The sequence below is a fragment of the Riemerella anatipestifer genome, from assembly GCF_009932355.1.
Lineage (GTDB): Bacteria > Bacteroidota > Bacteroidia > Flavobacteriales > Weeksellaceae > Riemerella > Riemerella anatipestifer_E.
This window is the reverse complement of the sequence record NZ_LEKU01000002.1, coordinates 1-47,811: the sequence shown is the minus strand read 5'-3', so window position 1 is coordinate 47,811 and position 47,811 is coordinate 1. Positions and strand designations below refer to the sequence as shown.

The window sequence follows — 47,811 nt, the reverse complement described above, 5'->3', positions numbered from 1 at the left end:
CCTCGCTTTTGAATGGACTTCAAAAAATCGGTAAGTTCTTCACCGCTTTGGAATTGTTTAAAAAAATCGTCGTTTAAAAAATCTGCTTTGTTCATCGTGTATAAAAATTTAAAGTTAATAAAAAAACTATCGAGGGTTGCAACCCTCGATAGTTTAAACTTTACACACTTTGTGAGATACTACTAACTATCAGGTTGAGTAGTGGCTAGTACATATGAATATATTTGGATTTTATCTTTTCTTGCTTATAATTTTTAATCTATGTAAGTCCATTTAATTGTTTTATTAGAGGGCTATAGTAATTTACAACTTTATCCATTACTGACATTTTATTGTACTCATCTGTTCCATACAAAATTCTCTCTTCTTGGAGGTACATTCTAATTTTATCATCTAATATCTTTCTTTCATCTTCGTTATGAGTATTAGATTTTTCTTTCATAGTCTTTACTTTCAAAGAACCGACTATAGAAAGTGCCGTGTCTAAACTGATAGGATATTCCATACTATTTATCTTTTGGTATACAATTATAAAAGGCTTAAGACTAGGAAAAAATGCAGAACTTTGTTTACCTTTAGGTTCTTCTTCTTTAAACCGCATAAGAAAATTCTAGGCTAGTTTTTTTTCTGCAATTTCATTTTTCATTCGTTCCATCATTGTATTAAAAAAGAAACTTATAATAGGAGAGGTGTCTTTATGCTTATGTGAAGCTATCAAGGCTTCTACATACTTTTCCTTTTTGTCATCGGTAATAATAATGAGAGGATGACCTTTTTTAGCTAAAATAAAGTTGGATAAAATTTCTACCTAAACGACCATTTCCATAGTGAAAAGGATGAAGGTAAATAAAAAATTTATGAAACATTGTGCTTAGAGCTACAGGGTGTACTTTATTTTCATCCAAAGTTCTCTAGGTTGATTCCAATAATTTAGACATTTGAGCTATATTTCTCTTATGGTCTCCAAACATAGTTTCACTCACTGCCATATCAAACTTTATGTATTCTCCAAGCGGAGTTCCTTTTGTAAAGTTGATTGTATTTTCGGTAAGATAATAGTGTAGTTTTTTTACGAAATCCTCAGTTAGTGTCTGATCTAAATTACTCATTGCGTATTTGTTAGCATTGAAATGGTCTGGAATTTCAAAAACCTCCAGCATTGATTTATTATTTAATTTCAAATCTATGCATTGTTCTCGCAATGCTCTAGTGTCATTTACAAAAAAAGAATTTCCCTCGATTCTACAACTGTGAGTTGTAAAGATATCACCTATATAATTCTCAAAATCTTAAGGATTAAAAATTTCTACAATACTACTATTGTATTCTATTCTCAGCTCTTTATATCTCTCTATTACCTTTTCCATAACTCAAAAGTAAGAATAATTTTTCTTAAGGGTTCTCTTTTGCATTTAGAATCAGTTCGGTATAAACTTAAACTCTGCCTTTTCTTTCAAAAACTCCAAAAACAGGTTGTTCCCAAGTTCCTCTTCCTCGCTTTTGTGGCATATCATTCGTAATCGCCTCACTCTAAAATGAGCCTCATCTAACTCAACTTCTCCAAAAAAACTTAAATATTCTTATTATTTTTCAAAAATCACCTCCGAAAAAGCCTAAAATATCGATTGATAGTGTTTCTATTGAACTATAAAATTTCCACTGTTTTCGTTGCGTCAATATCGCTACAAAAACACTTCATTATTTTTTTACTTTATAAACATATTTATTTGATTTATAACTTTTTGTTCAAATAGTGAATATTAAATACAAACATCATATCATCCTTCACAAAACACTAGATAACCATCAAAAGGGGCTCCTATTTTACGAGCACATTTTTTATAAAATTCTGATATATATATCTAAAAATTATAGTTATAACCTACTGTACAAGTTGTTTCGTTAAGATTAGGGGGGTCAATTTTTTGATCTGTATTTCTAAACATTTGAATAAAATTGAAATTAAAGTTATGCTGTTTCCATGGGATATAATTTGCTCCTAAACGTATATTAGTCACATTGATATTTGCCGTGGCACTTCCAGAATGGTTGTATGATGCTCCAAAGCTAGTTTTCAATTTTTCTTCTTTTAAAAATGATTTAGTAAGAGTGACTCCAGGTCCCCAAATCGTAGAAATTTGAGAAGTAGCGTAAGTATGAGTAAAGTTAAAAGAGGTTGCTACACTTAGTTTTTTTTCGGGAAAGCTTAGGTTATAGTTTAGATTAGTATTATGAAACCTTGACAATCCTCCTTTTCTAACTATACCATTCTCTCTGTTAACCATATCATTTAATGAATAATTAAAATTAATATTTTGAACTTTTTCTTTACTACTTGACAAAATATAATTTACATTGATATTAGTATTTTGAGATATTTGTTTATAATCGATGGAATCTTTCGGTTGTTGAATAATCAAAGGATTATTATTGATTGTATTAAACTGATTCAATTGCTTGCTAGTAAACATAGTAAAATTAGAATAGCTCGCTGTAATCATTAGTTTTTCTGATGCTTTTAAGCTAGCATTAAACGCTCCTACCCAACGACTTGTCTGCTTAGCCTTTCTACTATCCAAATTATCCCTTTGTCGTCCTATATTAGTAGAAAGAGATAATCTGTCTTTTAATAGTGCAAACGAAGAATTAAAAGTAATATTTTCAAGGTCATTATTAAAGTAATATGCTCCAAGTGTTCTATAGCCAGGATCTATCCTTTCATACCTCACACCTATCATTCCTTTTTTTAGATTCAGATTAACACCAGTGTTATATGCTGAATAACTTTCCATAGAAGAGTTTGCTGAAAGCAATCTTGAAGCGAACCCTTTTCTAATAACATCATTAGAACTTGCTCTCAAGTCATTTATTATAGCTGTATTAGCATATTCTCCATATACTTCAAGATTATTTCTTAGTTTAAAGGCTCCCGATACTGATAATACCAAATTTTCTTGAGGAAAAATATTTTTTGAATCTAAAGTATTTTTTAATGAATTAAGCTCGTCTTTAGCATAAAAACCTATTACTCCTAATTTATACTTATCTTTTTCCCATCTGAGATTAGCCCCATATCCCATTCTTTTGTATGCAGGTATGGTATTAGAATTTCCATCATCTTCTACTGCTTTATTTAATCTTCCTGCCATTAGAGCTACCTTTAGTGGTGTCTTTGGAGTTAATTCTAATCCCGCACCAGTAAACAATAATCCGTTATAGGTATATGGAGAAAAAGTCATGTTAGCATCTCCGATATAAGCTTTAATCCATTTATATTTTGGAGCAATACTTAATCTATTAAATTTAAAAGGGACTTGATAGCCCAAATTGCTGCCTTGATTGGTAAAACTATATGAAATAGGCATAGTCCACCTATACAACCCAAGATTGAGATTTCCATTTAGAAAATATGTGAATGGTTCTCTACCACTATATACATTTGAATTGTAAAATACAGAATTAGCAGAAATACCACCACTAATTTTAAATGGATTCTTTTTGAGTTCCTCTCTTGTTCTTTTTCCGATATTTTCTAAATCAACTTCTTGGGAGTAGCTTGTTACAAAAAATAATACTAAAAACAAGATTAATAACTTACTTAAATATGACATTTTCATAAACTAAGGTTGTTTTTGAACTTTAATATCAACGGTTATATATGAGCTTGTACCATTCGCTGTAAAACTTTTTATTCTTATAGCTCCTTTTCTACCATCATTTGTTTTAAATAAAACTATCCTAGGTACATTTGTATTATTAAATGGTGATTTTCCCGCGTTGGTTTCATTAATATTAATTGAGTTAAAATCACTCCCTGAGTTAATAGAATTAAAGCCAGCGTTAGTTAATTGTATTCCTACTAATTCTTGAGAATTAATTACCTTAGTATGTATTGCGTTTGGAATAGAGGAAAATACGGTATTTTGAACTTCATCTGGTGATATAAATTGATTGTAAGAAAATGTAGAGTTTAATCCAAAAAATCCGAAGTCTACTTTGGAACCATCAATAGAGTTGATTTCTCCCTGTTTAATTACTTTACCTAAGTATGAAGAGAAAAAACATCCAATAGTAGTATGAGCACTATTAATACCCAATTTCACATCACTAAAAGACAACAAGTTGGTGTTAGGATGTATTACAATCTGTTTTTCTATAACTTTTGTTTCTTTATCATTTATAGCTTTCAAGATAATAGTATAAGTACCAGCATTAGTAAAATTAATACTAGGACTTATTTCAGTAGATAAAGATGGAGTAGCTCCTACAATACTCCATTCATAGGAAGTTGCATTGGTTGACAGGTTATTAAGATGTAATAGTACTGGTGCCTCATAATCACTATCAATAGATTCTACACTCCAATTAAAATCAATAGTCATGGCTGATTTTACCACTATCTTCTTTTGCGTAGAATAGGTTTCTTTTCCGTTGGAAATAGTTAGTTTAATAGTATGTTCTCCTTCTGAAGTAAAAGTTACACTAGGTTTTGGGGCATTGGCGGTTGAGGGTAATCCTCCTTCAAACTCCCATAAATATTGAGTAGCACCCTCCGATTTATCTATCATTTGTAATGTTACTGGAGAGATATCACTACCTTGCATGAGCCAATCAAAATCAACTTTCATTGCTGCATCTACCTTTATCTCTATTTCTTTCTCATCCTTATTGCCATCTTTATTAGATGCTGTTAATTTTATTTTATATGTCCCTGCTTCTGTATAAACTATAGGTTTCGGAGATTTTTCTGTAGAACTGGTAACCGTAGCTCCTTCAAACTCCCATTCATAGGTTTCTGCTCCTTTTGACTTATTGACTATTTCTACCTTTACAGGAACAGAATAGTCTTCATCAACCACTTTTATTGTAAAATCTGCCGTTACGGGAATGCCTTCCTCTCTTGCACAAGATTGTAATCCAAAAACATAAATAGCAAGGAAAAACAAAAGACAATATATTTTATATGTATTTTTCATAAATTTTATTATTTCACAATCATTCTTTTTACCATTACTTCATCACCAGTCTCTAAAATTACTAAATACATTCCTGCTGGTATTGAAGCACTAAATGGAACTACAAAATAAGTCGCTTGAGGTTGTGTTATAGAAGGAAATACCTCATGAGAAACCATATCCAAAATTCTTATTTTAATAGATTCTTCCTTACCTAGTCCTACTAGAACTTGAAATATACCATTATTAGGATTTGGAAGAATATTGAATTCTGTTATATTTGTAGCTTTAGCTGAAGTTAAATTAACTCCAGAGTTATTTTCTTCTACTACAACATTTTTATAAAAAGTCTTTACACAATCTCCTTGGATACCTTTTAATCCTATTTCATAAGAGCCTGTAGTAAGAAACTTTAGTTCTAAATAGTCATTTGTTTTGTTAATTACCTGTATATTATTGTTATTTGGAATTATCCATTCCATAGCTTGTGGTTTAGTAGGAGAGGTATTAACTAACACAACCGTAGCTTCTGAATAGGCATGAGTAGCCAACATAAACTGAGGGTCTAAAACTTCTAATGAGTTTTTAATTGTTACCGAGTCTGTTGCTATACATCCTTTAGAATCAGTTATCAACACAGTATATGTTCCTACAGTTGATAAAGTAATCTCAGATGATGTTCCTATCACATTTCCGTTCTGATCTTTCCATTCATAGGTGGCTCCATCATCATCAATTTTCACATTATATGTTTTAGTATCTCCTAAACATAAGGTTACATCTGCTCCTAAATCTACCCTTCTTTGGGCAGGATCTACCAAGGTATATTGTTTTGTTGAGCTACATCCGTTAACATCTGTAACAGTAACAGTGTAATCTCCTGCAGAAATACCCGTATTTTCTGTACCCGTTACCCCATTAGACCACGAAATAGTATAAGGTGCTTTTCCTCCAGAAATAAAAGTTTTTATTTCTCCATTGCTTGCCCCAAAACAAACAGGATTTTTAACAGAAATATCGGTAATGATAATTTGATCTGGTTGTTCTACTTGTACATTTCCTTTAATTTTACAGTTTTTAGAGTCTGATACAAGAACAAAATAATTTCCTCCCGTTAGCCCTGTTACGGTAGCATTTGTATCACCAGTACTCCATTCATAAGAGTAGTTTCCTGTGCCTCCTGTGGCATTTACAGAGACCATTCCTGAGCTTTGATTGTAACACGAAATAGTATTAGCTGATAAGGATATAGCTAATTGTGGAGGATATACAAAGGTGTACTCTGCATCCGTCATGTTATTATTCACATCATGTACCAAAACTTTATAAATTCCTGCTGAACGATTATTTAAAATAGGTTGTGTTTCTCCTGGTATGTTTTGAAAGATACCTCCAGTAAATATTTGCCACTGATAAGAATATGCTCCTACACCTCCTGTAACAACAGCTTTTAAGTTCCCATCTTCAGCTTCATCAGGCACGCCGTTATTATCTAAATCTAATTTAGATGGATAATTATTAGCAATGTTACAAGAAATTGGTTTTTCTACTTCTATTGTAGCGACCAAAGGATCTGGTTGTGTAACAATAAATTCTTGGGAAATAATTCCACAATTTCCTAATTCCGAAGTGGCACTAGTATAATTTTTATCTTTTACAGTTAAGTAATATTTTCCAGCTGTAAGATTTGCTAATTTTATGGTGTAAGGATTATTAATATTATCAGTAATAATTCCTGTAGAAATAATAGTACCAGTTGGTGTATCTTTTCTCCATTCAAAATTATAGCTTCCATCGGCATTAGGCGTTCCTCCCGTTACTCTTACCGAAATATATCCATTACTTAAACCGTATCCTGTAGGCTGTACCACTTCAATATCTGCATTTGGCAAGGAAATAGGAGCAGAAGGCTGAGTAATGGTAACAGTAATTTCTTTTTCTACGCTACTATTATTAGGTTCTTTTGCAATACACAAATTGGTATCTCTTACTTTTATTTTATAAGTACCTGCACTTAACCCTTGAATAGAAGCATTATTCCCATTATCAAAATTTATCCAATCTAAAAATGGTTGTCCGTCTTTTGTTACAGAATATTGAAATTGATTTTGTCCACCACTTGCCGTGAGGTTAATTATACCGTCATTCCCTTGAAAACAAAAAACATCTGTTTTAGAGGGTGAATCAAAGATGACGGGCTTAGACTTTGTAATTTCAAAACTGGTGGTATGGGTTGAAGCATCAGTATAAGTTTGTGCTCCTTTATAAGTTCCCTTTAAGCCTAATTCATATTTCCCTGGAGGTAGATTTTGAAGTATGTATGTGTTCTGAGATTGTAGGTCTGCGGTAATATCTACGTTACGCACTGCTCCCTTCGTCTCTGTATTAACTAATGATATTTCTAATGTTTCTTCTGGGAGTAGTGTTCTATCAAAGTTTAGTGTAACACTCCCATCCTCTGTGTCAAAGCATTTGGTTTGGGATGGATTAGAATTAGGTAAAATATGTGGGGCTGATTGAATTATAGTTAGTGGAACGGGCTCTGACCAAGATTGAGGCGTACCATTTTCAAAACAGGATACTACACGAAAATAAATCTTTTTTCCGATATATTGAGAGTAGCTATCACCAAGTATATCTTTCGCTGAAATGCTTAATTTATTTAAAGTTGATAAACTAGAATCTATATTTATCCAAGATATATTATCCAAACTATATTGATAATGATATACATCAGCAGCAAAACCTTCTTTTGCCAATAGATTTATTTTATCGCCACTTGGGAGATATGAGTTATATAATACAGGGATTTGGTTGCTATCTATAACATCTGTTTTTAAAGTATGTAATGGTATTAGCCTGTAATTGTTATTTATTACAAATTTTAATTCTCTACTAGATACATCATAAATACTAGTATTCATAAGACTACACATTACAAGAGATGAATTTTCTCTAGTATGATCTCTTTCTATAGCGTTTCTGCCATTACATCTTCCCGACTCAGGTTGCTCTTTTGCATGATAATATGTAATTATAGATTTTATTTTTTTGTCTATTAAAAAGTTAAATTTATGATCCCTTAGATCAATATACCAATCACCGTTTTTTTTATAGACATATGGCTGTAGATTGAAATAATATTTTTCTTGAATGGTATTATCCTCATACTTAACACTTATTCTAAAGTAGGAAAAACATTCTCCATCTTCAAAATAAAGCCAATTATCAAATTTTTCTGCTTTAAAAAGATAGAAGTTATTCTCCTTTTCCTGTGGAGTTACTCCAACTTGAGAAAAAACTAGTTTATAAAAAAATAAAACTATTATAAGTATGTTTTTTTTCATATCCGTTTGTTTAATATTCTATTGTGATTTTTTCAGTTTTTGCCACTTGATTATTTTTTAACATAGGTTTCAATAGGTAAGTGTAGCTATTTCCTACTTGAACTGATTGGTCTTCCAAAAAATTAGTGGTTCCTTGTAATGTCCCAAATAAAGTAGGTTTTTCTGTTCCTTTTTGTCTATAAACCAATATTTCACCAATATTTTCATCTCGTACTTTCCAAAGAAGTTCTATTTGTTTTTTATTTCTATTAACAGAACCTGAAAGATTGTTTAGAACAGATTTAGGTTCAAAGCTATTACTTCTTAGTGTAATTTCTTGTGATTTATCCGATTTTAATTTACTGTTGTCTATTGCTAATAGGTAATAGATATAACTTTTATCAGCCTCTACTTCCTTATCTGTATAAGTATAGTTAGGCTGTATATTTTTAGTTTCATAAATTAGTTTCCAGTTTTTATCTACAGCCTCTTTTTCTTGACGATAAAGCTGGTGTATCTCTACATCTTCACTATAACTCTTTAGCCATTCTACGGTTATCTTTCCATCTTCTTCTAATTTATATCCTGAAAAAACAGGAGCTTGAGGTCTTACCTTATCTGGTTTTTCAAGTTCTAAAACTACTGAAGGTTCAGACTGATTTTTCCTCTTATCGGTGGCTGTTATATAATAATAAACTTTTGAATTAAGATTTTCTAATTCCACCTTGTCTTTATATAGATTTTGAGTAATTGCTTGAGGCGTTATCCTTACCATTTCTTCGCCTTTTTGTACTCCTCTAAAAATGTGATAGCCTTCTAAATCTTTTTCTGTATTGGCTTTCCATTCTAGATGTACCACACCTAGAGAGTCTATTTTGCCTTTAAACCCTATAGGAGACTCTGGTGGGGTAGAGTCGTTAGGTTGTATTAACATAGAAAAAGATTCTCTTTTATCTCCTGCTTTGCCAATAGCTTGGATTTTATAATAATTAGATGGTGCTATACTTTTGGTAACTAGGGTTCTAGTCTGCACAGGAATTTTATCTTTAACAACTTTATAAGTATTCTGTAAGTCGGTTTCAGAGTGGAGAAGCTCAAACGAAGTAATATCTTTTTCATTTTCTTTTGGATACTCCCAAGTAATCGTAATATCTTCCTCTCCACTTATTTCAAAATTCGAAATCATAGGACTTGCTTCCAAGCTTTTCATTCCTTCTCCCGAAACAACATCAGAGTAAGGACCATAATCTCCAAAAATAGTTTTTCCCCTAATTCGATAACTAAATATCTTATTGTTTTGAGCCAATGAATCTACATAGGTCATGCCTCGAGCAGTTCTGCCATCGGCATCATTCATATTCATTACTGGTAAGTCCCCCAAGGGTTGGAAGGTTCCTCCATTTTCTGATTTTTCCACATAATACGAGGTATATGTATCTCTTAGTTGTGAGTATTCCCAAGATAGAGTAACCGTTTTATCTTTAAAAATACCTATGAAATCTAAGGGCTTTGGCAGTTCTATATTATCTGAAACAGAGGCTAGTGCATCTCCCTTTTCCACTATTAATGGTTTTTCTGTTGTAGCCGTATTCTGGTTAATGGTTACTGTATATAGATAGCGTTCATCTGCTTTTACTTCTTTATCCGTATAACCCCAACCTGCTAATTTTGCCACTTCAAAATCTAAATCTGCGGCTATTAAGGCATAGGCAAATCGTTGTTCTGTCTCTTGAGATTTATTAACTATTCCTTGTAATTTTCCTTTCTCACCCATTTCCACTTCAAAACTTTCACCAAAGAGTGACTGGGCAACAATAGCAGCATTATCATTTTTTTCTATCACTTTTTGCCATTCTTTTTCAGAAGCTGGCAAAAATATTCCTAAATCTTTTTCTTCTGGGCTTGCAAGAAGTTTTCCGTTACGCATCAAGGTATATCTTTTGAGGCGAAATCCTGTTTTATTAGCTCTTTGCCAAGACAATGGCTCGTCTACTGCCCAGCGAAGAGAAATCTGATCTTTCTTACTATCTACTTTTAAACGGATATGCGGAGTTACTGTTTTCTCTAATTCTTGAGAAAAAATAATACCTCCTACAACTACCAAAATTAGAATAAAGTATTTTTTTAGCATACGCTTTTATTTTTGCTATTTTAATAAATATATTTTAACAATGGCATACAATAAAGTAATATCTCTACTGTATGCTATAGTTTTTCTGTTTAGCCTTTTTAAATGAGTTCTCAAACTCAGATTCATTCTTTCTATATTTTGTATTCCTTTACAAGCTGTGTTATGTATTTCTTTTGGAATTAAAAATTGATAATTTTTTAATTTATCTGTTCTTATTAAAGTTGGAGACGAAACCAAAACATCATCTATAACTCTTTTTATAGTTTTATTGGTTCTGTTGCCTACAAAAAATCTTACTATCTTCTTACTGCCCTCTTCTAATGCACAAATAATCCAAACTCTATTTTGTTTATTTTTAACAAAGGTACAAAGTTCATCTATTTGATAGATTTTATGCAATGGCAATGTAGGAAATTTTAATGATTGGGCAATGCTTTTAATTCTTGATAATAATGTTGTTGTAGAAATACTAAGCAACCTTGCAATACTCCTAATACCACAACCCTCTTTTGTTAGCAATATAATGAGGGAGTTAATTTTATGATTATAAGCTTTATATGCATAAGAAATCTGCCATGTTTTTTTACAAAATTTACAATATAACCGCTGAGTGCCTATGCTACTCATACCATGCTTTATGCCCTTTTGGGAGCATTGTAAACAGTTGTCTTGCCTATAATTTTCTACTTCTATTATCATACCCACAAATTTAATACATCTGTATTGTGTCTCAATATTTTAAGTTATCTATTTTCTATTATTTTCTTTGTTATGGTAGTTTGCTCCGTCCTTATTTTTCATTTTTAATAGTTTGAAAATTTTAAACATAGCTAATATTCAGTGCCTTACACTAAAACCCACAAGTCTGATACATGACCCTACTAACATATTATTTAGATATGTATTTAATCGAATATTATTTTGGTTCCTATAGTCTTTTCGCTATCATTTTCAATAAAGTTTATAATTTTTTTTATTATTTCATCAGATAAATTAGTTTGTTTTTTTAATACAACTAAATCTGCATAAAAAGTAGGAGGTTGAAATATTAACTCTCCAGTAACTCTTATTGAAAGATTTATTGTGTTATTATTATAGTTAATAATCATTTCTCCTCTTGAAATTATTGAATATGTTATTTTTTCATCATGAATAGGTTCTTTCAATTTTTGAGCATCAGGATTTAAATTATTAGACACATTTATTTTACTTTTTATTTCTCTTATACGATCTTCCCAAAGTTGAAAATCAAAAAGGAATTTATAATTGGAAGGTAAGGCATTCTTTAGTCTTAATGATGAATTTAGAACCTTATTTAAAAAAAATATTTCTTCATCTGAACTCAGATTAATGGGCTCTGGAGGGTAGTCTTTATTATAAGTAGATTGATAAATAATATTCAAATTAGTTATATCTTTTTTTAAATCTTCTTCAACAGGTAAATCTTCAACTAGTATATTCTCAAATATACTAGTTGAGTTTTCTTTTATCCATATTGGTGAACAGAAGTATTCAAAGCTATATTTTAATTCTATCATATTTTTATTTATTATAAAGATGTTGGATTAGCTCCTACTACAAAACCATTACTTCCTATTGTAATTGCAACTTTTTGTTTAGTTCCTTTGTATATCAACTCATATATTGGTCGTCCCGTTCCCGATCCTTGATATCCAACAATTTTATTTTCTTTCATAATTAATTTGTTTCATCAATTAAATAAATTAAACCATACGCAACCTTTCCTACAATATCAGTTCTATAATTCAAAACGTATGTTTTCCCCTCAAAATCTATTTTTATATATCGTGATGAATTCTTACTTCTAGCTTTTTGGGTTGGTTCTATATAACATTCAAAAAGTAATTCTTTTAATACTTTTTTAAGGCCCTCATTAAAACCCTTTTGGTTTTCTTTTGAAATAAAAATTATTTCATTTTTCCATTCAATACCTAAATTATTACTTATGCAAAACCTAACTAAATATGGAAAAAGATAGTCAAACCATAATTCTGTCAATTCAATTACTTTGGTTTCCAATTTTATTTTCATAGAAATTTTAATAATATGTTAGTCGGTCTCCCGCTGTAGGGGGAACTTGTTTATATATATTTCCATTTTTATCTAATATTGTTAATGTTGCATCATCAACATTAACTCCTGCTTGTCTAAATATTCTTAAAAAGTTTAATGCTTCTGATACAGTAGGTTCATAATGTCCAGATGCATTACTTATTTCAACTAACTTGCCATTATTATATTTAATTTCGCCTGCAGCCAAAACATCTTCACCTTGTGAAAGCCAAGAGTGTTTTCTGCCAACTAAAATCTGACCATCAGTTTTAATAATATAATCCCACTTTTGGGCAACATTAGTATTACCTATTACTTGCAATTTTCCATTTACATACTTACCCATCAACCATCCATCAGTATCAATTGATGTAATTTTCATCTTTATTTTAGAGAAACTATTCCAATGCAATCCTTTAGGCCATATTACTGTTACTTTCATCGTCTCAGGATCAATCGTAGAGATTTTTGTAACATTCGGATTTTGTTTAAGTCTAGGAAGTTCTACTGTTTCCCAAATATTCCCTGGTCGTAAATTTTTACCCAAAACAGCTCTTACTTCGCCTGATACTTGTGTAGCGTATAAAGCACTTACATCTTCCCAAATTTTCACTGTGACAGGATTACTAGCATCCCAAATTGGCATATCAATATTATATTTTGCCAATAATCCTTCTAAGGTATTACCACCTTTACTTTGGGCAATTTCAAGAGCCATATCCATTACTCCGTCCCCTTTTGATGTTCTACCAGACCAAAAGAAGGCACCATTTTTATCTGTTTTTAAGAATCGAGAAATTTCATCAGGAGTGTTAAATTTTCTTAAAACCTTACCGCTTAATTGCCCCAAAATAGTCCCTTTCTCCTCGATAACTTTTCTGACTTCTAAATTAATATAGGCTTCAGGAGATTTATACTTCATAATAAGACTATTCCATTCCAAATATTTAGCCGAAAGTAAATTTCTTATCCCTTTATTTTCCTGCAATAATTGTTTTGTTTGGCTTGGTAAATTCTTTGCAAACTTATAGCCGCCTTGTGCTATATTTTTTACCCCTATAATACCCATTGCGAGGTTATAGGCTTCTACAGCTTTTCCGTAGTTAGAATTTACATCAATAGCATCTGTATTTACAACTATATTACCCACAGCTCCCACCACTTCCATTAGTGCCCAGACTCTTTTTGCTTTAGAAGCTCCAGAAAGTACTACTCCGCCACCCGTTACTATCGTAATACCATCTAATGTAGTAATTGTAGATTTTTCTAATATATTTTCTGTTGTTTTTTCTTGGACATAGTCCAAGAAAATAGCTGGAACAATTAAGGTGTTTTTCTTGTCAGTATTATCTAGGTCTAACGCCAATTGTATGATTGGCAACTCTTTAGTTGTTTCTACTAAAATAGGAGACAATGGAGATACCGTTACTGTGTTTATTATTTTAGGAACACAGGCAGAAATTGCACCACTACTATTTCCTCCTATTGGAGGAAGAATACTACACTCATTCTCTTCTATTATTACATTCTTTGATTCATCTATAGAAAAGGTATTATAATACCTTTTAGCCTCACCTTTTAACAATTGCTCAAAAGATTGAACTTTATCTATTGGGTTTGCCAAAATAATTTTATCTACAAAATAATTTTCATCCTTTACATAATGTACCCAACTTTCAGGATTAGTTTTATACATCTTTAATAGACTGCTAACAAAACTTGTATAATTATTATCTCCATATAAGAAATGAGTATCATGCAACTTATTCATCAAATTTTTGATAAGCTCATTACCATTACTTTCCAATAATGTAAAGAATGTTTTGAAATTTTCGGATTTTATAGATTCCGTTAGTCTTACAATTGCTTTTTCTTTATTTTCTCCTATATTATTGTCATCTGCTAATGTTTTGAATAATTTTTCTATCTCATTATAAGTAAGAAGTTGTAATGAGCAAACATCTACACTATTTATAGTTTCTACAATTAATTCAGAGTCTTTTGAATCAATAACTCCTAAAACTTTATTATATCCTTGATTAATTTTTGCCACATCCTTACCAACACAAATGTCCTCTGAATTTGTTGTACTTCCAGAGCCATCTACACAAGGTATAGTTTCTTTATATTTTATTGAATTTTCATCCGTAACCTTTGTTAAATCAAAGCCTATTTTATCTTTTATGTAGTTCCAATTGGTTGTATAAGTTTTATTATAGCCACAAGTTCCATAGTTCCAGAATAGTGTAATTGCTGGATTTTTATCTTTTTCCTCTTGTTTAAGATAAGTTATAGGTAGAGGATTAGAAACTCCTTCTGCATAGTATCCTTTTTTGTTATCCTTATTAATCCAATAATAATATTCTTTTTCAGAACAATCATCATTTTTACACATTGCAATTCCATGTACAGCTCCGTTAGGGATTTTTATATCTCCAGAAATATAAATACTTGAACCTGAAAATTTAAACGGTTCCCACTCAGGTGTTAACTGGATATCAGAAAACTCTCCTTCATTTTGTCCTTGGAAGGTGTAAAGTTTAAATTTAGGGTCGTTTATTTGCTTCCAATCTGGATAAATAAAGTTGGTGTTCTCTGTCTCATAGTCCATCAGGTTTTTAACCTCTCCTTGCACCACATTCTTAAACGCACTAAACGGATGTTCTAGGCGTAAGGCACCATGAGCCAACTCGTGAGCAATGGTTCTTGCTTTTTGGTCATATACAAAACCAAATTGCCCATTCAATCGCATATAACCATTTTGCCCATTGGAAGAAGGCTTGTCCGTTACAAATAGATAATATTCTAGCCCTACTTCATTCTTGGATTTATAGGCGGATATTATGGCATTTTGGGCTGGACTGTATTTTGATAAATCCCCAAATACATCTTCTGTAGGTAATTTTCCATCTACCAAATAGGGCGATATATCAAAAGGTGGTGTAACTTTTATAGATACATCTATACCTATTTTCTTATAAATGTTTTTTATTTCCTGCTGTTGAGGCTCAGTGATACGAACGCCTGTGGTTGGGATTAAATTCAGCTTAATTTCCTTAGGCGAGATATGAACCAAATTAAATACACCTGCTATATTGTATTTATCTCCTTGTTTGATAACCGCTTGTACCTCTTCTGTGGCATAGCTATACAAACCTTTTAAGGTCAGTTCATAATCATTACCTATTTTTTTGGAGGCTATTTTTACCCCTTTAGATGTTTTAAATATCAAACTATCCGCAGATATACTACTATCCGTAAGTTCTACACTAGCAATAAAAGGTTCTTCTTTTTTGTTTTCTACCGCCTTAAATGGAATCAGTTTACCATTGAGTTCTTTGTAGTCGCTAGCTAATGCTTTAGTAGGTTCATCAAAAGCATATTGTGAGCGTGGACTGTTTTTGAAGATAACACGAATACCCTTCGCAGTAATTGCCGTTGCACTTCCTTTTGAATCTACGCCTGAAGTATTTTCTGGGGTAGAAGCTCCACCTTTAGCTACTTCGCCTCCTTTAGTTACATTACCCTCTTCATCTACTGCCCAAACATTTCCTTTTTTATCTATAATGGTATAATCCTTTCCGACAGGTAATTCTTGTTGGCTATTTTCTCCTGTACCTGTATAGTTATCATTACCTGCTCCTGCATTACCTTCTATAACCAATTTCCCAGGTGGTGGTGTGGCTACATATTTTATATCAGATATTTCATAATCTATAGTAATATCTTTTACGCCTTGATCACCAAAAAGTTCACCTACACCTGCTGAAGCATACGCTACTGCAGTCTCGTTAGGGTCATAAGTTGTTTCTATAATACCCTCTATAAGTTTCCTATCGGTATTGAGTTTAATATTATTAAAGCTGACTTTAACTTTGGTATCTGCTAAATAAGGTACTACTATATAACCTGTACCACTATAAATGCCGTTGCTTCCTTGGGCTTCTAGTACCGTTACAGGAAAGTCTCCTGCCATAAATACCTCATTGGCTCCTAAAAGACTTTGTAACGGCGTCTTATTGGTAATGTCCACCGCAGGCATTACCCCACATTGGTAGTTTTGGTTTGTCTTGTCTTTACTGTCGGTGGTAAAATACTGTATCCCACTATAAGCATATGCATTGCCAGCAGAGTGACTATCGGTTATAGGATTGTCATTATTGCCAGCAGTTGCTAACTGCCCACAGGCATTACCTACTCGGTATTCGTATTCGGTTTGGTCTTCTAAACCTGTAATAATGTATCTTGGTTGGTAGCTTTGTACGGTTTGCCATTCGGTATTACTTCCTTTTCTTCTATACTGTACTTGGTATAGACCAGATGGCTTACCTGATAAATTCCATGAGAGTTCTACTCGCCCTCTCCCTGCATTTTTCGCCATCAAAAGTGTGGGCAGAGTACAGTCTTCTACATAATCAAAATAGAAAATCTCTGTAAGTCCATTGTTCTTATAAACGCCATTGTCTTCCGTAGGGTTAGCACCTAAAACAGGGTTGCCACTCTTGGCTTGAACTTGCCACGCGTAGCGTTTCCCTGGCATAAGTTGGGGTTTGTCTAAGCCATAAAATAGAGTAGGTGCATAGCTCTCCTCTTGCCACAAAACACGAGAGGATAAAAAGCCAGATATTGGACTCTGTCCTAAATCCCATAATTCTTTTAAGGTAAAGATATATTTGGTGTTGGGAGCGATCTGTCTTGGCATCCACTGAAACACTATACCACTCCCGCCTGAATAGGGCGAAATAGCCTGTAGCTTTTCTCCGTTTTGAGGTAAATTAAGCTGTGGTGGGTCATATTGAACTAAGTAAACAGTGGCACAGCTTTTTTGTGAAAGATTGTTTTTAGTGTAATAATCGTACGCTTGAAAACAAAATTGATAAACCCCATCGGGCAATGCTTGGGCGTATTGTACAGAGTTGATACCACTAAGGTTCTGGAGCTCAAATAGGGCTCTTACATCTATATTGCTTAGAGTGAGCTGGCTCCCCGGATAGAGGGTAAATGGAGAAAAACCGACAACAAAATCATTGCTTACCGCTAATGGAACTGCATTTAAGCCTGATTCTAATGAAAACTTAAGCCCCGTCTGATGTTGAGGTTCCATTAAGTCCGTCATCAATAGCTGTAGCTGCAGCTTAGGCTCTGTACTAGTGGCATAGTCCCCCAATTTTAAACTATACGGCTGAAAAATACTAGGAATAAGACGAACCGGGTATTGCTGAGACTTTAACAAAATAGATTGTAAACTCAGCAATAGAACCATTGTAAAAGCTAAAAACTTTTTAAACCTTAGGTTTCTATTTATATTCGTATTATTTCTATAGAAATATCTCATCACTATGTATTATATTTAATTGAAGGACTATGTTTAATTTTTGTTTCTCTTAACTTATTTAAGTTCGTAGTTGATTTGTTTTTCAGTACCTGTCTTATCTCCTGGTAAAGTATATTTTGCTTTTACTTTGTATTTTGTCTTTGGAATTATACCATAGGTAGATTGCAACAAGTTATTGATGGCTTGAGATCTGGCACTGGTTTGAGTACCTACATATTTAGACGCTGCCTTAGATACTAGCTCATACCAGTCGGCTTTATAGAAGCTAAACAAATCATACTTATATGGGAAGGTTTGTCTCAAAAATCTGTTTCCTCTATCACTTCCAAGATAATGCAAATAGGAAGTAAATATAGGGAATGCTTTTACTGGTGGTATTCCCGCAGAATCTTCTTCATCTTCCGCTCTTAAAAGTGTAAGTTGGTCTATTGGATAACCATCGTAGAATAAACTCTTGAATTTTCCTGCAAAAGTATCGTCCATTAAAGCTGTAAGACTAATCAGAGGTTTATTATCTGTATATTTAGAACCTACAAGCTCCGTAATATCAAAATATTCATCGGCATTCATATCGTTTTGAAGAGATACAACATCTGAGCTAATCTTTATCCATAGAGGAGTAAAACTAAGGGCAGATAACTTATCAGAAAAAGTATTGTACTTACTTGTTTTAAACGTATATGAAAGACGCTCTATTACACCATCTTTAGAAATTGCTTGTGCCTTTTTGCTCTCTGTTGTTACTGAAACTTCAGAGGACTCTTCCTCACCAGAGGTTTTTTCCTCAGTTTTTATTTCATGGGACTTTTCATCCGAAGCCTGATTGGTATTTTTAGCTATAATAGCAAATGTGAATTCTTTTTGTTTTGCCAAATCAGGAACATTAAAGGTTACTGTATTAGCTTCATGATTATAAGTAAAACCACTACTATGTGTTGTATTGCCATTTTTGAACTGTGTAGAAGTTTTCCAATTAGAGTCTTCAAAAAGATAATCTTGTCCTCTTTTTAGTTTAATGTACCCGTTGCTAGTTTCTCCCTTATAGTAGTTCTCTTGCTCTACGACTGGATAAGCATATTGTATGTTGCTAAGAGGGATAGTATTAGGAGCTGTTCCTGTTGTAAAAGTTCTTTCTTCTACTTCAACAGCTTTCTGTCCATTAGCCATTATTACCTCATATATTCCGCCTTTTTTCTCCATAAAACTTACTTGTACTACAGCTTTTAAAGTTTTATTTGGTGGAAGAATATCATCTGATACAAAATTGGCTACATCTTTAGAACGAGCATATTCTATTGCTCCTTTAATTTCTTTTCCTTGATCATCAACTATAGTCATTTTTTCAACCACTACTTTATAAGTATGATCTCCATCATCTTCAGGAATTACAATAGGCTCATTTACACGAACAGCAAATGTAGCTTGAGGAATGGCAAATACATCTACATCAGCATCTCCTTTTTTAGGAGTGAGGTCGGTAATAATTTTCATACCTCCTAAAACGGATTCTTTTTCTAGTTTACATTCTTCTCCAAATTCTAATTTGAAACGGAACCTACCTTTAATCATTCCGCCTAAAAGGTTATAATAGCCACCTAAATATCCTCTTGCCCAATATGGGTTAGGACCTCTAGCTTGTAACAAAGCTGCTGCTCCTGCTTTTATAATAGGAATTTTTTTACGCACAAACCATAGTTTAATTTTTATCCCTAATTCTCCTTGCAGGTAAACATAAGCCTGTCCATTGGCGTACCATCCATTAATTCCAATTTGTTCTCCACCTCTATTAGTACATTTAGCCTCTCCATAATTTTTCAGCATAATATCAGCTCCTAAACCTGCTTGAAATCTCGCATATAGGAATAAAGCCGTCATATCCCCAGTATCAAACTTCAAATGACTACCAAAGGCAAAACCTTTACCATCTCCAAGAGCATTAAGGTTTTTCATATAATCTATATCATCTAACTCTAACCCTAATATTTGAGCAACTTCGGCTGGTGGTGGTGGGCTACCTGGTATGTGATTACCAACCATAAAATAGCTTCCTGCTTGTACATAAAATCTATCAAATCCTACCCGTAGACCTATCATCTCGCTAGGCTTACCAATATGCAAATACCAGTCATTAGGCGCTATATGCAACACGGCATTTCCTGCTCTTCCATTTTGCCCTATCCCCTTAATAACCCCTTTGGCAACATCTATAAAAACGTCTAAATTAGCATGAAAAACACTATTATTAAAATCATAGTTCATCGCCAACTTGCTATAAATAGCACCTTCTATCTTTTGTGATAAAGGGTATTGCTCATTCACATCGTTAATATCTAAAAAAGATTTAACACGATCATTAGATTTTAGATCACTTAAAAATTTATCTTTTTCAACTTGTTTTCTAAATTTCTCTTGAAGAGCTGCAAATGGTTCTGTAGGCACTATTGCAGATAAATCACTCATAATTACCGCTTCTCCTATAAAACCTACATTAGAAAGTCCACCGTTAGCATTGGTAGAAATATTAAAGCCTGCCATAAAGGAAGCCACTTTCTTATCTTTTACAGCTCCATAAACTCCTGCACGCAATGCCAATCCAACCGACTCATCCGGAGTCATTACCATTGCTCTGTTTTTATGTTGTAAACTCATTGCTCCATTAGGTATCATTCGATAAAATGCACCTCCTGTAAAACCTGTAATTTTTACAACTCCTGTAGGAATATTCAAGTTGTCTACACTTCCTTCAAACCCCCAATATCTAAACGTACTATAACCAAAAATAGCATTTACCCCTACTTCAACATTTTCCAAAGCACTAATTTTTGCATTAAGAAATGCCTTAAATCCATTTCCATATAAAGGGTCTTTTCGTAATAAATTAAGTGAACCCGAAACTGTAGCTACGCCTATATCTACATTTCTTAGTGTAAGTTCTGTTAAATCAAACCCATTATATGCCCAGTTTTGTCTGTGATTTTCATTGGTTATTAAACCTTTAATCTTCATTCCCCCTGATGCCGAAAAACGCTTTTCTTGTAATCCAACGGTAATGTTAAAACCTAGATTGGCATAATTTTCCTCTAGCTCAACAAAAACATTTTTAATACTTACAGGAAATCCCGCTAACCTTTGTTCTCCTTCCACACCAAAATAATTAGCTGTAATATAAGGGGCTTGTGTTTGCAATGTTAATCCCTCAAATTTTACTCCAGTAAAATGAGCATCTTTCTTTTCTGAAGAGTTATCTTCTGATGATTTATTATCAGCATTTGCTTGAATACTCATCATGCCGTTCAGAATAGCCTTGGGTTGGAATTTTCTGTTTTTTACTCTTAACTCCACTGAAGATCCAGGGTATATAGTTGCCTTAGCACTCCACAAGTCAAACTTTAGAGTATTAACAGTATTAACAGAAATAAAATAATCATCGTCAGTAATCATACCTTCATACCCTAAGTAACTTGGTAGTGTATCACTTTTTTTATCCTCATTATTCTTTTGAAAAGGTAACTGAATTTTCCCCTTAAGATTTGCTCCTACTATTTTAGAAGCTGCTAAATCTATTCCTATTCTATCTAATGAATATCGCCATGCGTTTTCATTACTAGTAATTCCTTTCTCCAAACTAACAACATCATTTGCTGAAAAGCTTCCCGACACCCCATAGGAATCTATAAGTAAATTTTGTGCTTGGAAAGAAACCCTACGGTCGATATAGCCTTCTGCTTTAAACTCTTGGGGAAGCCCAACATAAAGAGATTGAATATAAAGCCCTCTCCATGTTTCTGTTCCCGCAATTAGATACCCTTTTTCTCTATAGTATTGTGGGAAAACTACACTTGCGTCTGTTCTTAAATCACTTAAATCAAGAATTGCATCATTTACAAAAAAAGAAAAATAACCTTTATCTTTATCTTGTGTTTGCTTAGTAATTGCAAATGGAGTAATACTTACTTTAACCAATAAATCATTCCAATCACTCGCTTTTAAAGCAAAATCTCCACGAACTCTGTTTGGCTTTCCATTGTTCCCTATTTCAGGAAGTAATCCACCTTTATCATCTAAGGGAACTAAAACATTCCTAGAAATCTGTACATTTCCCTTTAAAGATAACTCTTTGACTCCATCACAGTCTATAACCATATAGGTGTTATCATTAATACTTTCTCCATTAGCTTTATTTATTTCTCCACCTTCTAGTGTTAGCATCCATTGGTTTTGATTGAAAGGCATATAGACATCTCCCAAAAGAGAAAGTTTAGCATCTCCAATAATCCTACCATTATAGGATAGCTTTACTCCTTCCGCACCAAAATATAAGGTTTTCTTTCCTCCTTCCGTACCAGATTGCGGGGTAATAATTCTAGCATATACGTTGATGATAGCATACTCTGGAGTGAACTTAGCTTTAGTAACAACTATCCCATACTCAACATTAGATTTGTTTTCTCTAATCCCTATTGGGAATTCTGTAAGTTCATTTGGATTTATAGTATTACTAAAATTACCACTTTTATCTAATTCTTCAAAAGCTCCTATAGCTTTACCTATTTCCTGATCTGCCTCAGGGGGATTATTTGACAAAGAAGTTAAAAAATTTTCAAAAGAACCTTCTGTAGTTAAAGAAATATTAGGAATGGTTACGGCATTGTTACTCGTTATTTTATAACTAACTGAACCCTTAAAAAGACTTGCGTTTATATAATTTATTGATAACAATAATAGAAGGATACAATATTTTATTTTCATAAAACGATAAATTAAATATAATCAATTATTTGTTAGCTTTTACCAACTTTATACAAAGATAAATTTTATTATTTAATATTGACAAAAAAAACTTTTTTATGATATTGTATAATAAGAATAAATGGAATATACAATTTATTAGGTAAAATAATTTATTCGGCTCTAGTACTAGCAAATAATTAAAATTTATGTTTTTTTAGTTGTTGTTTGCTGTTGTAAAAATAAAAAAAATGCGGGTAACTTTTTAGACAAAAGTCGTAAAAAAAGTTATCCATGTTTTTTTAGTAGTTCCCATAATTCTTTCTCCATTTCTTTTAGCTCTTTTCTCCATCTCCACTCACACTCTTTAAGTGGACTATAAAAGTAGATTTCACTTCATTAAATTTTGCTAATCTTCGCTTCGTAAAACTCCAAAAACTTTCTATTCCATTAATGTAAACACCATTCTGATTTGAAAAACTTTTACTCTTGTCAATCCTGAAATTGCTTCTCATATCCCATATCTAAAAGTCCACTATAACCTCACCAACCATCTGTAAACAAAATACTTTCCAATGAAACTTTTCCTCGAATAACTTTTCTTAACGTTTCACTTTTCGCATTTGGAGTCAGTTCGGTATAAACTCTGCCGTTTCTTTCAAAAACTCAAAAACAGATTGTTTCTAGGTTCCTCTCTCTCGTTTTTGCGGTATATTAATCCCTCGTAATCGCCTTGCTCCAAAATAAGCCTCATCTAATTCAATTTCTCCAAAAAATAAACTTAAATCTTCTTGGTGTTTTTCAAAAATTACTTCCCTAAAAATCCTAAAATATCGGTTAATAGTGTTTCTATTGAACTCTAAAATTTCTGCTGTTTTCGTTGCGTCAATATCGCTACAAAACACTTGATTATTATTTTTTTTATAATCGCTAATTTTACTCCTATTCATAAGACTTGGCAACAAAGTTAAGCATTGTTTCCTAGTCTTAAGCCTTTTAAAATTACTTCTTAAAATATTGTAAGAAGTTTTGCTGAGATAAGAAATATCAATAACTATAATGAAATATCATAAAATAAAAAAGCCAGTTTTAAGCGTTAATTTGGCTGTAAAACTGGCTGTAAATTAGTTAATTAACTGATAATCAGTTTATATTGTAGACCCACAGGGACTCGAACCCCGAATAACAGAACCAAAATCTGCTGTGTTGCCAATTACACCATGGGTCTATAGGTGTGTTGTTTTTTAGTGGTGCAAATTTACAACTTTTTTCATTTCATGCAAAAAAAATATACAAAAATTCATTGATACATATTTAAAATATTGGTTTTCAGATTTATTTTTTATTATTATTTTCTTCTTTGGTGTTTATAATATCAAGTTGTATCTTTGATACCTCAAAATTAAGAGCTATGAATCATCAGCCAGTAGAAGGATTTTCTAAATTAAATAAGCAAAATAAAATAGAATGGATTGTTAATGAGTATTTGGGAGGTAATGAGGAATACATCAAAATACTTCAACAATATTGGAACGACAATCAAGACCTGCAAAAACTCCATGATGAGTTCTCAGAGAACACTATTTCCAACTTTTATATGCCTTATGGTATTGCTCCGAATTTTTTAATAGATGGAAAGTTATTAGCACTTCCCATGGCGGTAGAAGAGAGTTCGGTGGTGGCTGCGGCTTCCAAAGCGGCTAAGTTTTGGCTTAATAAAGGTGGCTTCAAAACCACTATTATTGATACTAAAAAACTAGGGCATACTCATTTTATACTAAAAGCAGAATCTCATAAGATTAGACATTTTTTCAACTTTAACCTTAGACAAAAACTATTTGAAGCAACACAAGACATCACCAAAAATATGAGAAATAGAGGTGGTGGTATTTTAGACATAGAGTTAGTGGATAAGACTTCTGAAATGAATGATTATTACCAGCTTAAAGCTAGTTTTGATACTAAAGACTCTATGGGAGCTAACTTTATCAACTCTTGTTTAGAGCAATTTGGTAAAACGCTTAAAGAGGAAATTAACCTTTCTGCTGATTTCACAGAGGAAGAAAAACAATCTCTTCAAGTGGTAATGAATATCTTATCTAACTTTACGCCTGACTGTATTGTTAGAGCGGAAGTTTCTTGTAAGATAGAAGATTTGAAAGATGATAGCGGTATTTCTCCCGAAGAATTTGCATGGAAATTTAAACAAGCCGTTGCTATCGCTGAAATAGAGCCGTACAGAGCAACCACTCACAACAAAGGGATTATGAACGGTGTAGATGCGGTAGTTATAGCTACAGGAAACGATTTTAGAGCTACGGAAGCTTGTGCTCACGCCTATGCTGCACGTAACGGGAAATATAGTTCACTTACCCATTGTACTACCGATAACGGAATATTCAGATTTTGGATAGATTTGCCTATTTCAGTAGGCGTTGTGGGAGGTCTTACAAATCTTCACCCACTGGTTAAATTCTCATTAGCGTTATTAGGCAAACCTTCTGCTCAAGAACTCATGAGTATTTTGGCTGTATCTGGGCTAGCTCAGAACTTCGCCGCTCTTCGCTCGTTGGTAACTACAGGAATTCAAAAAGGACACATGAAAATGCATTTGTTTAATATTCTTAATCAGTTTGGAGCAACTGAGGAAGAAAAATCATACTTTGTAAACTATTTTAAAGATAAGACGGTAAGCCACCACGAAGTAATCACAGAACTCAATAAGCTAAGAGGAAAATAAGAAAAGTATGAAAACATTTACACTCATTATAGGCGGTATCTATGGGCTAATGTCTGTGATTTTAGGAGCTTTTGGAGCTCATGCGTTTAAAAAGATTTTAAGCGTAGAAAAATTGACAAGTTTTGAAACAGGAGTAAAGTATCAAATGTACTCTGCTCTATTTCTTTTAGTAATTGGTTTTTTTCTAAAATTCGATAATGGGTTAGAGAAGTGGACTTCATTGCTAATGATAATAGGGACTTTTTTATTCTCTGTGAGTATTTATTTCTTGGCTTTTCAAGAAGCTTGGGGTATTAGCTTAAGGTTTTTAGGTCCCATTACCCCATTAGGAGGGTTGTGTATGATTATCAGTTGGACAATGCTCATTATGTTAGTAGCAAGGGCTAAAGTAGGGTAAACAAAAAAGATTTCTATCTTCCAAAGATTTTCTTTAAATTTGTAACTGTTTATAAAATCGTAAAATTTAATACAAAAATATATTTATGAATCTTCACGAGTATCAATCAAAAGAGATTTTAGCGAAATACGGCGTTAGAGTACAAAGAGGTATAGTAGCTAGCACCGTAGAGGAAGCAAAAAAAGTAGCAGAACAGCTTTCTGCAGAAACAGGAACTAAAGCGTGGGTAGTAAAAGCTCAGGTACACGCAGGTGGTAGAGGTAAAGGTGGAGGTGTTAAGTTTTCTCCTAACATGGAAAAGTTAGAAGAAAACGCAAGAAACATCATCGGAATGCAGTTAGTAACGCCTCAAACTTCTGCTGAAGGTAAAAAAGTACACTCTGTGCTTATTGCAGAAGATATGTATTATCCTGGAGATTCTGAACCAAAAGAATACTATGTTTCTGTACTTTTAGATAGAGCTAAAGGAAAGAATATGATTGTATATTCTACAGAAGGTGGTATGGATATAGAGCAAGTGGCAGAAGAAACTCCGCACCTTATCCATAACGAAGAGGTAGATCCTGCTTTAGGATTACAACCTTTCCAAGCTAGAAAGATTGCATTTAATCTAGGTTTAGAAGGAGAAGCGTTTAAGGATTTTGTAAAATTCATTACAGCTCTTTATAATGCTTATGTGGGAATTGATGCTTCTTTGTTTGAAATCAACCCAGTTCTTAAAACTTCAGATAATAAAATTGCTGCAGTAGATGCTAAAGTAACTTTAGATAATAATGCACTTTTCCGTCATAAAGATTTAGCTGAATTAAGAGATAAAAGAGAGGAAGACCCTACGGAAGTTGAAGCTGGTGAAGCTGGATTAAACTTCGTTAAACTAGATGGTAATGTAGGTTGTATGGTAAACGGTGCTGGTTTGGCAATGGCTACTATGGATATCATTAAACTTTCTGGAGGTAACCCTGCTAACTTCCTAGATGTAGGTGGTACTGCAGATGCAGAAAGAGTAGAAAAGGCATTTGGTATTATCCTTAAAGACCCTAATGTAAAAGCAATTCTTATCAACATCTTTGGTGGTATTGTAAGATGTGATAGAGTGGCACAAGGTGTAGTAGATGCTTACAAGAGCTTCGGAGAACTTCCTGTGCCTCTTATCGTAAGATTACAAGGAACTAACGCTGAAGAAGCTAAGAGATTAATTGATGAGTCTGGACTACCAGTACATTCTGCAATTACTCTAGAAGAAGCGGCAAATAAAGTAAAAGAGGTATTAGCTTAATTAAAAAAGTAATACTTTTAAAATATAAAAGACCAGTTCGTTAGAGCTGGTCTTTTTGGTTTATTATTATATTAAATATCACTATTTATTGTAATGAATCGCTTGAAGATGAAGGAAGAGCATTAGGTACATTTGGCATCATCTCCTTTTTTAGAATTTCTGTTTCCAACGGGAAATCATCAAACAAACCAGATAACGCAACCGCTGAATAGACTCTCCTAGAAAATTTATTACCTATCGCAATAATACTTACCTTAGAATCTAAAAGATGTACAAACACAGAGTTAGAACCGTGCCACCAACCATTGTGATAAGTCAGTTTTTTATTATTATCAAAAATTTTCATTCTAAACCCTAAGCCGTAGTTGTTAATCCCTTTTTTCTCATTACTATAAGGCGTGAATATCTTCTCTTTTAAATCCGAAGGCAAAAACTCTTTAGAAAACATCGCTTGTGAAAACTTTAACAAATCTCTAGGAGTAGTATAAATATTTTTATCTCCGTAGATAAGGTCTAAATTATTAAGAGGATACAGTTTGTTATTTTTATAATAGAACGATTGTGCCGCCGTGGCAATATCCTTTTGCTGAAATACAAAGGTATGCTTCATTTCAAGAGGTGCAAAAAGCATTTCCTTCATTGCGGTAGGATAATCTTTTTGAGTCACCTTCTCTATAATGAGGGCTAGTAAAGCGTAGTTAGTATTACAGTACATAAACCCTGTATCGGTAGGTCTAGCTAATTCTGGTTTATATCTAATAAGTAGATTTAGAACATTTTGATTAGTTAAAAAAGACTGTGATAACTCTTTAGGTTTAGGCTCCAAAGTTTCAATAAAATGCTCATACTTTGGGAGTCCACTTCTATGGCTAAGTAAATCTATAACTTTGATATTAGCATACGGAAACTTGGGAAAGAATGTGGTAATATCTTGGTCTAGTTTTATTTTTTTTGCTTCTATCAGCTTCATAATCGCCATTGCCGTCATCGTCTTAGAAATAGAAGCAATGTGTAAAGGCGTATTTTGATTGATGGGCATCTGTTGGTTCTCCCTACCATAGCCCCTGTATTTTTCAAGAATAATATTATCGCCTTTAGCGATTAAGATTCCTCCACTTAAGTCACCTCCTACCCAAGTGTTTTGATAGTATTCTTGTAAAAGGTGTTTTAGAGAATCCTCATTAGCTACCGAATTATCCTCCTTTGTAAAAATATCCTCAGCATCTACCTTAGAGAAATGAGGCAAATTGGTTTTAACCTCCTCGTTATTTTCTTGCTTTTTAGCACAAGAAAATGTGAGCAATCCGAACGCTATAATCCACCACCATTTCATATTTTAATCTATTATTTTTTAAACTTTGCTAAAATCTTATCTACAATCACTTGGGCTAATTTTATCTTACTTTCGTGCGTCCAACCTGCAATATGAGGTGTAACAATCACTTTATCCGAGTTTAAAAGAAAAGCTAAATCTTCATTCTGAATTTCTAAGTTTTCAAAAGAGCTTTTTTCGTATTCCAAAACATCTAGACAAGCCCCTTTTATCTTACCGCTTTTAAGTGCCGAAACCACATCTGCAGTTACCACATTCTTCCCTCTAGCTGTATTGATGAGGTAAAAATTCTTCTTCATTTTTTGGATAGAATCAGCATTAAGCCAGCCTATGGTATCCTCTGCCAAAGGTAAATGCAGGCTTAGAATATCCGCTTTCTCTTGTAATACTTCTAACGGAACTTGTTGGGCGTATTGGTCAGACAAGTTAGGTTTAATATCGTGAAATATCACCTCACACCCAAAACCTGATAGTCTTTGAGCTAAGGCTTTTCCCATATTACCATATCCTATAATACCTACCGTTTTATCTTTAATTTCTTCCCCTCGGTTTTCCTCACGCTTCCAAATGCCTTTTTTGACCTCTTTCGATGAAATAAACAAACGATTCATCAGTACCAAAAGACAGCCTAAACTGTGTTCTGCCACCGCATCTCGGTTACCTTCTGGAGAGTTAAAAAGACAAATACCCAATTCTTCTGCCTTTTCGGTATCTATATTTTCCATTCCTGCCCCTACTCTCGCAATCCATTTTAGATTTTTGGCTTGAGTTAAAAAACGAGCGTCTAACGGAATTCTACTCCTAATAATCACACCCTCGTAAGGTTCTATTTTGTCTAAAATTTCTTCGTAAGAAGAAGTAATATCCTCATCTATTATAAACCCATTAGCCGTGAGCTGCTCCGTAATAAGAGGGTGATTTTTATCCAGTTGTAAAACCTTCATAAATGATTAAATGAATAGTTTTTTTAGCTCCACAGAATCTTGAGCCTTCATTCTTCCAGACAGGATAAGGGAAAGTTCTTTTCTTCTAAGAGCCGCCATATAACGCTCTTTTTCTATATCCGTTTCTGGTTCTAACTCTGGGATAGGCACAGGCTTATTGAACGAATCCACCGCTACAAAAGTGTATATTCCTTCGTTAGTATGCACTTTTTTCTGTGTAATAGGGTCGTCCATCCATACATCTACATAAACCTCCATAGAAGTAGAAAATGCACGCGTTACTTTGGACTCCAAAACCACCACACCTCCTTCTGGAATAGGGTGATTAAAGGAAACATGGTTTACCGAAGCCGTTACTACCCTCCTTCCGCAATGTCTAGAGGCTGATATAGAAGCACATCTATCCATTTTAGAGAGAAGCTCTCCCCCAAACAAATTTCCCAAATGATTGGTTTCGTTTGGGAGTACAATATTAGTCATTACCGTAAGGCTATCTTTAGGCGTTTTTTTTGTCATATTATTTTAAATTGTTAGCTGGTAAAGAGTCTTGCTTTAAACTATCTATTACCAAAGTATCATTAGTCTTAGTTGTTTTTACAGATTGAGATGGAGTGGTCTTTTGAGTTTTATCTTTTTCAAAACTTTTCACACCAAATAAAATTTCAGGGTGATAGAAATTCAAATACCCCAATATCCCTGCTGGAATAATAAAAATGAGTAACCAAAGTACCACTTTCCAAACATTAGATTTCTTAGGTTGAGAAGGTTGAGTTTCTTTTTGGGAACTCATTTCAGAAAGATTGATTGCCTCTAGTCCATAGACATCAGGCGAATCTAAATAAATCCGTTGTCCTACAAAAGAAAAACCTTGAGCATCTGAATTAAACACCCCTAGAGCTTCTACTTCAAAAGATTCTCCAGCTTCTATTTTTTTCTTCCAATAGTCTGTTTGTGTTTTTATTTCAAAGTCAGCCGTTTGGGGACTGATACCTTTAATTTGAGTCACAAAATTGACAAAACTATTTTCTTTTAAAAGGTAGTTCTTTTCTAGTACAATCTGCTTAGCAGGAGGCAGTATATGACCGTCTTCATTACTGATAATTGCACCAGAGTACTTTAAAGAAAAAACACCAAAGTGAGGCACAGCTACACTGCCATGAGTTTTAAGAGCCTCTAAAATACAACTTGCTATATTCATTATGGAGGCAAAGTTATACTTTTTTTGGCAAAAAATGGGCGTAATCCCTTAGGAATTAACCAAAACTATTGCCCTATAAATAGGTTTAGTTATTAAGATATGAGCCATTTTCAACAGAGCGTCTGTCCTTACCGTAACAGACACTCCGTTAGCCTAAGGACAGACACCCCGTTACGGTAAGTGCGGAGACTCTGTTCCGTAGCATTCGGTAAAAGGTAATAAAATAGGCTACTCGGTAAATGAGTAGCCTTAGTTTTAAAATTAAAATACCTTATTAGACAATAACCACTGGATTAGGCAGTTTCTCTGTTCTTGGTTCTTTTAGTAAGATAGAACCCGTGCTGCTTTGCGTAGTGATGCTGAGTTCATAGTTACCCGCTTCTAAATCCGAAGGCACAAGAATAAGCAACCTTGACGGCTCATTGATTACGATACTATCTTTAGCCAACTTAACCTCATTTTGATTGTCTATATTTTTAAAGACGATGCCGTTTTTAGGGTTATCACCGTCTATTTTAATATAAGTACCTTTGATTTCGGCATTTTTGCCTTTAGTTAAAGTACCGTCTGCTTTACCAGTGGCTTTGTCGGTGATGCTGAACAAACTCATTGGGCTAGATTGTTCGCCTAGGATTTCTACTTTGGTATCATTAGCGGCTTTTCTTAGGTCAGTGCCTTGGTTCACATTTACATAAACGGAGTGCTTCTCCTTATCCCAAGTTTTGTCGTAAAATACACCCTTAATGGCAGGACGCATATACACCAGCCCTGTATTCACACTATACCCATTGAGTACCAACTCTGATGCCTTGCGGTTAAAGCGAGTGATAATATCTACCGCGGTTTCGGTTTTTATTTCCATACCCTCTTTTTTAAGGGCTTCTATAATTTCCGTAATGCCAAGACTGCCACCTAGAAGGGGCACGGCTACAAAATCGTTAGGGTCGTCTTTTGTGAGTAGGTTGGGACGCAACCACGCTTTTAAAGTGTTCATAATGTTTGTATTTTTTTAGATGATTAGATATGACTCATTTATAAAAAATGGTCAAAAACTGAGAGCTTTGACCATAGTAGATATTTAAGGGTTAAGTTTTACCCAACCTGTAGATTTACAGCCATAGAAGTTATCATCGCTATCATATACAATAGCCCCTCTATTTATATCAGAACAACTTCCTTTGGTGGTTAGTCGTAATCTAATTTTACCATTCACATCTAGCATTTCTGTTGGTTTTTCCCTTGCTAAACCTATACCTGTAAAGCCATCACGGAGAACAATAAAAGCATTACTTGCTATAGCTTGATCTCCTCCCTTAGCGATTGTACTTGCTCCATTTCCTAGAACAAAAAGTTCATACTTGTTATCTTTAGTAAAAGTAGCAGTATTTCCTTCTAGTGGATCTGTATTAAAATTGTTATTCCCTAAAACAGTTGAAAATGAGGTTCGTGCTGTAATATGATTGCCTAAAGCGGTGGCATTACTACCCAAAGCAACGGCATCTCCACCTATAGCAATACCACCACTATTACTTGCTAACGCCCAACGCCCAAGTGCAAATGAATAATCCCCCGAAGCAATTGAATGCCCCCCCATAGCTGTTGATATATATCCAGAAGCTATAGTACTTATACCCGAAGCGAAAGAATAAGTACCAGTAGCTCCAAAATCATTTCTTTGATAACCATATGAGTAACTAAGATCCACGGCTTCTCTACCTATATCTCCATAAATACTAGGACTTCTCCCTACAAGTCTCCAACCTCTGTTTCCATTTTCGGTAATTTCCTCTAAACCTGTTCTAGAAAAAGTATTCCCAGAAAGCTTCATCCCCGTTCCTGCTGTATAGACTGTGTTAGTATCTGTATCTAGCATTTTTTTCCATATCCCTCCTGTTTGCTGGCTGTCCCAATAGTAATAGCCTTTGCTAGTAATCAATGCATATTTCCCTGTTTTGTCTGATGTGTTGGTAAACGGTCCTGTAACATAAACCAAAAGTGAATGTTGCTCTGTACCTACATTTCCTGCATCGGTCATGGCTTTTACCTCTTCGGCTGTTAAACGCGGGATAATGATGCCTTTAGCTGTATCTGCACCAGCTTTACTTACCTCTAAAGTTGCTTTGGGATTAGGTGTGTTGATGCCAACTCTACCATTGTTTTGTCCGTAAACCGCGAGCCCTAAACCTAAGAAGGCGAATACGGTTAATTTTGTTGTTTTCATAAAATTGAATTTTAAGATTGTTGATATTTAAAGTTTATAGATGTTAGATATTGAATACTAGATTTTAGAGGTTGGAGGTTAGACTTAAGAGCTGAGGTGATACTAAGTTCTAAACTCTGAAATCTAACCTCTAGCTTTAAAAAACGCCTTCCCCCTCTAAACACACACAAAACGAGAGGAAAGGCTAAAACAGAAAGAGCAGAACACTCCTCCTGAACACTAAAAGCACCTAACAAGAACGACCATGTTGTAAGACAAAACAATGGTGCTTTTAGTAGAAATTGTAAGTCATATAAACACCAAAAGCCTCCAACGAAAGCTGGCGGAACGATATTTTGTTTTAACGATAAAAGTTGAAGTAATTTTCTAGATAATACGACGCATACCCACGAAACTATCTGTGTGTGTGTGTGTGTGTGTGTGTGTGTGTGTGTGTGTTTACACAATTATTTGGAAGTACCAAATTTTTGTGTAAGTTTTTTTCACTTTTTTGTATGTCACTGATAGTGTATCGCATAAATATAAAGCAAACTTATAACCTTTTAAGCAAGTATGCAAGTTTTTAGAGTCAATTCTCTTATTTTTTCTCAAAATAAGTCAAACAAAAATCACCCTCTCGTGCTGGAGAAGGTGATTGTATTTTTTAATTTGAGAAACTCGCTAACTCTTGTTTTTGGCTATTGTAAACCCTATATTCTAAATATTTGAAAGAGTCTCTCGGGATAATAGTTACCCACTTTTTGTACTTTAAGTACCATTTGGTCTGTATGCTCATAAGACCTTTGGTAAGGTAAGCCTCCACAAACGGATGGGTGTGCAGATAAAGCCTTCCTTTCTCTTTTTGCATAAGCCCTTTTAGGACTTCTGTCATTTTCTCTACAATGACTACTGGTGCTAAAATTTCACCGTCTTTATTCGGGTTTTCTTCCTTGGTTTCTATCACCGTTTCAGAACGAACCCTTTGCCTTGTAATTTGTATCAATCCAAATTTACTAGGTGGCAAAATCTTATGTTTTGCCTTATCTCGTTTCATTTCATTTTTAAGATGCTCGTAAAGCTCTCTACGATGCTCGGCATCTCTCATATCTATGAAATCTACTACTATAATGCCTCCCATATCTCTAAGCCTTAGCTGTCTTGCAATCTCTGTAGCTGCCATTCTGTTTACATTAAAGGCATGCTCTTTATTGGCTTGGCTTCCTGCGGTTATATTGTTGCCAGAATTTACATCTATCACATGCAGTGCTTCTGTATGCTCTATAACCAAATAGGCTCCTTTGGAGCTAGGGATATTAACATGCTTACCAAAACTCTGCTTAAGCTGTTTTTCTACATTATAATACTCTAATAGTGGGATATGATGGTCATAAAACTCCACTATATTTTTTCTCTCTGGTGCAATTACCTCTAGGTAATTTTTCATTTCTTGCACCATATCCTCATCATCACAGATGATGCTTACAAAATCTGCATTAAAATTATCCCTTAGGATAGCAGACGCTTTTTCTTCCTCGCTTAGGATTTTAGAAGGCACTTTGCCTCGTTGTATGTTCTTAAAGCAAGTCTCCCATTTCTGAACCAACTGGTTCATATCATTATGAAGCTCAGCTACTTTTTTACCTTCTGCTACGGTTCTTATAATTACACCGAAACCTTCTGGCTTGATGCTTTCTATAAGCGTTCTTAGGCGTTCTCTCTCCGCCGAGTCTTTAATTTTCTTTGATACCGAAACTTTTTGGTCAAATGGTATCAATACTAAAAAACGCCCCGTAAGAGAAACTTGGGTAGAAATTCTAGCTCCTTTAGTAGAGATAGGCTCTTTGGTAACTTGTAGCAAAACTACATCGTCCTTAGCCAAAACGCTATCTACCATACCGTTTTTATCCAACGCTTTTTCTATAGGAAAGTTCTTTAAACCTGAATCGTTTTTCCATTTAGATAAAGTCTCGTTGAGAAATTTACGATAGGTAAGATACTGCGGTCCTAAATCCTGATAATGTAAAAAGGCATCTTTATCGTAGCCTATATTTACAAAAGCGGCATTAAGGTTAGGGGCTAGCTTTTTAATCTTTCCGAGGAAAATATCTCCTACAACAAAATCACTCTCTTGTTCTTGTTCGTGTAGCTCAAATAAGCGTCCGTCTTCTATCAATGCAATCTTAGAAGCACCGCCTTCATTAGATATTAGCAGTTCTTTTTTCATTCTAAAATTATCTTAGATAGTTAAACAAAAATATAGTTGATGTATTTTACCTTGATAAAACATCAACTATATTATATTTAATAAGAGATTATGACTTATTTCTTCTTCTTGTGTCTGTTTTGTCTTCTTCTCTTCTTTCTCTTGTGAGTTGCTACCTTGTGTCTTTTTCTTTTCTTTCCGCTAGGCATAGTTTATATTTTTTATGTTAATAAATAAATTGAATTAATCCTTTACTGGAACTTTAGTTTTTACTCTTTCTGCAAAAGATTTAGATGGTTTAAACGCTGGAATGTTATGTGCAGGAATTTCTATAGCTGTATTTTTAGAGATATTTCTTCCTGTTTTAGCAGCACGAGTCTTAATAATGAAAGATCCAAAACCTCTTAAGTAAACATTATTACCTTCATAAAGAGAACCTCTTATCTCCTGCATAAAAGCCTCTATTACTTTCTGCGTATCATTCTTCTCAATACCCAACTTGTTCGATATGGTATTTACCAATTCTGCTTTTGTCATTTCCTTTTTTGTTTTTATTTTTGGTGTGCAAATATATAACTTATTTTTGAAAACAAACAAACAAAACCCTGATTTTCTAAACATTGGCTTTAGAATACTCCAATGGTACAAACAAAACGCTAGAGACCTACCTTGGAGAGCTACTACAAACCCTTATAATATATGGATTTGTGAGATTATTTTACAACAAACCCAAGTACAGCAAGGGCTTCAGCATTACCTTAATTTTGTAGCCAGATTTCCTGATGTAAAATCTTTAGCAGAAGCAGATACAGACGAGGTACTCCTCTACTGGAAAGGCTTAGGCTACTACTCTAGAGCCATCAATCTACAATATGCTGCTAGGCAAATCATGCAAGATTTTGAAGGAAAATTCCCCACCAATTACAAAGACATTCTAAAACTAAAAGGTATAGGAAAATACACCGCCGCTGCCATTTGCAGTATATCATACCAGTTGCCCTACCCTGCCATAGATGGTAATTTTTATCGTGTCTTCTCTAGATTTTTTGCTGATGATTTTGACATTTCAAAATCTAATGCGTTTGATTATTTTTCAGAACTCACCAAAGACCTTATTCCTAAAGATAACCCTGGCGATTTCAACCAAGCAATTATGGATTTAGGTTCTGGCATTTGTAAACCTAAACAGCCTTCGTGTGAGCTGTGTCCTTTAAGTAAAGATTGTGTCGCTTTTAATACAGGGACAATAGATAAATTTCCTATCAAAATAAAAAAGGTAAAAACCGAAGACATAAAACTAAAATACTACTTTATCCATCATAATGATTTTTTTGTAGTAAAGAAACGTGACCGCTCTTCTATTTGGAAAAACCTTTATGATTTCCCAGAGTTTTTACCTGAACATTTAGAAGAGTACATCTCTAACCATAATACCGTTAAACACAAACTCACACACAAAAATTTAGAAATAGAATTTATTACCGTTACCTTACCTAGTGTTAAGCTATTGGAACAATTTGCTCACAACCATAATTTCAATTTTATAGATTATGAAAGTTCACAGCAAAAATCGTTTCCGAAGCCTTTAGAAAACTACATTGATAAAACTTTCAACAAATAGCATTTTTACCACCTTAATTGGTAAGTATTTTTTATTTTTGCACAATGTTTAAAGTTATCACACTTTCCATTATCCTAGTCTTTACTCTCATCGGATGTAAAAGCGAAACCTTACCCAAACCTAAAGGAGAGCTCCGCTTAGAGTATCCCAACGCACATTATCAACCCTTTAATAATACTTGTAATTATACCTTTGAGTTCTCGGATTTTGCTAAAGTAACACCAGCTAAACAGAGAGAATGTTGGTTTAACCTCAGCTATCCTAAAATGAAAGCTAATGTGTTTTTAACCTACTTTCCTATAAAAAACGACTTTCAGTTACATGTAAAAGAGGCTGAAAAAATGGTTTACGAACACACCATAAAAGCCAGTGCCATAGAAACCAAATCTTTTAGCTATCCCGAGAAAAGAGTATTTGGCAACTTTTACGAACTAAAGGGCGAGTCTGCATCTAACATTCAGTTTTTTATCACAGACAGCACTCACCATTTTATAACAGGGAATTTATATTTTAACTCTCGCCCCAAACCAGACTCTCTTGCCCCTGCGGTAGAATACATAAAAACAGATATACTCCACTTGATAGAAACCTTCCAGTGGAAGAAATAATTATAAAAATTCAAACAGAAAAACAATGAAACTTTTAGCTGTAGGAACTGTTGCTTTTGATGCCATAGAAACCCCTTTTGGAAAAACCGACAAAACACTAGGTGGTGCTGCCACTTATATAGGATTAGCCGCTTCTGTAATGGAGGCTAGTGTAGGGCTTGTTTCTGTGGTAGGAGGAGATTTCCCTCAAGAAGAATTAGATATGATGCTGCGTAAAAACATCAATATTGATGGAATAGAAATTATCCCTAACGGAAAAACCTTCTTTTGGTCAGGGAAATATCATAGCGACTTAAATGTTAGAGATACCGTATCTACAGAACTGAATGTTCTTGAAAACTTTGACCCAAAAATCCCAGAAAAAGCTCAAGAAGCAGAGGTATTACTATTAGGAAACCTGCACCCTGCGGTACAAATGTCGGTTCTTAACAAAATGAAAAACCGCCCCAAGCTCGTTATCCTGGACACTATGAACTTTTGGATGAAGCATACTTGGGATTTATTATTAGACATTATTTCTAAAATAGACATCATTTGCATTAACGACGAAGAGGCTAGACAACTTTCTGGAGAATATTCATTAGTAAAAGCCGCTCAGAAAATCCGAAAGATGGGACCTCAATTTGTCATCATTAAAAAAGGAGAACACGGAGCTTTACTCTTTGATAAAAACCAAATCTTTGCAATTCCTGCTTTGCCTTTAGAAGATGTGTTTGACCCTACAGGTGCGGGAGACTCTTTTGCGGGAGGTTTTGCAGCCCACCTTGCTAAAACCCAAGATTACAGCTTTGAAAATATGAAAACCGCTCTAATGATGGGCTCTGCTATTGCTTCTTTTACGGTAGAAAAATTCGGTACAGAAAGACTTGCCAATATATCAGAAACTATGCTTAAAGAAAGAATACAAGAATTTAAAAGGTTAACTGCCTTTGAAGTAAAACTTTAAACAGCTACAAATTTTAAGAAATAATTATAATAAAATATTAAGAGTTATTGTTTAATAATTCTATTTTTGCAACTTAGGTTTTAAATTTAATTAAATATGAACTATAAACATAAAATTACCTTCCTACTGAGTTTTTTTATCACATTACTTTCGTTTAACGCTCATGCACAGCTTAAACCTGGGGATTTAGTGGACGGGATAGCCGCAGTAGTAGGCAACGAAATAGTTTTAGAATCAGATATAGAACAGCAAGAGAATTACGCTCGTCAGCAAGGGGCACAAACAGCTAATAGATGTGAGTTCTTGGAAAAAGTATTAAGCAATAAGTTACTCATCTACGAAGCAAAGAAAGACACCTTAATAGAGAATCACTCTGAAGCTATTAAGCAACAGGCAGAAGCCAAGTATAACGAACTTTTAGCACAATTCCCGTCAGAAAAGGAGCTTCTAGCAGCTTACAAATTCAGAAATTCATTTGAAATGAAGTCTGCAATAGAGCAAATTGATACTGACCAATATTACGGACAAGCGAAATATCAAAGGATTACTAGCGGTGTTAATATTACTCCAAACGAAGTTACCGACTTCTACAACATCTATAAAGGGCAACTTCCTATGGTGAAAGACGAAATTTCGTTAGCAAAGATTACTCTTTATCCTAAATTAACAAAGGAGCATCAGCAAAAATTAATTGATAAACTTAACCAAATCAAGAAAGACATAGAAGGCGGTGAAAGTTTTGAAAAAATGGCAAGGATATATTCCGAAGACCCAGGGTCTGCTGCTACTGGAGGACTATACAAAAACATCGCAAAGGGAGCTATGGTAAAAGCTTTTGAAGCCGCTGCCCTCAATTTACAGGAAGGCGAACTTTCTAAACCTATAGAGTCTGAGTTTGGGTATCATCTTATACAGCTTATTAAGAAAAGTGGTAAATTCTACGATGCTAGACATATACTACTAAAAGCAGAACCTAATACGGAAGAAATAGCTGCAGCTAAGAAAGAACTAAATGAAATAAGAAAGCAAATAGAAGACGGTAAAATCACCTTTAAAGAAGCTGCTTACAAATACTCTGATGACAAAGCTACCAAATTTAACGCAGGAGTTATTTCTACGCCTGGAGGCTCTGACAGACTAGAAAAACTGCACCTTCCTGCTAATTACAGCTACCAAATCGTGGGTCTAAAGGTTGGAGATATTACAGAGGCGTTTGAAGATGTAGCAGACAGAGATAAAAAAGTGGTAAGCATCGTTAAAGTTTTAGAGGAAATTCCTGCACACTCACTTGACTTAACTTCTGACTATGAGAGAATCAAGAACTACGCTTTAGAACAAAAAAAGGGTAAAGTTATGGAGAAATGGATTGTTGAAAAACTACCAGATACTTTCATATCTATTGATGGGCGTTACAAGTCTTGCCAATTTGATGTAGATTGGAACAAACAAGCTCTTACCAAATAAGATAAAACACAAAAAAACAGCTAATTAGTTTTAGCTGTTTTTTTAGACTTATAATTAAAAAAGGATTGTTCTTAGAGAACAATCCTTTTAGTTTTTTATAAACTTTGAGCTTTTTCGTAGGCCTTTGGTAAACCTTCTAGGTTTTTACCACCTGCTGTAGCAAATCCTGGGTTACCACCGCCACCACCTTGTATCTCTTTAGCAAGGTCTTTCACTATAGCTCCAGCATTATAGCTATCACCTAAATCGTCAGAAACTCCTACACTTATCATTGGCTTATCATTAGCATCAGAAAGGATAACTATTACCGAAGTCGGCACCTCTTTTTTAAGCTGAAACACAATATCTTTAACCGATGCTGCATCTAGAGAAGTCATTTTCACTAATAGATTTTTACCCTCTTTAGAAACAAACTGATTTTTCCAATCTGCCGTTTCGTTTTTAGCTAACTCTTTTTTAATAGTTTCTAATTCTGATTTCAACTTCTGATTTTCCTCCAACAACTTCTCTACAGATTTCTGAACATCTTTAGTTTTTAATACAAGAGAAAGTTGAGTCATTTGCTCCTCCAACTCTTTAAAATAAGCATTTGCTTTTTCGGAAGAGATAGCCTCTATCCTACGAATACCTGCCGCAGTAGAACTTTCGGAAACAATTTTGAACAAACCTATCTCACTTGTAGATTTAGCGTGAGTACCGCCACACAATTCTTTAGAGCTTCCGAACTGAATCATTCTGACATTATCCCCATACTTTTCTCCAAAAAGAGCCATTGCTCCTTTGTCTAGAGCTTCCTGTATTGGGATATTTCTGTACTCTTGCAAGCTAATATTCTCTTTAATTTTAGCGTTTACTTTTTCTTCCACCAAAGCAATCTCCTCATCGGACATTTTACTAAAATGAGAGAAATCGAATCTTAAATAATCTGCTCCCACGAAAGAGCCTTTTTGCTCCACATGAGTTCCTAGAACATCTCTTAGAGCCTCATGTAAAAGGTGTGTAGCAGAGTGGTTGGCTTGTGTGTTTCTACGCAACCTGCTATCCACAACCGCTGTAAACTCTTTCTCTGGAGCTTGTGGCAAGTCTTTAATAAGAGAAATATTAAGGTTATTCTCCTTTTTGGTGTCTAATACTTCAAACTGACCTTCCTCACTTTCTATATAACCTTTATCACCTACTTGTCCCCCGCCTTCTGCATAGAAAGGGGTTTGGTTAAACACTATTTGGTAGAATACACCGTCTTTATTTTCTAATTTTCGGTATTTCGTGATGAACACTTTATGTTCTAATTGGTCATAACCTACAAAAGACTCCGTTTCGTCTTTTAAAGTAACCCAATCATAGACTTTCTGAGCTGAAGACTTTTTAGAACGCTGCTTTTGTTTCTCCATTTCCTCATCAAAACCCTTTTCGTCCACGGTAAGCCCTTTTTCTTCTGCTATAATTCTAGACAAATCCGCAGGGAAACCATAAGTATCATACAACTCAAAAACTTCTGCTCCAGGTAATGTCTTTTCACCTTTTTTAAGCGTTTCTTGAATAATATTTTCTAATCTTACTAAACCGTGTTCTATGGTTTTAAGGAATGAATTTTCCTCTTCCTTAATGACCTCTGTAACTAGTTTCTCTTGCTTTTCTATCTCTGGGAAAAATGCTCCCATCTGATTTTTAAGCACCACTACGAGCTCGTACAAGAACGCCTCTTTCATATCTAAGAAACGGTACGAGTAAGAAATGGCACGGCGTAAAATTCTTCTGATAACATAACCTGCCCCCGTGTTAGACGGCAACTGACCATCAGCAATGGCAAAAGATACCGCACGGATATGGTCCACTACCACTCTTATCGCAATATCTTTCTCATTGTCTAATAAACCTTCGTACTTTTTGTGAGAAAGTTGCTCTACCTTAGCAATCAAAGGCGTAAAAACATCTGTATCATAATTAGATGTTTTACCTTGTAATGCCATACACAACCTTTCGAAGCCCATACCTGTATCCACATGTTGAGCAGGAAGTTTCTCTAAGCTACCATCAGCTTTGCGGTTAAACTCCATAAATACAAGATTCCACACTTCTATAACCTGCGGGTGGTCTTGGTTTACCAAATCTTTACCTGAAACTTTGGACTTTTCCTCCTCACTTCTTAAATCAATATGAATTTCTGAGCAAGGTCCACAAGGTCCAGATTCGCCCATTTCCCAAAAGTTATCCTTTTTATTTCCGTTAAGAATTCTATCCTCAGCAATATAAGACTTCCAGCAGTTGTATGCCTCTTGGTCTCGCTCTAGATTTTCGGTAGCATCACCTTCAAAAATGGTAACATATAAGTTTTCCTTTGGGATTTTATAGACCTCTGTGAGTAATTCCCACGCAAAAGCAATTGCCTCCTTTTTAAAGTAGTTTCCAAAAGACCAGTTGCCTAGCATTTCAAACATTGTATGGTGGTAGGTATCTCTCCCCACATCATCTAAGTCGTTATGCTTCCCAGACACACGCAAACATTTCTGTGTATCTGCAATTCTAGGAGCTTTAGGGGTTTTGTAGCCTAAAAAATAATCCTTAAACTGTGTCATTCCTGAATTAGAAAACATTAGGGTAGGGTCGTCTTTCAATACTATTGGTGCGGAAGGCACTATAAGGTGTTCTTTACTTTTAAAAAAATCTAAAAAAGCTTGTCTTATCTGCTGTGAAGTCATTATATATACTATCTAAATTACAATTGGTGGCAAATTTACACAAAAATCATATAAAACAGCACTATTAACCCAACTTACAATACTGAAAATTAGCTCTCTTACTTTTATTTTCATAAAACAAAATATTCTGTTATATTTGAAACCTCACTTAAAAATATTTGATATGCCTTTTCAAAATAAATTTCCGCTCCATTTACCTGGAGAAAAATCAACTGAAAACCAAAACATAAGCCTCGTTGCTGCTGATGTAAAACAGAGGGATACTACCCTAGGCTACTATGTTTCTGAGAACGGAAGATTAGAATTAAAAGCAAAAAAAGAATACAACACCCAAGATTTTGGGCTTTTTAGTGATATTCTAAACCTTTTCTTAGAAGAGCATAGTTTAAGCAAACCCTCTAGAATTTCTATAGCAGTACCAGGACCTGTTTTAAACGGCAAATGCACTACCGAAAACCTTCCTTTTGATTTAGATATAGAACTCATCAGAAGTAGAACCGAGGTAGAACACATTACCCTTATCAACGACTTAGAAGCAATGGCCTATGGACTTAAAGGTACGGAAGATAAAGCCTTCTGCACCCTACACAAAAACAGCAGCACTACTAAAGGTAATGTGGCTATTTTGGCTCCGGGGAGAGGTTTAGGCGAAGCGGGAATGTTTTGGGACGGAGAATGTTTACGCCCTTTCGCAACCGAAGGTGGACACTCCGAATTTTCTCCTAGAGCAGAAGACGAGCTAGAGCTTTACCGTTTTTTAAAAGCAATACACGGCATTGTAAGTTGGGAGTCGGTGTTATCTCATGAGGGATTATTTAATGTGTACCGTTTTGTAAGAGATATGAGACGCCAAGAAGAACCAGAATGGCTTACACAAAAACTAGAGAAAGGAGATTGTCACGAGGTCATCATAGATGCGGCACTCAACGGCGAAAACAGAGCTTGTGCTTTAACCGTGGAGGCGTATGTTGACTTCATTGCAAGAGAAGCGAGTAACCTAGTTCTAAAACTAAAAGCAACAGGAGGGCTTATTTTAGCAGGAAGCCTTGCAGTAAAGATAGAGGCACTACTCAAAATGCCAAGTTTCTACCAAACTTTTGTGATTAGCGACAAAATGGAAAACATCTTAAAGAGTACCCCTATCTATCTTCTAAAGAATGATAATGCCATTCTTACAGGAGCGGCTTACTACGGTGCTTTTGGGAGACACTAGAATAGATAACATCAAACAACATAAAAGCACGGAACTCTCGTTTTGTGCTTTTTTGTTTTGGCGATGAGCCATATTAACCACAATAGAAGTTTTGAAAAAAAATAATTAACTTTAGGCAACTAAATAAATAACTATGGAAAAACCTTTACCACCGAATGTTTACACACTGAAACACAAATTCTTTTGGGGAGCCTTCCTTAACATTGCAAGGCATAATGCTTTTATCACCATTTGCCATATCAACGAACAGTTGGGGCTTACGACCCCTTCAAACGATGACAAAATCGTAGATGTTGTCTGTGGGACATGGAATAACATACTTAACAACGACCACGATTTACTCAAAAAGAGCCAACTAACAGAGCTTATCCTAAAACACTTCCCGTTCCTTACGGCAATGTGCTACCATCCTCCTAAAAAAGAGGGAAAAAAGAAGAATAAGCAAAAAGAGCAACAGAAAGAGAAAGAAAACGAAGCCCAATCCCAAGCCGAGGCTCTTAATCCAAGCAAATTGATTGAAGCATTGGAAATCCTTGTAAATCAACTCCACAGTCTTAGGAACTACTATAGCCACTACAAACACAAAAAACCCGATGCAGAAAAAGACATTTTTAAACATCTTTACAAAGCCTTTGACGCTTCTTTACGAATGGTAAAAGAGGACTACAAAGCTCACTTTACCGTCAATCTCACTCGGGACTTTGCCCATCTAAACAGAAAAGGTAAGAACAAGCAAGACAACCCTGACTTCAACCGCTACCGCTTCGAAAAAGACGGCTTTTTTACAGAATCAGGGCTATTGTTTTTCACTAATCTGTTTTTGGACAAACGCGATGCCTACTGGATGCTGAAAAAAGTCAGTGGTTTTAAAGCCAGTCATAAACAAAGCGAGAAAATGACCACCGAAGTGTTTTGCAGAAGCCGCATACTCCTTCCTAAACTAAGGTTAGAGAGCCGATACGACCATAACCAAATGCTCTTGGATATGCTTTCTGAACTGAGCCGTTGCCCTAAACTGCTCTATGAAAAACTCTCCGAAAAGGATAAAAAATGCTTTCAGGTAGAAGCTGATGGCTTTTTGGACGAAATTGAGGAAGAACAAAACCCTTTCAAAGACACCTTAATCAGACATCAAGACCGTTTTCCTTATTTTGCTCTACGCTATTTAGACCTCAATGAGTCTTTTAAGTCCATAAGATTTCAAGTGGATTTAGGCACTTACCATTACTGTATTTACGACAAGAAAATAGGCGATGAACAAGAGAAACGCCACCTGACCCGAACTCTATTGAGCTTCGGTAGGCTACAAGATTTCACAGAGATAAATCGCCCCCAAGAATGGAAGGCTCTCACCAAAGACCTCGACTATAAAGAAACTTCCAAACAGCCATTTATTAGTAAAACCACTCCGCACTACCACATTACCGATAACAAAATCGGCTTCCGCTTAGGAACTTCTAAAGAGTTGTACCCTTCGTTGGAGATAAAAGACGGTGCCAACCGCATAGCCAAATATCCCTATAATTCCGGTTTTGTAGCTCATGCTTTTATCAGTGTCCACGAATTGTTACCTCTGATGTTCTACCAGCATTTAACTGGTAAATCGGAAGACTTGTTGAAAGAAACCGTTAGACATATCCAAAGGATTTACAAAGACTTTGAAGAAGAACGCATCAACACGATTGAAGATTTAGAAAAAGTCAACCAAGGTCGCCTTCCTTTAGGCGCCTTTCCAAAACAAATGTTGGGGTTACTACAAAATAAACAATCCGACCTTTCGGAAAAAGCTAAAATCAAAATAGAAAAACTAATAGCCGAAACCAAGCTGCTCTCCCACCGCCTCAACACCAAGCTAAAAAGCTCTCCAAAGCTCGGAAAGAGACGAGAAAAGCTCATCAAAACAGGCGTATTGGCTGATTGGCTGGTAAAAGACTTTATGCGATTTCAGCCTGTGGCTTACGATGCTCAAAACCAACCTATAGAGAGCAGTAAAGCCAACAGCACGGAATTTCAGCTTATCCAAAGAGCATTAGCCTTGTACGGAGGCGAAAAGAACCGACTAGAAGGCTACTTTAAGCAAACCAACCTCATCGGAAATACCAACCCGCACCCGTTCCTAAATAAATTTAATTGGAAAGCGTGCAGGAATCTGGTGGACTTTTACCAACAGTATCTGGAACAAAGAGAAAAATTCTTAGAAGCTATCAAAAAACAACCTTGGGAACCATACCAGTACTGCCTACTTCTTAAAATACCGAAAGAGAATAGAAAAAATCTGGTTAAAGGTTGGGAACAAGGGGGCATTAGCCTGCCAAGAGGGCTGTTTACCGAAGCGATTAGAGAGACCCTTTCGGAAGACTTCACGCTATCCAAACCTATTAGAAAGGAGATTAAAAAACACGGCAGAGTGGGCTTTATCTCCAGAGCCATTACACTATACTTTAGGGAAAAATACCAAGACGACCACCAGAGTTTTTACAACCTTCCGTACGAGCTAGAAGCCAAGGCTTATACGCCCAAACCACCACTACCGAAGGAAAGAGAATATGTCCTCAGAGCAGAACACTACGAATATTGGCAGCAGAACAAACCCCAAAGCCCTACGGAATTGCAGAGGCTGGAGTTGCATACCTCTGACCGATGGAAAGACTACCTCCTCTACAAACGCTGGCAACATTTGGAGAAGAAACTTAGGCTCTACAAAAACCAAGATGTTATGCTTTGGCTGATGACCTTAGAGCTGACAAAAAATCACTTTAAAGAACTGAATCTGAACTACCACCAGCTCAAACTAAAGAACTTGGCGGTCAATGTTCAGGAAGCAGACGCCAAGCTCAATCCGCTGAACCAAACCTTGCCTATGGTGTTGCCTGTAAAAGTCTATCCTGCCACTTCATCTGGGAAAGTACAATACTATGAAACACCAATAAGAACCGTCTATATCCGAGAAGAGCAGACCAAAGCCCTTAAAATGGGGAACTTTAAAGCCTTGGTAAAAGACCGCCGTCTTAACGGTTTATTTAGCTTTATCAAAGAGGAGAACGACACCCAAAAGCACCCGATTAGTCAGCTCAGACTAAGGCGGGAGTTGGAAATTTACCAATCGCTAAGGGTAGATGCCTTTAAAGAAACCTTAGACTTGGAAGAGAAACTACTGAAGAAACACACCAGCCTCTCCAGTTTAGAGAATAAGTTCCGAATATTGTTGGAAGAATGGAAGAAAGAGTATGCTACTTCCTCCATGGTTACGGACGAGCATATCGCCTTTATCGCCTCGGTACGCAATGCCTTCTGCCATAACCAATACCCTTTTTATGAGGAAGCCCTCCACGCTCCTATTCCGCTCTTTACGGTTGCCCAGCCAACCACCGAAGAAAAAGACGGCTTAGGTATTGCCGAAGCGTTGCTAAGAGTCTTGCGTGAATATTGCGAAATTGTTAAATCTCAAATTTAGAATAGTATGTATTGGATATCAGAAGTTTTAAAAATAGTAACTCCTACTATTGCCGTCATTGTGTCTACCATTTTATTATCCCGTAAGATTAGGCAAGAGCTTAAGGGCAACATTGAACGCCAAAAGTACGAGGCCATACTCCATGCCCATAAGCAGATGTACCGTCTGTTGGCGTATATGACCGACCAAGACAACCCCAAAAACCTCTTAAAATGGGAAGTTCCCAAAGGGCAAAAGGATAAAATTCATTATATTAACCGAGCCAATGCCCAAGCCTTTCTAAGGGAACTCCCAGAGCTATTTTATGGGGAGGGCTGTGGGCTCTTCTTGTCTAAGGAAATTGCTGATAAGTTTTTTGAGTACCGTAGTATCGTTTATAAGCTCCTACTTGCAGAACAAAATAGCACCGAGGTGGAGTTCCGACTAAAAAACGAAGAGGTGGCTACCAGAATGAAGGAGCTGCATCAGGAGTTGAGCAAAAGCATTAGGCAATGCCTAAAAATAGAACAACGCGATTTAAAAGCGTTGTAGAGAAAAGCGTTCTTTGAAACACCGAAATAAAACAAGCACCCAAAAAAAGACAATACCCTATCATAACAATAATGCACAGCATTTGAAGGGTATTCACAACATTTACGAAGTAACTTATTACTTACCATTCGTTGGGACTACTCTCATTTTGAAGGGTATTCACAACTTACTCGAGCTGTAAACTTTAGCACTATCAGTTGGGACTGCTCTCATGTTAGCTCACAGCTTTGTTGATAGTTTCAGCGGAATTCGTGAATGCATAACATTTGAAGGGTATTCACAACGCACCGTCCCAAATAAAGCCCTTATCTATCGTTGGGACTGCTCTCATTTTGAAGGGTATTCACAACTTCCATTTCTTTATAGGCTCTTATTAAGAAGTTGGGACTGCTCTCATTTTGAAGGGTATTCACAACAACGAAATCCATAAAAACAT

The 47,811-nt window shown here is 34.9% G+C and carries 32 protein-coding genes, 1 tRNA gene and 2 pseudogenes; 10 read left to right on the top strand and 25 right to left on the bottom strand.

From position 1 onward, the window contains the following. Positions 1–259: 259 nt before the first annotated feature. The 16 genes and pseudogenes from GXW81_RS00630 to GXW81_RS00560 form a co-directional block, all read right to left on the bottom strand. Complete coding sequence (locus tag GXW81_RS00630; RefSeq protein WP_260393512.1) at positions 260–601, bottom strand: hypothetical protein; 342 nt, start codon at positions 599–601, stop codon at positions 260–262. A gap of 175 nt (positions 602–776) precedes the next feature. Then, complete coding sequence (locus GXW81_RS10650; protein WP_161530771.1) at positions 777–905, bottom strand: Fic family protein; 129 nt, start codon at positions 903–905, stop codon at positions 777–779. A gap of 6 nt (positions 906–911) precedes the next feature. After that, positions 912–1,160, bottom strand: a complete 249-nt coding sequence (locus GXW81_RS00620) for a hypothetical protein (RefSeq protein ID WP_161530770.1) — start codon at positions 1,158–1,160, stop codon at positions 912–914. A 280-nt stretch (positions 1,161–1,440) separates the two neighbouring features. Beyond that, a pseudogene (locus GXW81_RS10645) lies at positions 1,441–1,699 on the bottom strand (IS1595 family transposase); the annotation flags it as partial. 163 nt (positions 1,700–1,862) lie between these two features. Then, the gene (locus GXW81_RS00610) at positions 1,863–3,611 is read right to left on the bottom strand and encodes a hypothetical protein (RefSeq protein WP_260393511.1); all 1,749 of its coding nucleotides are present in this window, start codon (positions 3,609–3,611) and stop codon (positions 1,863–1,865) included. A gap of 9 nt (positions 3,612–3,620) precedes the next feature. After that, complete coding sequence (locus GXW81_RS00605; protein WP_161530768.1) at positions 3,621–4,976, bottom strand: PKD domain-containing protein; 1,356 nt, start codon at positions 4,974–4,976, stop codon at positions 3,621–3,623. An 8-nt stretch (positions 4,977–4,984) separates the two neighbouring features. Further along, on the bottom strand, positions 4,985–8,302 hold the full coding sequence (locus GXW81_RS00600) for a T9SS type A sorting domain-containing protein (protein ID WP_260393510.1): 3,318 nt from the start codon (positions 8,300–8,302) through the stop codon (positions 4,985–4,987). 10 nt (positions 8,303–8,312) lie between these two features. Next, a complete protein-coding gene (locus GXW81_RS00595) occupies positions 8,313–10,412 on the bottom strand; it encodes a hypothetical protein (RefSeq protein WP_161530767.1) in 2,100 nt (699 codons plus the stop codon). Between the two features lie 15 nt (positions 10,413–10,427). Then, entirely contained in the window at positions 10,428–11,111 is a 684-nt protein-coding gene (locus tag GXW81_RS00590; protein WP_161530766.1) for an IS1 family transposase, read from the bottom strand. A gap of 206 nt (positions 11,112–11,317) precedes the next feature. Continuing rightward, positions 11,318–11,950 carry a hypothetical protein gene (locus GXW81_RS00585; RefSeq protein ID WP_161530765.1) on the bottom strand — a complete coding sequence of 211 codons (633 nt, stop codon included), beginning with the start codon at positions 11,948–11,950 and terminating at the stop codon, positions 11,318–11,320. Between the two features lie 11 nt (positions 11,951–11,961). Continuing rightward, positions 11,962–12,108 (bottom strand): hypothetical protein, encoded by a 147-nt coding sequence (locus GXW81_RS10330; RefSeq protein WP_185153006.1) that lies wholly within the window; start codon positions 12,106–12,108, stop codon positions 11,962–11,964. 2 nt (positions 12,109–12,110) lie between these two features. After that, the gene (locus GXW81_RS00580) at positions 12,111–12,464 is read right to left on the bottom strand and encodes a transporter (protein WP_161530764.1); all 354 of its coding nucleotides are present in this window, start codon (positions 12,462–12,464) and stop codon (positions 12,111–12,113) included. A gap of 7 nt (positions 12,465–12,471) precedes the next feature. After that, positions 12,472–17,823, bottom strand: a complete 5,352-nt coding sequence (locus tag GXW81_RS00575) for a fibronectin type III domain-containing protein (protein ID WP_161530763.1) — start codon at positions 17,821–17,823, stop codon at positions 12,472–12,474. 51 nt (positions 17,824–17,874) lie between these two features. Beyond that, positions 17,875–22,569, bottom strand: a complete 4,695-nt coding sequence (locus GXW81_RS00570) for a hypothetical protein (RefSeq protein ID WP_161530762.1) — start codon at positions 22,567–22,569, stop codon at positions 17,875–17,877. A 267-nt stretch (positions 22,570–22,836) separates the two neighbouring features. Continuing rightward, positions 22,837–23,498: pseudogene (locus tag GXW81_RS00565) on the bottom strand (IS1595 family transposase). Between the two features lie 206 nt (positions 23,499–23,704). Then, positions 23,705–23,776 (bottom strand) — tRNA-Gln (locus GXW81_RS00560). Positions 23,777–23,959: 183 nt separating this feature from the next. Between GXW81_RS00560 and GXW81_RS00555 the strand changes: the two genes are divergently transcribed. From GXW81_RS00555 to sucC, 3 genes are all read left to right on the top strand, one after another. After that, positions 23,960–25,288, top strand: a complete 1,329-nt coding sequence (locus tag GXW81_RS00555) for a hydroxymethylglutaryl-CoA reductase, degradative (RefSeq protein ID WP_014937377.1) — start codon at positions 23,960–23,962, stop codon at positions 25,286–25,288. 7 nt (positions 25,289–25,295) lie between these two features. Beyond that, positions 25,296–25,685 (top strand): DUF423 domain-containing protein, encoded by a 390-nt coding sequence (locus tag GXW81_RS00550; protein WP_161530761.1) that lies wholly within the window; start codon positions 25,296–25,298, stop codon positions 25,683–25,685. 85 nt (positions 25,686–25,770) lie between these two features. Then, on the top strand, positions 25,771–26,961 hold the full coding sequence (gene sucC / locus GXW81_RS00545) for an ADP-forming succinate--CoA ligase subunit beta (protein WP_161530760.1): 1,191 nt from the start codon (positions 25,771–25,773) through the stop codon (positions 26,959–26,961). Positions 26,962–27,046: 85 nt separating this feature from the next. On the opposite strand, the gene GXW81_RS00540 is transcribed toward sucC, so the two are convergent. The 8 genes from GXW81_RS00540 to GXW81_RS00505 form a co-directional block, all read right to left on the bottom strand. Then, positions 27,047–28,294, bottom strand: a complete 1,248-nt coding sequence (locus GXW81_RS00540; RefSeq protein ID WP_161530759.1) for a serine hydrolase — start codon at positions 28,292–28,294, stop codon at positions 27,047–27,049. Positions 28,295–28,305: 11 nt separating this feature from the next. Then, positions 28,306–29,238, bottom strand: coding sequence for a 2-hydroxyacid dehydrogenase (locus GXW81_RS00535; RefSeq protein WP_161530758.1), 933 nt, complete (start codon positions 29,236–29,238; stop codon positions 28,306–28,308). A 6-nt stretch (positions 29,239–29,244) separates the two neighbouring features. Beyond that, positions 29,245–29,754 carry an acyl-CoA thioesterase gene (locus GXW81_RS00530; protein ID WP_109475496.1) on the bottom strand — a complete coding sequence of 170 codons (510 nt, stop codon included), beginning with the start codon at positions 29,752–29,754 and terminating at the stop codon, positions 29,245–29,247. A 1-nt stretch (position 29,755) separates the two neighbouring features. Next, positions 29,756–30,436, bottom strand: a complete 681-nt coding sequence (locus GXW81_RS00525) for a hypothetical protein (protein WP_161530757.1) — start codon at positions 30,434–30,436, stop codon at positions 29,756–29,758. A 274-nt stretch (positions 30,437–30,710) separates the two neighbouring features. After that, positions 30,711–31,430 (bottom strand): DNA-binding domain-containing protein, encoded by a 720-nt coding sequence (locus tag GXW81_RS00520; protein ID WP_161530756.1) that lies wholly within the window; start codon positions 31,428–31,430, stop codon positions 30,711–30,713. 84 nt (positions 31,431–31,514) lie between these two features. After that, complete coding sequence (locus GXW81_RS00515; RefSeq protein WP_161530755.1) at positions 31,515–32,657, bottom strand: hypothetical protein; 1,143 nt, start codon at positions 32,655–32,657, stop codon at positions 31,515–31,517. Between the two features lie 643 nt (positions 32,658–33,300). Continuing rightward, positions 33,301–34,860 (bottom strand): ribonuclease E/G, encoded by a 1,560-nt coding sequence (locus GXW81_RS00510; RefSeq protein ID WP_161530754.1) that lies wholly within the window; start codon positions 34,858–34,860, stop codon positions 33,301–33,303. 222 nt (positions 34,861–35,082) lie between these two features. Next, the gene (locus tag GXW81_RS00505) at positions 35,083–35,376 is read right to left on the bottom strand and encodes an HU family DNA-binding protein (RefSeq protein WP_004919742.1); all 294 of its coding nucleotides are present in this window, start codon (positions 35,374–35,376) and stop codon (positions 35,083–35,085) included. Between the two features lie 46 nt (positions 35,377–35,422). Here GXW81_RS00505 and mutY point away from each other — a divergent pair, with 46 nt between their 5' ends. The 4 genes from mutY (at position 35,423) to GXW81_RS00485 (ending at position 39,478) form a co-directional block, all read left to right on the top strand. Next, positions 35,423–36,460, top strand: coding sequence for an A/G-specific adenine glycosylase (mutY, locus tag GXW81_RS00500; protein ID WP_161530753.1), 1,038 nt, complete (start codon positions 35,423–35,425; stop codon positions 36,458–36,460). 44 nt (positions 36,461–36,504) lie between these two features. Beyond that, positions 36,505–37,068 carry a gliding motility lipoprotein GldD gene (gldD, locus tag GXW81_RS00495; RefSeq protein ID WP_161530752.1) on the top strand — a complete coding sequence of 188 codons (564 nt, stop codon included), beginning with the start codon at positions 36,505–36,507 and terminating at the stop codon, positions 37,066–37,068. Positions 37,069–37,093: 25 nt separating this feature from the next. Beyond that, positions 37,094–38,014 carry a PfkB family carbohydrate kinase gene (locus GXW81_RS00490; RefSeq protein WP_161530751.1) on the top strand — a complete coding sequence of 307 codons (921 nt, stop codon included), beginning with the start codon at positions 37,094–37,096 and terminating at the stop codon, positions 38,012–38,014. A gap of 96 nt (positions 38,015–38,110) precedes the next feature. Then, on the top strand, positions 38,111–39,478 hold the full coding sequence (locus GXW81_RS00485; RefSeq protein WP_004919750.1) for a peptidylprolyl isomerase: 1,368 nt from the start codon (positions 38,111–38,113) through the stop codon (positions 39,476–39,478). 95 nt (positions 39,479–39,573) lie between these two features. Here the strand turns inward: GXW81_RS00485 and alaS are convergent, their stop codons facing one another. Further along, a complete protein-coding gene (alaS, locus tag GXW81_RS00480) occupies positions 39,574–42,177 on the bottom strand; it encodes an alanine--tRNA ligase (RefSeq protein ID WP_161530750.1) in 2,604 nt (867 codons plus the stop codon). Between the two features lie 163 nt (positions 42,178–42,340). Between alaS and GXW81_RS00475 the strand changes: the two genes are divergently transcribed. From GXW81_RS00475 to csx28, 3 genes are all read left to right on the top strand, one after another. Next, entirely contained in the window at positions 42,341–43,390 is a 1,050-nt protein-coding gene (locus GXW81_RS00475; protein ID WP_161530749.1) for a glucokinase, read from the top strand. Positions 43,391–43,523: 133 nt separating this feature from the next. Continuing rightward, a complete protein-coding gene (gene cas13b / locus GXW81_RS00470) occupies positions 43,524–46,844 on the top strand; it encodes a type VI-B CRISPR-associated RNA-guided ribonuclease Cas13b (RefSeq protein ID WP_161530748.1) in 3,321 nt (1,106 codons plus the stop codon). 6 nt (positions 46,845–46,850) lie between these two features. Further along, positions 46,851–47,375: a CRISPR-associated protein Csx28 gene (csx28, locus tag GXW81_RS00465; RefSeq protein ID WP_161530747.1), complete on the top strand. Its 525-nt coding sequence runs from the start codon at positions 46,851–46,853 to the stop codon at positions 47,373–47,375. The last annotated feature ends 436 nt before the right edge of the window (positions 47,376–47,811 follow it).

Coding starts and splice junctions, on each gene's coding strand:
- GXW81_RS00595 (WP_161530767.1), bottom strand. CDS start 10,412: ATGCTAAAAAAATACTTTATTCTAATTTTGGTAGTTGTAGGAGGTATT.
- GXW81_RS00585 (WP_161530765.1), bottom strand. CDS start 11,950: ATGATAGAATTAAAATATAGCTTTGAATACTTCTGTTCACCAATATGG.
- GXW81_RS00535 (WP_161530758.1), bottom strand. CDS start 29,238: ATGAAGGTTTTACAACTGGATAAAAATCACCCTCTTATTACGGAGCAG.
- GXW81_RS10330 (WP_185153006.1), bottom strand. CDS start 12,108: ATGAAAGAAAATAAAATTGTTGGATATCAAGGATCGGGAACGGGACGA.
- sucC (WP_161530760.1), top strand. CDS start 25,771: ATGAATCTTCACGAGTATCAATCAAAAGAGATTTTAGCGAAATACGGC.
- alaS (WP_161530750.1), bottom strand. CDS start 42,177: ATGACTTCACAGCAGATAAGACAAGCTTTTTTAGATTTTTTTAAAAGT.
- GXW81_RS00605 (WP_161530768.1), bottom strand. CDS start 4,976: ATGAAAAATACATATAAAATATATTGTCTTTTGTTTTTCCTTGCTATT.
- GXW81_RS00475 (WP_161530749.1), top strand. CDS start 42,341: ATGCCTTTTCAAAATAAATTTCCGCTCCATTTACCTGGAGAAAAATCA.
- GXW81_RS00485 (WP_004919750.1), top strand. CDS start 38,111: ATGAACTATAAACATAAAATTACCTTCCTACTGAGTTTTTTTATCACA.
- GXW81_RS00530 (WP_109475496.1), bottom strand. CDS start 29,754: ATGACAAAAAAAACGCCTAAAGATAGCCTTACGGTAATGACTAATATT.
- GXW81_RS00515 (WP_161530755.1), bottom strand. CDS start 32,657: ATGAAAACAACAAAATTAACCGTATTCGCCTTCTTAGGTTTAGGGCTC.
- GXW81_RS00550 (WP_161530761.1), top strand. CDS start 25,296: ATGAAAACATTTACACTCATTATAGGCGGTATCTATGGGCTAATGTCT.
- GXW81_RS00490 (WP_161530751.1), top strand. CDS start 37,094: ATGAAACTTTTAGCTGTAGGAACTGTTGCTTTTGATGCCATAGAAACC.
- GXW81_RS00555 (WP_014937377.1), top strand. CDS start 23,960: ATGAATCATCAGCCAGTAGAAGGATTTTCTAAATTAAATAAGCAAAAT.
- GXW81_RS00580 (WP_161530764.1), bottom strand. CDS start 12,464: ATGAAAATAAAATTGGAAACCAAAGTAATTGAATTGACAGAATTATGG.
- gldD (WP_161530752.1), top strand. CDS start 36,505: ATGTTTAAAGTTATCACACTTTCCATTATCCTAGTCTTTACTCTCATC.
- GXW81_RS00630 (WP_260393512.1), bottom strand. CDS start 601: ATGCGGTTTAAAGAAGAAGAACCTAAAGGTAAACAAAGTTCTGCATTT.
- GXW81_RS00620 (WP_161530770.1), bottom strand. CDS start 1,160: ATGCTGGAGGTTTTTGAAATTCCAGACCATTTCAATGCTAACAAATAC.
- GXW81_RS00590 (WP_161530766.1), bottom strand. CDS start 11,111: ATGATAATAGAAGTAGAAAATTATAGGCAAGACAACTGTTTACAATGC.
- GXW81_RS00525 (WP_161530757.1), bottom strand. CDS start 30,436: ATGAATATAGCAAGTTGTATTTTAGAGGCTCTTAAAACTCATGGCAGT.
- GXW81_RS00540 (WP_161530759.1), bottom strand. CDS start 28,294: ATGAAATGGTGGTGGATTATAGCGTTCGGATTGCTCACATTTTCTTGT.
- GXW81_RS00510 (WP_161530754.1), bottom strand. CDS start 34,860: ATGAAAAAAGAACTGCTAATATCTAATGAAGGCGGTGCTTCTAAGATT.
- cas13b (WP_161530748.1), top strand. CDS start 43,524: ATGGAAAAACCTTTACCACCGAATGTTTACACACTGAAACACAAATTC.
- GXW81_RS00520 (WP_161530756.1), bottom strand. CDS start 31,430: ATGAACACTTTAAAAGCGTGGTTGCGTCCCAACCTACTCACAAAAGAC.
- GXW81_RS00600 (WP_260393510.1), bottom strand. CDS start 8,302: ATGAAAAAAAACATACTTATAATAGTTTTATTTTTTTATAAACTAGTT.
- csx28 (WP_161530747.1), top strand. CDS start 46,851: ATGTATTGGATATCAGAAGTTTTAAAAATAGTAACTCCTACTATTGCC.
- GXW81_RS00505 (WP_004919742.1), bottom strand. CDS start 35,376: ATGACAAAAGCAGAATTGGTAAATACCATATCGAACAAGTTGGGTATT.
- GXW81_RS00610 (WP_260393511.1), bottom strand. CDS start 3,611: ATGTCATATTTAAGTAAGTTATTAATCTTGTTTTTAGTATTATTTTTT.
- GXW81_RS00570 (WP_161530762.1), bottom strand. CDS start 22,569: ATGAAAATAAAATATTGTATCCTTCTATTATTGTTATCAATAAATTAT.